The following is a 47438-nucleotide window of genomic DNA, read 5'->3' on the forward strand; positions in this document are numbered from 1 at the left end:
TCCGCGCTTGGATGGCTCCTCAAGATCAACCCCACGAACAATTTGTATTCCCTGAAGAAGTTCTACCTCGCGGTAACGCTCTCTAAGAATTCAAATTTGACCATGACCTCAGTTAGGGTTGTGGTTGGCGAAAATTGGCACACCCAGATAAAATAATCTCCTTGTAATCAACCAATAAAGTGTCAATTTTCACTATCTCTAGTAATCTCCCATCAAAAAGGTGGGAGATTTTTTATATATTGGTTAATATCTCTAAATTTATGTGTTATGTTAGATGAAGGTTATAAACCCAGAGTAAATTCTCTGCCCTTTTGAGACTAAGACCGCTTAGGCAACAAGGAGGTGATGCCCATGATAGAAAGTAGTATACGCATGGGTCATCAGGTTGCAGTTAGCCGGCTGCGCGCCGGGGCTGTTCTCTAAAAGTTAGCCTTAGTTATCTTTGAGATACTAAGTTAGCTCAAGTAGCTAGGCAAGCTCGGAGTTCCTTCCGGCAGTCTGGTTGCAACCTGAAGACCCGCTAGACCGCTCTGACTTAGATCACCCTATCTAAATCAGGGCGGATAGTTTTTTATAAGTGATTTTTGTTTTATCAATGCTTACTTTTAAAAGAGAGATAGGGATGGCTGCCACGAACAAAGCCAACCTATTTAAGTTTTATTAAAAAGCATAAATATCTTGGTTAAACCTTGGAGTTTGACCAAATATGAGAAATAGCGTTTATCTGCCAAGTCTGATTGAAATCTAGACACACGAATTCTGACTGAATTTATTCTCCCATATTTTCTGTGTGGAGAATAAAGGAGTTTGTCTTTGTCAGATCCAAAATGTTGTAACAAATATAAAAGTAGGAATTTCTTGATATGGCACAACTACTCACCGAAGCCCAAATTCAAGAACAGGCAAAGATTTTGTCAGATTGGACTATTCAAGATTCCAAGTTGCAGATTACCCGTACATTTAAAGATTTTATTGAAGCAATGGAGTTTGTCAATAAACTAGTTGAACCGGCTGAGTCAGCCCGACATCATCCAGATATAGAGATTTCCTACAATAAAGTAAAGATTACACTTACAACACATGATGTAGGCGGATTGACGCAGCCAGACTTTGATGTAGCACGGGTGATTTCCCAGATTAACTAAGTGATTTCTTTTAATATCTTGTACCAAACTATAAGAAGTCACTACAATATACGGTTTATATAGCCGAGCCAGTATGTTTTAACTGGGGTGAGATTTATACTAGGAGCGAGTGGAAGAAGCGATTTTCGATCGCAAACTCTAAGTGTCTAAAGCTTCAGTAATTTAGCTTGTGTAGAGAGCGAATGACCCAAACTCTACTCCCTGCTTAGATATTTAGATAAGTATGTGTGACAGTTATTAAGGCGATCGCTCCAATATTGCCATCTAGATCGGATGTTTTATAATGTTATGATATAAAGATATGTTTTTGCATAAGTTAATCACATCAGTTTTTAACCCAAAGTTAATCGTTTATTAGCTTTGCAAAAACTAGAATTGTAGTAGAGACAATTATGCCTCATCCATAGGTTTCAATGAGATGTCGCATTTTCGAGAATTAGGTGTAACGAAACCAATTATCTAAACAAGGTGTGAGGAGTAAAGGAAAAATGTCTAATCTATTATGGAAATCCTTAGTGGTTAGCCCAGCAGTTTTGGGAGCAACATTGTTAGTTTCGGCAACAGCAATGGCGGCCCCAAGCAAAACCACAGAAGTATCACCAGCCAAGCAACTAGGTGTAACTGAAGTTGCCCAACAGCCAGAAATACTAGCTCAAACAACCATAGATCAAGTTAATCGCTACAGCAACGAAGGTAATCAAGGCAATTCTCAGTCTCAAGTAACATCGGTTTCTCAATTTTCCGATGTACAACCTACTGACTGGGCATTCCAAGCATTGCAGTCCTTGGTTGAGCGCTATGGTTGTATTGCAGGTTATCCGAATTCCACATATCGCGGTAATCGTGCTTTGACCCGTTATGAATTTGCTGCTGGTTTGAATGCCTGTTTGGATCGGGTTAACGAATTGATTGCCACAGCAACAGCTGACTTGGTGACAAAACAAGATTTAGCTACCTTACAACGGTTACAAGAAGAATTTTCCGCAGAATTGGCAACCCTACGCGGTCGCGTAGATTCCCTAGAAGCGCGGACTGCTGAATTGGAAGCTAATCAGTTTTCCACTACCACAAAACTAGTCGGTGAAGCCGTTTTCGCCGTTAGTGATGTATTTGGAGGTAACACTGGTGACGCTAACAATACTGTCTTCCAAGATCGGGTACGTTTAGACTTGCAAACCAGCTTCACTGGTAGAGATGTTTTGCATACACGTCTGGCAGCAGGTAATGCACAAGCCTTTTCAATAAGGGATGACGTTAATAATCCGATCGGTACTGCTGAAGGCACACAAACATATCAAGTTGGTATAGGCAATGGTAACAACAGTGTCAGAATTGACCGCTTGACTTATGAAGCTCCCATCGGTCCAGCCCAAGTTTACCTCGCAGCTAGTGGCGGACGGCATAGCCAGTATGCTGCTGTCAACAATCCTTACTTTTTTGACAACACTGACGACGGTGGTAACGGCGCTTTATCTACCTTTGCTTCTGAAAGTCCTATCTATCGGATTGGTGGCGGTGCTGGTATAGCACTCAATGTACCCCTTGGTAAAGGTGGCGGTATCCTGGGAAATAGCTCAATCACTGCGGGTTACTTGGCATCACAAGCTAATAATCCTGGTCTTAGTACAGGTCTGACCAACGGTGACTATGCAGCTCTCGGACAGTTGAACTTTAGTGTTGGCGATCGCTTGGCTTTAGCTGCTACCTACGTCCACGCATATAGTGCCAGTGGTGCTTTATTTGACTCTGGTACAGACGGAACAACTGGAGCTTTTGATGTAGGTACTGGACAAGCTAACTTTTTAGGTAATGCAGCAGGTGTAACCCGATCTAACAGCAACTCCTACGGTGTGTCGGCTGCGTTTAGACCTAGCGACAAACTGTCCGTTAGTGGATTCGTCTCTTACCATGATGTTACAGGTGCAGGTGCAGGTGATGATTATCAAGCTTGGAGCTACGGTTTAGGGGTAGCGTTACCTGATTTCGGTAAAAAAGGTAACGTTTTAGGTGTTTTTGCTGGTGCAGAACCCTATTCCTTTAACCGCCCAGGTTTTGGTGGCAACAACGATATACCCTACCACTTTGAAGGCTTCTACAAGTATCGTGTGTCGGATAACATCTCTGTAACCCCTGGTGTAATCTGGTTGACCTCTCCTGGCCAAAACAGCGACAACGATGATGCTATTATCGGTACGCTCAGAACTACTTTCACCTTCTAGAGTGTTGATTATCTACTGACAAATTTGAACTCTATTTATCCCCGCCATTAGGCGGGGTTTTTTGTTTTCGGTAATAATAATGGATAAACCCCAGTAGTTAACCGGAGTATAATAGAAAAGTTAGGAGTTATGAGTTAGAAGTTATGAGTTATGGCGGGTTTGATATGAATAGACTAGAGTAATGCCTACTCTACAAGTGACTTACGCCGTGAGTAACTTTTTCTGAGCGAGCTTTTTGAGTAGAAGTTGGCGGTATAAAGCTACATATTGCGTAGTATCTTAACTCTACCAATTTGAGATTTTGAACTTTGGATTTGAGATTGAAGAAAAAATCTCAAATTCAAATTGAATGAGTTCCAACTCCTAACTCCTAATTCCTAACTAATTTTTACCCCTAACTTATTGCTGCTTGTGGAACTATCCTGTAAATCGGAATACGCAATTCTCGCCTTATTAGAGATGGCCGCTCATTACGAAAGCGGCGAACCTCTGCAAATTCGACAAATTGCAGCACAACAAAATATACCCGATCGCTATCTGGAACAGCTACTAGCAACCTTGAGGCGTGGCGGTATAGTTAAAAGTCAGCGTGGGTCAAAAGGTGGCTATCTGTTAACGCGAGAACCCCGAAAAATCATCCTTTTTGAGATTTTGGAATGTTTAGAAGGCTTAGAGGCGCGGGCTGGCGAAGAAAACGTTAATTCCAAAAGCATAGACAGTTCAGTTATAGAAGAAATTTGGCAAGAAGCAAGTCGCGCGGCAAATTCAGTCTTGCAAAAATATACGCTCCAGGATCTTTGTGAAAAACGAGATTCGCGGCAGCAATTAGATATCATGTACTACATTTAGTCAAGAGTCATTTGTCATTAGTCATTGGTCATTTGTTGATGACTAATGACCAATAACAAATAATTAATAATCAAGGACTAATTTATGCGAATAGCTCGTAACATTACAGAACTTGTCGGTCGTACACCCCTAGTGCAGTTGAACCGGATTCCTCAAACAGAAGGATGTGTTGCAGAAATTGTGGTGAAACTGGAAAGTATGAACCCATCGGCATCAGTTAAAGACCGGATTGGGGTAAGTATGATTAACGCTGCCCAAGAGGAGGGGCTAATTACTCCTGGGAAGACAGTATTGGTAGAACCCACTTCTGGAAACACCGGTATTGCCCTAGCAATGGCAGCAGCAGCAAAGGGTTATCGATTAATTTTGACAATGCCAGAGACCATGAGTGGAGAGCGTCGGGCAATGTTGCGAGCTTATGGAGCAGAACTGGAACTAACACCAGGAATGGAAGGTATGAGTGGGGCAATTCAACGAGCGCAGCAAATAGTTAATACTACACCAAATACCTATATGTTGCAGCAGTTCCGCAATCCAGCTAATGCAAAAGTGCATCGGGAAACTACGGCGCTTGAAATCTGGGAAGATACCGATGGACAAGTCGATATCATTGTGGCAGGAGTGGGTACAGGTGGTACGATCGCTGGTGTAGCAGAAGTGATTAAAGCACGTAAGCCTAATTCTAAGGCGATCGCAGTTGAACCAGCCAATAGCCCAGTTTTATCTGGGGGACGACCAGGCCCCCACAAAATTCAGGGAATTGGTGCTGGGTTTATTCCCCAAGTACTCAAGATAAAATTAATTGATGAAGTGATTACCGTCACCGATGAAGATGCGATCGCTTATAGTCGGCGTTTGGCAAAAGAAGAAGGGCTACTATCTGGTATTTCCAGTGGAGCAGCTTTATGTGCGGCAATTCGCGTCGCCCAACGTCAAGAAAATAAGGGACGTTTAATTGTGATGATTCAGCCCAGTTTTGGTGAGAGGTATTTGAGTACACCGTTGTTCCAAGACCTGGAGGCAAGATTGGCCGCTAGCGTAAGTTAACGATACATTGAATCAATGGTCAATTATAACCGCGTTTCTAACCATTACGAAACTCTCAAAGTTAGTCCAAGTGCAAGCCTTGCGGAGATTAAGCAAGCTTATCGCCGCTTGGTTAAGTTGTTTCATCCTGACAGTAATCAGGAAAGTGCCGATCGCGAGCAAATTATCCGCATCAATGCAGCTTATGAAGTCTTAGGCGACAATCAAAATCGCCGCAATTATGACCAAGAACTGCAAGATGACTCCCAAAAATTAAATAGCGATCGCCAACAGCGTACAGCATCAGCGCAAAAGCATTACCAGACAACACGAAAAACTGGACGCGATGTTGACGAGCAAGTTGAAGAATGGCTGCGCCAAGTTTATCAACCAGTAAATCGCTTGCTTTGTACGATTCTTTATTCGTTAGAAGAACAAATGGATCAATTAGCTGCCGATCCTTTTGATGATGAGTTGTTAGATGAATTTCAGGAATACTTAAAAACCTGTCGAGATGACCTCAAGCAGGCACAAACTACTTTTCGTTCCCTGCCAAATCCCCCTAGTTTAGCAAGAACAGCGGCTCACCTCTACTACAGCCTCGATCAAGTAGGAGATGGACTTGATGAATTAGGTTACTTTCCTTTGAACTACGATGAGCGTTATTTACACACAGGTCATGAACTATTCCGCATAGCTTCGAGATTACACTGTGAAGCACAAGCTTCTGTTACATAATTATTGGGCACTGGGCATTGGGCATTAGGTATAAGTCAATATCGCTAGATGTCAAAGGACAGATGACAAATGACTAATGACTAATGACATATAACTTAGGAATTAGTTTATGCTGGAAACAGAAAAAGATTAAGAAATTTTAAATTCTGCTGATAGTGTACTCATGCAATGCATTGTTAATCGCCGCGCTCAGTTTGCAGCAAGTCATCGTTATTGGTTGCCAGAACTGAGTGAAGCCGAGAATATTGAGAAATTTGGTGCTGGTACTAGATTTCCGGGACACGGGCATAACTATGTCTTATTCATCTCCCTAGCTGGGGAATTAGATGACTATGGTATGGTGCTGAACTTGTCTGATGTGAAACACGTAATTCAACGAGAAGTTACCAGTCAATTGGACTTCTCTTATCTCAATGATGTGTGGGCAGAATTTCAACAAACTCTGCCTACCACTGAGAATATTGCACGGATTATCTGGCAACGGCTAGCACCTCATTTGCCTTTAGTCCGCGTGCAGTTATTTGAACATCCTGAACTTTGGGCAGATTATATGGGAAACGCAATGGAAGCCTACCTCACCATCAGTACTCACTTTAGCGCCGCCCATCGGCTAGCTCATCCTAAACTCAGTAACGAAGAAAACACGCTTGTTTATGGTAAGTGCGCTCGTCCCAACGGTCACGGACACAATTATCATCTAGAAGTTACCGTGAAAGGGGAAATTGATCCACGTACTGGGATGATTGTTGATTTAGGTGCCCTGAATAAAGTGGTAGAAGATTATGTGGTGGAGCCATTCGATCACACCTTTTTAAACAAAGATATTCCCTACTTTGCCGAAGTTGTGCCGACTGCTGAAAATATCGCACTTTACATTAGTAATTTACTGCGATCGCCTATTCAAGAATTGGGAGCTAAACTTTACAAAGTGAAACTGATTGAAAGTCCCAATAACTCCTGCGAAATCTACTGTACTGAATCTGAATCAAATTCAGTCAGCGCAGCCGCGAGTCAGCCAGTATTAGCAAACGTTTAGGTAATTGAAAATTTAGTTAGGCATAGGACATAGGGAACTGATATCATCCCAATGCCCAATGCCCAATACTTCGACTACGCTCAGTACAAGTGCCCAATGCCCACTTAAAAAAGTTTACTTACTAAGCAGTTAAAACCAGGTAGCAAAGGACTTGTCAATTCATCTTGATTAAATAAAGTAGCTGCTAACTTTAATACAGCCTGTTCGCGTCGATAAACCTCAACTTTTTTCTGTATAGAATCGCAAATCCAATATTCCTGAACTCCTTGTACCGAGTACAGCTTTAGCTTTGTTTCCTTGTCGCGTTTCTCGTTTTTTTCGCCGGGAGATAAAACTTCTACTACTAACTCTGGTGCGCCCGTGAGATGTCCAGCTTCATCTAGTAAGTTTTTTAAGCGTTCATGACTTGCCCATACCACATCAGGGATCACATTGTCCGAATCTGAGAAAATAATTCCAGGTGCGATCGCAGCTTTACCCAGACCAGTTTCATCTGACCAATTGTTAAGAGCTGTAACAATATTGCCACAACTTGATTGATGATCCCAACTAGGTGATTTGGTCACAAAGAGTTCTCCATCTATAATCTCATAGCGATTTCTGCGATCGCTAGCAAATAGCTCTAGGTCAGCAGTCGTCCAACGCACTGGAGTTGTTTGCATAGAAACCCCCTAGCCTTTTCCTAAATCATATTTTAAAAATACCGACGGCGGGCAGAATGTCGCAAATAGCGATAAATGCCCCAAGCTAAAACTCCAAAAAAGAGATTTAGTAAAAAGCGACTAAATATAAACCACAAAATATCAGTGTCAAAAAGCTTTGACGGACTCAAAGGACTAATTTTCCTGACTAAGAGAAACACCCCAAAAATAGCATTTCCACCCAGCACGAGGGCAAACAGCACTAAACTCCTCTGCCAGTAACGGCGCTGGATTGTACGGTCACAAATCAGGGTAATTACAGGTTTACCTTGTACTTTTCGCAGTAATTGTTCCAGCCGCCAAAACATCCACAACAGAAACGGAAATAAACCATAGCTTAGGAAACGTAGGGGTAATGAGTAACCCCAAGCAGTAGATAAGACATTTACTAGGGCATGACAGTTGACAGAATTTAGCCAAGCCCTAAAAATAAACTTTTTGTCGCGATTTAACCGATTTTTAGGGGAAATATAGGTTCCTAATGCATATCCCCAAGGTGCAGAGAACATAGCATGGACTGGCGTGCCGATAGTACGTTCAAAAACTGATGCTGTACCGTGGAAAAAGTAAATCCAGTTCTCTTCAGCAGTGAATCCCAAGGAAACGGCGATCGCGAAGAGGAAAACTGTAGAGTTAAATAATCGATACTTGCGTTGCAGATAGGAGATTGGGATAACAACCGCAGCCAACTTGCAGCCTTCTTCAATTGGGCCTATTTCCACAAGCTGCCGCAAGGCTGTACCAGGAAGCCAACGTTTCATCTGCTGCCAGTCTACAAACCAGTTGGCTATAATTTCAAAAACCCATTCGAGGCTAAGGGCTAAAAAACCAGATATTGCCCCAATGATAAAGAACATGAGTAACTTTAACAGAGGTGGGGCAAATGGCACTCGACAGTAGTAGTAGCCTAGCAGCAGTAAGGGTGGTATTGCTGCCCACAACAATAGAGATAAATCAACCACTCACCTGAGCAATTACTGTACGGTGACGGTGGGTATTGTTGGTAATAGTGGGAGCTTGGAAACCCGCCTCAACAATAGCTTGCTCAATGTCCAAAGCAAAATATTCATCTAAATACGGTTCAGTACTTTTGAGCAAAGTCAAAATGTAGGCTGGCATTTTCTTGTAAACTTCAGATTTGGGATTCATATCCATAATTGCCAAGTAGCCACCCGGACGCAACACACGCCGCATTTCAGTTAAAATCTGTCGGGTTGCTGATTGGGGTAATTCGTGGCACATCAGGAAAATGGAAACTAAATCAAACGAGGCATCAGGTAGCCCAGTAGATTCAGCTTGGGCATGAAGCCAGTTAATTTTAGCTTGACGTTGCCCAGCCCGGTAATTGGCAACGGCTAAAAAGTAGGGAGATAAGTCTAAGCCTGTAATTTTGGTATGGGGATAAATTTCTTGTAGGGCAAAACTACTCAAGCCCACACTACATCCTACATCTAAGATGTCTTGCGGCTCATTGGGGATTTGACTTTTCAGGATATTGTGGTAACTTTGGCGCAGCATTGGATCGCCTTGCGCTTCTTCAGCGCTCTGCCAAATCTTAGCGTGGACAGCGTAAGCAGCAGGTTCTACCTCAAAAGCCGCTTGCCAACTGAGATTTCCGGTTTCGTAGGCATGGAATGAGGTGACGTAGTAATCGGGGTAGGAAAGCTGAGGATTTTGTACTTGAGCGAGATCGTTCTTCCAATCACGCGCTTGTAGTGTTTCGACTTCTTGCGTCCAAGGCACACCAATTCTCTCGGCACGTTTAATCATCATTTGTCTAGCTTGATGCTTGGCTAAGTTAGCTAAAGGCTGAATTGCCAGTATGCCATTCACCAAGCGGGAAGCTAAACCAGGATTAGTGTTTACAGCAGCAGTCATAAATTAGTTTGGATTTAACAGCCTTTTCTACTTATGACATACTTGCTAGACAGGAGTCTAGAAATGAATTGAATTGTATAACGGTAGTCTTCCTCCTTTGGCTTGCCCCAAGCAACAAATATTATAGAAAGTTTATATTTGGAGAACAGCAAAGTTCCGAGAAACTGTGAATTATGCCAGTTTACAATTTATATTTTTATTCAGAGAATTTTATTTAAGACTGGTAAAATTTTGATTCTTAGCAACATCTGTCTCAACAGAGATGGCAAAAAACTGAGTGGCATTTATGAAGAAAATTACAAAAATTTCAGCTTATTGAGAGTCAAGTATGGCCAGAGCAAGAAGAAGAGCAAGTGGCTTTTTAAAAGATTTTCAAGAATTTGCCCTTAAAGGCAATGTAGTTGACTTGGCGATCGCTGTGATCGTTGGTGGTGCTTTTGGCAAGATTGTCACTTCCTTTGTTGAAGATGTAATCATGCCATTGATTAATCCCTTGGTTAGTTTTGCTGGCACAGACTGGAGAACAATCGCCATTGGCCCGGGAATCAAGATTGGTCACTTTCTTGGCGCAATAGTTGACTTTGTAATCATTGCCTTAGTCTTATTTGTAGCAATTCGAGCCTTACAAAAATTCAAGAGACAAGAAGAAGTCGCCGATGAACCCCTAGCAGACCGTAACCTTGTAGCCCAAGAAAGATTGACTGGCGCGTTGGATAGACTCAACCAAACCTTGGAAACTCGGAATAATCAAGTTTTGTAGTGGGGAGTGGGAGAGCAGGGGAGCAGGAAAGAATAATCAATACGCAATACCCAATGCCCAATGCCCCATGCCCAATGCCCCATACCCAATGCCCTACTTTGCAGCAGGCTTAAGAGCTAATAACATTTCTAATTCACTAGTAGATTTATCAGGGCTAATAGCGGTAAAACCAACACCGCGAATGGAATTCAAAATGGTGAGGGTATCGGCGTTAGATGATACCAAACTATTGATTAGGGGCACAGTTTTAGTTTTGTCCATATCTAGGTAGAAATAGCCACCGTTGGGCTTTTGCAAAGAACCAGTCACGGTTTTGAAAGCGTCGCTAGTGTCAAGAGATGGATTTTTGCGATCGCTAACTGCGTCAGCAATGGGGCCACCAAGAGCTACAAATACAGTATCTTGGTCTAGCCAACCATGTGCTAATAAAGCTCCTTGTCGGGGAATTTGCCACTCAGTTACGTCTTTACCACCAATATTTCTATTGGCGACGTTGATTTGTTGGGTTTTGGCAAGGGTATCCAATTTTGTTAAAGTGGCTTCGGCAGTTTTGCGATCGCTAGTATCAAATACTAAAGCACCTCCAAAACCAACACTCGCTAATACTCCTTGATTTGATGGAATCGCACCAAAGGCGAATTCCCCATTCATCCAACCAAAAACATCCTTATCCAGGTCTATATTGACAGTTTTCAACTGTCCTCGCGCTTGTTCCAGAGCTTGCTTCATTTCTGGATAATCTTTTGACTGCTCTACTAGCACTTCCCAACCACGGCTGATGCCATTTCCGCTAATCAGAGCAAAGGTATCAGCAGGAAATTGCCCGACTATATTCCCAGGACTTGATTGATACTGAAATTTATTTAATTGTGGATCTAAATTAGCGATCGCTTTTACCCGCACTCCCGCATCATCAACTCCAACACCCGCTACCACAGATTTTATCTGCTTCAGTTGTGTCAGAGTTTGTGGCGGTAACTGCTTTGCCTGCGGATTTCCAGCAGTTAATTGCTGTATCATCTCGGCATAGTCTGGTACATAAATTTGGGCGAGGCTGTTTTTAACATCCACTCCTTTAAGAATGCTGCTAGCACCTTCTTTACTGGCAAAAGAAGACTGCCCCTTAAACGTATCAATTGCTTTTTCTACAGCTTGCTTTTCAGGGGCTAATACCAACTGACTATCATTTAAAACTACGCTATACGTCGGCTTGCCATTTTGTGTAGTTTCGACAATTTTTTGACCTTGATAGTCAGATTCCTGTAATTTCACTCCTTTTTGTGACTTCAATTTGTTAGCAAAATTCAAGGCGCTGAGTTTGTCCTTGATTCCCACCACTATCAGGATATTTGATTCCTGCTGTAAATTTGTTGGTACATTAGGTGCCCCAGAGGGTACCTTTAACTGTGCTGGTTTGACGGGATTTGGTGGCAATACAGCAATCATCACACCACCAGCCCAAGGCTTTATGTCTTGTTCATAAGAAACGTTACTGTCACTGAACATTTGCTTATTGAAATCTTCCAGACCTTTTGCCACTAACTTTTGTGCTTCTGGAGTGCCAAACTGCTGTAATTTTGCCCAGGCTTGAGAGTCAGTAGTAATATAAGTTGCCATCAGTGCTGTTGAAGGTACTACTTTAGCACTACCTAGAGCGTCTGATGTACCTACTGGTGAGCCTTTAAAGTACGTATAAGCCGCTATACTTCCTACGACAACGACGGCAGCACCAACAGCAGGAATGAGAAATTTTGATTTACTTTCAGGCATTTTGTTATCCTCTTTTGCTCAGATTGTCACCGAGATTTATACAAGTGTCACTGTAGAGTTTTCGGATTTATAATAATTTCCGCTAATCCATCGCTAGACTAACCCATGACAAAAGGATTCAGCAGCATGCTGATTGACAAGCTGCACATCTATCTCCTACTTGCAGACAATTATTGCTTTTGACATCCATTATTAATCGGATATTAATTATAAAGATTCTCAGTTAAACGTGACGTCTCAATCAGCAAACATCCAACTTAAAAGTGATTTTTCACTACAAATGGGTTTTTGCAAATTAAATACATAGCAATCCTATCTGATTTGTAAAAATTGCAAGGGTAAGATTCCCGACAACTCTTATGAAGTTGAGAATCTCAATTGTTTACGAATGATTTCAGATTGCGATCGCACTTGGATCTCACAGTTCATCTATGCAGCAAACAAGCTAGCGATGTCTACGACGGGCTATTCGGCGTCGCCAATTTGTTAAAGAGGTTAACAGGATTTGGGAAGCGCAACGTCAATCTACAAGCGTTCTCTCTGAGCGACTTTTACGGGCACTCGCCAATACAAGAGTTTTTACGGAGACAGAAATCGGTTATTGTACTCTCGCACAACTGGTATCCTGCATTTATGGTATTTACTGATAAAATTAGTAATCCTACAAATTAGCGGTCTAAAATTACTCTCAAAAATACTTCAACCAGATGAGGAGCGAATCTGCAAATGATATGCTGTTCATTTTAAACAAAATAGCGTGTTTAGCAGCAAGCTATCCTAAAGTTATAAAAATAATTAGGAGTATTTGTACTTAATGAGAATCTATCGAGGTGCAAGAGACTCTTGACTCAATACCAAATGCAGAACATCAGCAAAAGTAAATGCGGCAGGGATATGGAAAAAATTCCACGATCGGTTGCCGATCTTTGGAAATTCGGGTGAGATTAATTTCAATCTTCCAATCCCAAGGTGAGAAGTCACCTCCATAATGCCCTGTTGAGGGAAATACATCAGATACCGCTATTTTACTTAACTACATCCAACCAAGCCAGACTTTTCAGGATTACAAGGTCAGTAAGCATCAATGTCGCAGTCTTATTTTGATACAGATAATAACGGACACAAACCTTTTGAGTTACCGGGAGCAAGACCACACTACAACCCCGATCGCCCCGGACAGGTAGAGCATATTTTTCTCGATCTCAGCCTGGATATCCCCAAGCAAAGCTATCAGGGCAGTTGTAGCATTCGCCTCTTGCCAATCCGTAATGGTATTGATCGTTTGACATTGGATGCTGTCAATCTAAATATCGAGTCTGTGCAGGTGGACGAAGTGCCACAAAATTTTGACCATGACGGGGAACAGCTTTCTATTCAACTTTCTCAGGCAACCCAGATTGGTCAAGGCTTGCTGATTGCGATCGCTTACTCGGTGACAAAACCGCAACGCGGTATTTATTTTATTCAACCAGATAAGCACTACCCTAATAAACCTACTCAAGTGTGGACTCAAGGGGAAGACGAAGACTCTCGCTTTTGGTTCCCCTGCTTTGACTATCCAGGACAACTGTCTACTTCGGAAATTCGTGTCCGCGTTCCCAACCCTCTCGTGGCGATTTCTAACGGCGAATTGATTAACACCACAGAAGATGGCGATCATAAAATCTACCATTGGTTACAGCAACAAGTTCATCCTACCTACTTGATGACTTTAGCAGTAGGTGATTTTGCTGAAATTCGAGATGAGTGGAACGGTAAAGCTGTCACCTACTATGTAGAAAAGGGACGGGAGGAAGATGCTAAACGCAGCATGGAAAAAACTCCCCGAATGATCGAATTTTTGAGCCAAAAGTATGGTTATCCATATCCTTTTCCGAAATACGCCCAAGTTTGCGTTGACGACTTCATCTTTGGCGGCATGGAAAACACTTCCACAACACTGTTAACAGACAGATGTTTGCTAGATGAACGCGCCGCTTTAGATAACCGCAACACTGAAAGTTTAGTCGTCCACGAACTCGCGCACCAGTGGTTTGGCGATCTGGTGGTGATTAAGCATTGGTCTCATGCTTGGATTAAAGAAGGGATGGCTTCTTACTCTGAGGTGATGTGGACAGAACAGGAATATAGTTTAGAAGAAGCAGCTTACTATCGTTTATTGGAAGCTCGTCGTTACTTAAGCGAAGATAGCAGTCGTTATCGCCGTCCAATGGTAACGCACGTTTACCGAGAAGCTATTGAACTTTACGATCGCCACATCTACGAAAAAGGATCTTGTGTATATCACATGATTCGGGCCCAATTGGGAGATGAGTTGTTTTGGCAGGCAATTCAAACATTTGTCCAAGATAATGCCCACAAAACCGTAGAAACAGTAGACTTACTTAGGGCGATTGAAAAGGCAACCGGACGTAATCTTTTGTTCCTGTTTGACCAATACGTTTATCGTGGTGGTCATCCCGATTTTAAAGTAGCTTACTCTTGGGATGGAGATGCTCATTTAGCAAAAATTACAGTCACTCAAACCCAAGCTGATGAAGGTAAAAATGGCAGTAAGGATTTATTTGATTTAAAAATACCTATTGGTTTTGGCTATACCCAACAAGAAAAAGTGAGGAGTGAGGAGTTAGGAGTTAAAAATAATTCCAAACTCATAACTCCTAACTCACAACTCAAAATTTTTACTGTCCGGGTGAATGAACGCGAACAAAGCTTCTACTTTCCTCTAGAAAATAAGCCCCAATTTATCAGCTTTGATGTTGGAAATAATTACCTAAAAACAGTAGCTTTAGAATATCCAATCGCGGAGTTAAAAGCACAGTTAGAATTCGATCCCGACCCAATTTCGCGTAGTTATGCAGCAGCAGCTTTGGCAAAAAAAGGTGGGTTAGAAGCGATCGTTGCACTGTCTGCATCGCTAAAAAATGACCCATTGTGGGGTGTGCGCGTGGAAGTGGCGAAACAACTAGCCCAAATCAATTTAGATCAAGCCTTTGATGGTTTAATTCCTGGGTTAAAAGATAAAAATGCTTACGTGCGACGAGCTGTAGTGGAAGCACTTACTCAATTCAAAACTGCTGAAAGCTATAAAGTTGTCAGAGGGTTAGTGCAAAAGGGCGATCCCAGTTATTACGTGGAAGCAGCAGCTTCTCGTGTTATCGGGGCGATCGCCTCATCAAACTTGGAAGAAAAACCCAAGGAAGACAAGGTGTTAAAGCTGCTGAAAGGCATTTTAGAAGAAAAGGCGGGTTGGAATGAAGTTGTGCGGAGTGGGGCTGTTGCTGGTTTAGCTGAATTCAAAACTTCGGAAGCAGCTTTAAATCTGCTGCTAGAATACACCAAACTCGGTGTGCCACAACCCCTACGTTTAGCTGCAATTCGCGCTTTAGGAAAGATTTCGGTAGGTCAAAGTCCGGTTAATTTGGAACGGATTTTAGAAAAATTAACAGAACTAGCCAAAGAAAGCTTCTTCTTAACGCAAGTGTCGGTAGCAGCAGCATTAGGACAAATGGAAACACCTAAAGCAGCGGGGATTTTGCGATCGCTAGCTGAACAAACAGCTGATGGGCGTATACGTCGCTCTGCTGAAGAAGAAATTTCCAAGGTGCAAAAGAACATTGGTTCGGAAAAAACCCTGCGTCAACTGCGTGAAGATTTCGACCAACTCAAACAACAAAATCAGGAATTGAGGAGCCGTTTAGAAAACTTGGAGGCCAAATCTAAATAGCATTACATGATAATTAAAAGTCGGTAATTGGTAATTGTGGCAAAACTACTACCAATTACCAATGTTTTAGTTGATGCTGTAATTTTATTTTCCACTTAAATCATAGGTATAAATAAACATAGTACTAAGATCCCCGACTTATGTTAAAAGTCGGGGATCTTTATATTGTAAGCGGTTACTGAGTTTCAATTTGCATATATAGGTACATATTTATATTTATATAAATTAAAGTTAAGAAAAGATAAAATCATCTCAAACTTGGATAAGTAGTTGTAGTTTTATAAAGTATAATTAAGAAAAAGATAAACAAATCTAGGCAGTAACAGATGCTAAAATCGCCTCGATCGCTACCCCAAAGGGTAGAGTTCTAGTTATTTTAGACAGAAGACTACCGCTATCCTGAACTTGCAACTAACTTGTAAGTCAGGAGAAAAACAATAATTGTAAATTTTTCAGTTGAAGAGGCAAAAAAAGGCGTGGGTCAGTATCAACCTGCTCAACTAAAACTCTATAATCCAGATGCGATCGCTCGCTACTATAGCTCCCGTCCTTGGTTAGCTTGGGGACGACTGCTGAGAATTATCTCCTCTTTTGCAGGATTTATATTCAATCTGAAGTGGGACGAGTGGCAAGATAAAGTTGAGCAAAACAAGGGTAAACGAGCTATCCAGTTGCGAGAACTGCTCACCCGCCTCGGCCCGACTTTTATTAAAGTTGGTCAAGCCCTCTCCACCAGACCTGACCTGATACGCAAAGATTTCTTAGAAGAACTGATCAAGTTACAAGACCAGTTACCACCTTTCGATAATGCGATCGCTTACCAGATTATCGAAACAGAACTAGGTCGTCCAATTCACGAAAGTTTTAGCGAACTGTCACCTCACCCAGTCGCTGCTGCTAGCTTGGGTCAGGTGTACCGGGGTCGTCTGGTTAGTGGTGAAGAAGTCGCCGTAAAGGTGCAACGCCCTAACTTACATCCGGTAATTACACGCGACCTATATCTAATGCGTTGGGCAGCAGGTTGGCTAGCTCCTTGGTTGCCTTTAAATCTCGGTCACGACCTAACTTTAATTGTGGACGAGTTTGGCACGAAGTTATTTGAAGAAATTGACTATATTAATGAAGGCCGCAACGCCGAGAAATTTGCTACCAACTTCCGCAACGACCCACAAGTTAAAGTTCCAGGAATTTACTGGCGTTATACCAACACCCACGTTTTAACCCTGGAGTGGATTGACGGCTTCAAGCTGACGGATACTCAAAGCATCCGCGAAGCAGGTTTAGATCCAGAAGCAATCATCCAAATTGGCGTTACATCAGGATTGCAACAGCTTTTAGAATATGGCTTCTTTCATGCTGACCCTCATCCTGGCAATTTATTTGCTGTACCCGATGGTCGTATGGCTTATATTGACTTCGGCATGATGGATCAGTTGGAAGAAAGCACCAAAGAAACGCTAGTCGATGCACTAGTGCATTTGGTTAATAAAGACTATACCGACTTAGCCGAAGACTTTGTAAAATTAGGGTTTCTGACTCCAGACACGAATATTTGCCCGATAGTGCCAGCATTAGAAGCGGTGCTAGGAAACGCTATTGGTAAAAATGTCAAGGATTTTAACTTCAAAACTATTACCGATGAATTTTCGGAACTGATGTACGAATATCCTTTCCGAGTTCCGGCAAAGTTTGCCTTGATTATTCGTTCTCTAGTTACCCAAGAAGGTATTGCCCTTAGCCTTAACCCCGATTTCAAAATTGTGGAAGTGGGTTATCCCTATATAGCGCGGCGGTTGCTGACAGGGGAATCGCCGGAATTAAGACGACGATTATTGAATGTATTGTTCAAAGATGGTAAATTTCAGTGGCAGCGGTTAGAAAATTTAATTGCGATCGCTCGTAACGATAACAACTTTGATGTATTGCCCACAGCGCAGATGGGGTTCCAATACTTAATGTCGGCAGAAGGCAAGTTTCTAAGGCGACAGTTGGTGCTTGCTCTCACCGAAGATGACCGCCTCCATACCGAAGATGTCCAACGCCTGTGGAATCTGGTTAAAGATGACTTAAAACCGGATCGTTTATTAAATGTAGCGATCGGGATTTTAACAGAATTATCCAGAGAAGGTGCAGCCGCTATTCTGCCAAAAGCGACATTACTTGGGTCTTTTGCTGAGAACCAGTCAACAAATAAAAAGTAAAAAATCTTTAATATAAATTAGGAGTTTTCATGTATTATTTTCCTGAGCAACCGCCTTACTTTCTCTTAGTTGTTGGCTTTTTGATAGCATTAACATCTGGTTTGGCATTATCTGGCACTTTGAAAGTAATTGTGCAGAACTGGCCAAGCGAACGAGCAGAAAATACTCAGCCACGTTCCTCACTGAAACAATTACTTGTACCATTTATCGGCATAACAGGCGGTACTTGTCTATTTATGTCTTCAGGCTTAGAGATATTTGGCTTTCCCTCATCCTTGGCTTTAGGAGTCGGTTTACCAATTAGTCTATTTACTTGTTTGCTAGTTTGGTTGCAGTTGGGAAGTATGATGACCTTCATACAACGCGAAGGGATGCAATCTTTAGATTTAGATTCTTTTTCTTAGAAGAGGGTTAAATAGTAGGAAGCCTCACAAATATCTAAATTACCGTAAATACTCACCGCCAGCAATGATGCTCTACTAAAAATGAGATCGTTAACTAGTGGTGAATAATTATTTTTTACTGAAATTTCATCATTCCAATATTTAATTGCGTTAAAATTACCTTCCTAATTAGTGAGCAATAGGTAAGCTAGAAAATAAAAAACATTTTGTCCACTTTTGCTTAATTAGTTAGTCATTTTATCCTTGAAATTACGATAGTTAAGCTTAATATTGTTGACTTTTCGATTGAAAAAACTTGTAGTAGTCTTTTGCAAACGCATTAGCGGACTCTCACGCCTAAAGCTTTTGGGTCTTTGTTCTGGTGAGTTTAAATATCTATAATGCAAAAATATATCTCGATATGGAATATCGATATCTTCACCAGCGCAAAGTTGAGTAAAGTGTGGTGAACTTATACTCATATAGTGCAGATATGTCAGCCGCCGTCCTTGGTCGTAAAGGATGTTATCTACCACATCAAATTGAGAACTCCAATGGTTGCCAGTTGCCTGTTCGCAGTCATGAAAAGCAAAGTTATAATAGGAAATTCCACTTCTCAATACCATGTAGTTAAATAAAGATTGGTCAGGGCCTCCAAGAGCCATGACATCAGCTTCACTAACCTGTAATTTGTCGAGTAGGTTTGCTAATGTAGCTTGAGAAAAAATATATTTTTTAGTAGCAAACCAACCTGCACAAAATATATGAGAATGCAATTTTTCTTGGTCAAAAATTTGCTGTATAAGTTCTGGTGAACCATCAAAAATATATTTCAATTCAGATTTATATTGAAAATCATTTGTTACCCAATCATATTTATCTAATTTTTCATATATATAGTCTATAGGCCCCATAAGGAGCGTATCTGCATCAAAATAAATAAATTTATCAAAGGGACCATCTAAACCACAAAGCTTACGATGCATTGGTAGACGATAAAGTTCTGGAAGCCCCCATTTTCGCCAAGTTTTTTGTGCCCTTGAGTGATTTTGCCAGACCTGGGTTGCAAAGTTATCCCAATAAGCTATAGAATCAGAATCTTCAAATAAAGTAACATTATCTCTAGATGCAATCTCTGCCTTTACTTTGTCTAACTGCTCATTATATGGAATTATACAAATAGGAATTTTCCTACCAGCATTAGCTTCCATACTATTGAGTAACGCCACTAATTGGTCATAGACAACATCATTGGCTAGGATATAAATACCATCAATCATTGGGATACTCCTAATATTAAGTACGCGCAGAAACAAAGGGAAATAAACGGCGAGTCAGTTTGGGAATGAAGGCAAATTTACCCTCATGCAGATAACGATAGTGTTCCCACAATTGCCAATAGGGACTACCAGTTTTCATCCGCGTACCAGCCCAGTGAAGATATTTGAGTCGTTGTCCTCGGTCATACAAGGCGTAATCTTGCTGTTGGAAATTTCGCGAACCAGCCCAACTACCAGGCCCTCCCCCAGGAATTTTTACGAGATTTCCACGTTTGGAAATTAATTTAAGAACAAGATAATTTAAAATTGGTTGGTCTGTAACTCCTTCAGAAAAATCGAAATATTCACGATGTGCGGCACACTCGCGCAAAGCTTCATCCATTTGTTGTTCGGTAATAGCTCCTTTTCTCGAAGCCCAAAAACCGCTATTGAAAACATCTTGAAGTTGGGCATCGGAAAAAATTTGCTGCTCTTTCACAAATGGGGAAAAAATATTTCGCAGCTTTTCATTAGCATGATGGTAATCACAGCAGAAGAAATCGACTTCTGAAAGTTTGTCTAAATTGTCGGCAATTTTTTCAAAAACGACAATATCCGTATCAATATAAATAAATTCATCTAAAGGCCCAAACCACACCACCAATTTACGCATTTTGTTGGGTAAGGCAAGGAAATCTCGGTCAAAAATTTCGCCGATGCGTTTGGTAAATGTATCAATAAGTTCTAAATCTGGGAAAATTTGGACGTTGTGTAAGGTAGCAAGCTGTTCTGCTACCTTGTGATAATTGTCATTAAAAGGTATGAGATAAATGGTAACTTCTGGGTCATAGTAACGAATGCTATTGAGTAAAGCAATAGCATTATCGATAACGCGGTCATTAGCAACTATATAAATGCCCCTACTCATAAATTATCCTTGTTTAATTAACTTAAATTTTTGCAAAGCTCTGGTAAGTAAATTTGGTACTGGAGCGTCATTATAATTTTTAGGTGGACTGGTAAATACTGGACGCTTTTCTGGTTCGTGTAAGTAACGATAATAGAGAAATAACTCTCGATAGGGAAACTCAATATTTTCTCCCGCACAGACTGCTTGATTAATATTAGGAGGAATCCCAATGTAATGGAGATAAGTTAGTTGATTACCGCGATCGTAAAGAATATGTTCTCGTTCCTCGAAGTGTTTGGAGCTAGCAGAGCATCCTGTTTTTTCATTATCTGGCAATTGGCGAGCAAAGTTATAAATAGAAAGATTAGACCTCATTACCATGTAGTTGATTAATGGTTGTTCGCCAGCACCACCATACAAAATTTCTGACTCGCCATTTTGTAAATGTGATATTAGCCAATCTCTTTTTTCTGAGTCAAATAGCCCTTGTTTTGCACCATAAAAGCCTGAGCAAAATATTTCGGAATCAATGCGTTTTTGCTCAAAAACTTTTAGTAATTTGGGAGAATTAACATTATATATTTTACTAACGTCTGTAAATTGGAAATCGTAGACCACAAAATCATAACTATCTAGCTTTTCAAACACTGCTGCAAGTGACTTCATTACCAATGTGTCTGCATCTAAATAGATAAACTTCTCAAATGGCCCATCAAAAGCGCAGAAACGACGATGAGCGCCATAAAGACGGGATTTACTCCGATTCAATCGTTCTGGGGCTGCTGCGAGCATAAATTGATCCCAGCGGTTGATTGATTCTTGATCGTCGTAAAGAAATACATTAGGGCGTTTAGCTATTTCATCAGCAATTCGTTGTGTCCGATCGTCAAAAGGATAGATACAAACAGGAGTTTCTGGGCCTAAGATAACATCAATACTATTGAGCAAAGCCACCAGTTGATCGAAAACATAATCATTGCCAAGGGTACAAATACCATTCATAATTTATGAGTGTTGATCGACAAAGTTTGATAACCAGTTAAGCAGGTTTAATTTGTGTAAAATGATTTGACGCGCTTCTGCGATCGCATCTTTGGCAGCATACCAAGCATCAGGTGTAGCTGTTACTTCTTGGATGTAGGCAATGCCTTTTTCATCTAAACTGGGCAACCGCAAAAAACTACCAGGCGGCAATAACTTATCAGCAGCCGGGCCGCCATAGTAAATTGGTAAACACCAAGCAAGTAAACTATCCCAAAGTTTCTCACTCACATACCAATTATTATCAGCATAATTTTCAATTGCCAGATTGTAATAATATGGTGCCATGCCATACCATTTGTTACCTAGTTCTCCCGAACTGTTCGCCCATTCTGGTAAGTTACGCCCATACAAATCAAATTTCATGCCGCTAGATTGCAAAGATTGTAAAAAATCTAAACGCTGGCGATGATTGGCTGTGCGGCTAATTCCCGAAGTAATCCAACTACATGGGGCAACTTTTGGGGGTGGTGGCATTTCATTTAAATCTTGAAATGAATTTGAGTGATACCAAATAGCAGGCATATAGTCAGGAATGGGAGCAAAATCATCGGGGCCAGAAACGTAGCCACAATACTTCTGGGCTTCTTGATAATTATGATTAGTTATTTTTAGAACTTCATCTAAAGGCGGTTCTCTGAGCAAATAAATAATCCGCTCTTTGTTAACGCCACGCAGTAGAGATTCAACATTTACTACTGGTTTTTGCTGCTGTTTGCGAAAACTATCTAACCAAGATTTTTGTGGCGGTGCTTGAGGAAAATCAAATTGATATAGCAACATAAAGTCTGGCTTTTCTGCCATTTTCAACATTTGGATGTTGTTCCAAACACCAAAGTAGTGCGGAGTTTGTTGCCATAACCAATCTTTATTTTTAGCAAGGCCTGAATAGCTGCTAATCATGCCAACAGTTTTAATAGTCATAAATCGTATTTATTCGGTTATTTTTGTACCGTTATCCTAAAATTGGTGGACGTTGATCCTCTTCTACGTAGCTTAATATTTTGGTAATTCTATTTTCCCAAGAAAATTGCTGGGCAAAATCTATACTAGCTGCATAACCCTCTAATTTTCTGGGATAAGTTTCTAAAGTTTGTTGAATAGATTCGGCAAGTTTATGCGGGTTATCTGGTGTACACCAACTGGCAATCAAAGGTGATGTTTTGAATTCCATTAAAGGTGGAATCTCAGTTGCAACTATAGGAGTGCCAGCAGCCATGTACTGAAAAAACTTAACTGGATTCGTGAAATCTGCTGATTTTCCAGCGCAGTGAGGATGAACCAAAATATCAGCTGCTTGAAACAAGCTGACTAATCGTTCTCGTGGAAGTATCCAGCCTAAGAATTTAACGTTTTCGACATTTTTATCTCTGACTATTTGTTGATATGCTTGTACTTGTGCTTCTGTTCCTCCGGTGATGACAAACTGAATTTCTGGTAATTCTTTAGCAGAATCAATTAAGAGATCGACTCCTTTGAAAGGATACAAAGCGCCTGAATAGACAACTAAATGCTTACCTCCATTTATAAGCAATTCTTGCCGCCACCTTTCGGCTGATTCGGGCTGTCTGATTGAAAATGATTGATTGAATCCGTTATGTAGCCAAACTACTTTTTCCGGTGGCATTCCATTTTCTATTAGGCTTTGCCGGATGGGTTCTGACTGAGTTATGGCTATTTTAAAATAGGGACTGCGGACAATTTCTTGCTCAAATTTTCGGTCTTGAAAGTAGTGACGTTCATAAATTGTCGGAACTTTATTTTTGACTGCGGCTTTGACAAAGTTCCAATCTCGCGTGTGGACAACTTTAGTATGAGGTAGGATATGAACTGGTAAATAATATTTGGTTACGACTGTACTAGAATTAGTAAATTTACCACCGATTCGATCGATAGGCCAAGGCATTGGTAATGCTGCAATTTTGAGTTTTTCTTGAACATCGTAAAATTCGATAAATTCTTTTCCGGGTCTTTTGGGCTTATAAGGATAAATTAACGATAGTAGATTAACAGAAGAATTTTTTTTATCTGGATAAATTAAAACTGAGGAGTAGCCTAAGTTAGCTGCGGCGTTGGCACAAAGAACATCATGAATTTCGTGTGCTGTGTCTGGCTTGAATGATAGCTCTCCGGTGTAGAAAATATATTGATTTTTCTTGGAAGAATTTACCATTTTTTTTGGGTATTATAGGTTTTTTAAGATTGTGGTATAAGTACTTTTGTTCCTGACATTAACTAAAATTAAATTTGATTTTCAAAAAGTTTTAATACATCTAATAGGTAAATAGCAGATTTATAAGATTCTGTAATTAATAGATTTTGTTTTTGAGGTTCGGATTCTAATTTATCGGCTAGCAAGCGTAGAGAGCTAATTAGAGGATAGAGACACTTGCGAAACTCATCCGAGATATGACCAAAGTTTTGATACTGGTTATTTTCATCTTGATTTTGGTCTATATCTGACGATGACTGCCAGTTAATTTTCAGGTTAACTACATCGCTGAAGAGATCGATAGCGTTGAGAACTCTTAAGGCTGAGTTGTATGATTGGTCAATTAATTCCTGGCGTTCTTGAGAATTGTCTACTAGATCGTCAACTAATAGTCCGAGGAAACCAATCATTGAGTTAAGCCTTGTACGCAGTTCGTGAGAAATGCGGTTAAAGCTGGGATTAGTTTTGGTGGAAACTTCAGTCTGATCGGCAAATTGCATTGAGTAGAGGCGTGAGTAGTAACCCCCTTTTTGTAAAAGTGCTTCATGGGTTCCTACTTCTACCACCTGTCCTCGATCTAATACGGCAATTTGATCGGCTTTTTGGACTGTGGAAAGGCGGTGAGCAATTACCAGGGTTGTGCGATCGCGACTTAAGTCGTCGAGTGCAGCTTGTACTAAGCGTTCGGAAACGGTATCTAAAGCGCTGGTGGCTTCATCTAAAATCAAAATTTCTGGATTTTGCAGGAGGGCGCGAGCGATCGCTAATCTTTGCCTTTGTCCACCAGACAACATCACACCGCGATCGCCAATTTGACTGTCGAATCCTTGAGGTAATTTATCAATAAATTCATAAGCATTTGCTCGTTTGGCTGCTGAGATAATTTCATCTTCTGTAGCTTCCGGTCTTCCATAAGCAATGTTATTTCGCACCGAGTCATTAAAGAGAAATGTATCTTGACTGACAATTCCCATGTGCGATCTGAGAGATTTGATATCAAAATCACGCAGGTCTGTGCCATCGATAGAGATACTGCCAGATGTCGGATCGTAAAATCTGGGTAAGAGGTCAGCCAAGGTTGACTTACCTGCACCAGAACCACCTACCAAAGCAAGAGTTGTCGCACGGGGTAAAAATAAATTTACATCTTTGAGTACTAACTTTTCATGACTGGGGTAGGCAAAGGAAAGTGAATTAAAACCTATTCCTTCTTTTAATTCTGTGTAGATTAGATTACCGTTTTTCATAAACGGCTTGCGATCGCGACTTAAAAACTCACTCACTATTTCTACGCTAGTAGCACTATTGGCAAAGCTACTACGAAGACTATTTAACTGAGAGACCAAAGGTAGCAGTCGCAGTAATACTAATAAATATGTCAGTAGTACCGTTGAAAGGAAAGAAATCTGGTTGGCAAAGAAAGTTTTACTCAAGAATACAATCAAAAGTAAGGCTATAACTCCCATCACCTCACTTATCGGCCCGATCGCTTGTGAGTTTATCTGAGATTGAAAATCTGCTTTCTCGCGATCGCGGATTAATTTAGTAATTTTTTGATATTCTCTGTCTTCATTGGCAGTTGACTTTACTAAACGAATTCCATTCAATGTTTCTAAAACACTGATGGAATAAGATGTAGACATTTCTGATAGTTGTTGACCAAATTTTTTCGCTCTACTAATTGTGTATTGATTGATTAATGTTATAAAACCCAATAAAATTGTTGCTGCGATGGTTAGCTGCCAAGAAATTGCTAATAATAAACCAACGAAAACTAAAATTGTAATTATTAAAATAATTAAATTAATAATACTCCCGATAGCGCTAGAAGTGCGGGCAGTTTCCGAACCAAGGCGATTAATAATATCGCCTACTTTCGTTTTTGAATAATAGTCTATATCAATATCTAGCAATAATTCTAAGCTAGCTTCGCGAATATCCGCATTTAGTCTCCGAGTGAAAACACTCGATGTTAAAATACTAAAATAACTAGATAAGTTTTTTAAGAAAATTATTAATATAATTATTCCAGCCATTCCCAAATTCCGAGAATTTTCGGGAAGATTATCAAATGGAAACATCACAGCTTTGAGAATCGGAGGAAAACCAGTTAAATCTACTGGTTGTCCGACAATTCTCAAAATTACTGGCACAATCAAAGTTACACCGACACCATTAAATAAAGCACCAGAAAATCCCAACAGCATTGTTAGGATAATTAAACCTGGATAGGGTTTGGCGAATCTTAGTATTAGTTTTCTGGTAGACATTGGGTATTTTTATGCCAATTTAACTTAATTAATAATATTATTCACAACTGAGCAATTACTGATTTGAGCACAGAAGCCATAGCCTCGATGCTATAGTGTTTCACACATCTTTCTCTTGCCTTGATACCTTTCTGGTTTGCTGACTCTAAATTCTGAAAAATCAATTGAATTTGTTCAGCAATTTGCTCAGGACAACCAGGCTCGACTAAATAACCAGTATCACCTAAAAGTTGGGGAATATCTCCAACGCGTGTTGATAATACAGGTTTAGCCATTGCCATCCCATCTGTCAACTTCAAGGGAAATTGAGCGCGAGTTTCTGGAGTATCTCGCTGGGGAACAACTACAATGTGAGCAGCTGCTACCAAGTCAGGCATAACGTCGGCTGGATACTTAGGTAATTTGATAATCCAACGTCCCCACTTTTGTTGAAGTTGTTTATCATAATCATCATAAGGACTACCACCTACAATTACTAGTCTCAAGTCTGGTTGATTAAGTTTATCGAGCGCGATCAGAACATCTTCTAAACCTTTATAAGGTCTTGGCGCGCCGGGAAACATTAAAATCCGATATTCAGATAAACCATAACGATTCCTACTGGACTCAGCATCATATTGAGCGGGATCGAATAAAGAAACATCTTTGCCATTCGGAACAAATGTACCACCAAAACGCTGCTGCAAAAATTTAGTATGCACTGTCACAGCATCAGCGTGGCTTACCAAACCTTCCATCCATTTCACATATAAAGTATGATGAGGATTTTTGAGTGCGCCCTGTGGTTTCAACAAATCCCTAGCTAATTCTTTGGGTGTAGGATGATAATGCCAGTTATCACCGCCATGCCAGCTAAGTTCCCAATCATCTATATCTAAAATTAATGGCTTTCTAGTGAATATTTTCCTTAATATTCCAACTCCAAAACTTGCTATTTGTGGTTTGATAGCATAAATTATATCGCCATTTATTTTTGGTAAAAATTTTTGAATTTCTCCAAAAAACTCTGGAAAGTCTTTGCCTGGTAAGTTATAAACGTTGAATTGTGATGGTAAATTTAAATAGAAGTTATTTCCAAATAAAAAGCCCATAATTTCAACTTCATATCCTAACTGATTAAGAGCTTTTGCTATCAAGTATGCACGCAGAATTGCTGCACTTGATAAATCGGAAACCAACAAGGATATTTTAGAAAAATTTTTCACTATTTTTATACTTATTTTTATTTAATTTTCCCAATATTTGTCAGATGTTGCTAAATCTGTAAATATTAATTTAATTTGTTTTGTCGGAGTTGAAGCAACTAAATAAATTCGGTGTCAATTCATCAAGATATAAAGTTTTTCTGAGGAATTTTTAAGATTTCATGGTAAAGTGCCAACATCTCTGAAGCAACAGTATCCATTGTACGTACTGGCTGGATACCTTGACGTAACTTAGCTAGTAAATCGGCGTCTTTGGCTAAAGTTGCGATCGCTTGTGCCCATGCTTGGACATCTTTAGCTGGAACTAACCAACCATCGATGCCGTGATTGACTAACTCAGCAATCCCTCCTAAATTTGAACCTAGTACGGGAATGCCCATAGCTTGTGCTTCTAAGGCAACTATGGGGCCAGTTTCTAACCACTGCGACGGTATTGCTAGTATATCGAAACCTGCTAATGCGTCTGGTACTGCTTCGCGTGAAAGTGGTTCAGCAATCCGAATTCGGGGATCGCGAGCCGCGATCGCCATAACTTTTTCCCGATTGGCGGCACCGTATTTTCCCGGATGAGTAGCATGAAGAATTAACTCCACAGGTATATCATTTGGTAGACTATGTACCGCTTCTACTAAAACTTGTACCCCTTTAGTTTCTTGCCAGCGACCCAAAAAGCCGATTTTTAATGTAGAATTTTGTAATTTGTTTGGTGTTACTTCACGTTTAAAAGTGTTAGCAACACCTTGCCGAGAGACAGTAAGTTTTTCGGGAGGAACCTTGTTTGCAACAAAAGCATTGTATTGCCAATTACTCGTTACAACAATGCGATCGGCTAGTTTTGCTAGTTGCATCAAATTGCGTCTATGTTGAGACACTAGGGTAGGAATACCAAGAGTTTTACCAAGCAGGCGTAGCTTAAAACTTTTAGAAGTAAGTAATTTTGTTTCTGCTGCTATGCCAACATCCAAGGGAACTTCACCTAAAGCCTTAAGTATCCAAGGCGATACTTGTTTTGCTACTCCCAAACATTGACTACAATTAACAGAGTCAATCAGCCCATTGCAAGGTTCTTCACCCCAGCGCATCATCGTACCACGCAGACATATAGGTTCAGGTATGTGGACGGTGACTACAGTAGCCATCCCTAACTGGCGGGCGAGAGCAAGATGATGTAAACCGCAGTCAAATCGCCATGAATGTTGATGGTATATATCGGCTCGATTGTTTTCTAGCCAATTAGCAAAAGTTTTAAAGCCGCCGTGGGGTAGCTGTTTGTGTACCTGTATCTTGCTGGGGTTAGGAAAAACAGGATAACGATAAACACAGATGCCATTGTATTCGTAAGTATCTTCCTCTGTACCTTGTTTAGGAGCAGCGACAATACTTTCGAGTCCATGTACTTGTAAGCCATGCAGTAGTGAATCTAAGTATACTTCAGCACCGGCTGATGAATCTGGAAAATACCAGCTAGTTGTATGGATTAGCTTCATTTATGAACCTGCAAATGAAAAATTGGAAAGCTCATCTTTTTTTCACCACGATTGATTGCTCTATTTAGTTGTTATTAACATCTATCTTTTATAAATAATCCAAGGTGAATCTATAAAATTCCGTATTATCCGTATTAATAGTTAATATGTACAAATAAAAATTTTTCGATGACTGATTTGGTGTTTTTGAGTAAAAAAGACAATTTAGGACAAAAAGAACAGAATAAATCTAACTTAGCTTTTACACTTCCTCCCAGAGAAATTTTACTGATATACCCAAATCATAATTTATAGTTAATTAGCATAGTTTTAAGTATTATTACGGTTGTGTACTATCATAGTATTTATGGACTTTCTCAACCTTTTCTGATTGAGATATTTAAGATTGTTGAAAAGTTCCAAAGTATTTACTGGAAAGGGAGATATTGAGTGATGGAAGTAATCAGGCTTGAGGCACTCTCAGATAACTACATATTTTTGCTGGTGGATCGCCAGAAACAAATTGCTGCGGTTGTCGATCCAGCAGAGGCTGAACCAGTACTAAAGCAACTTGCACAGTTAAAAGCTGAGTTGGTGGCGATTTTCAACACACACCACCACAATGACCATGTAGGTGGCAATCAGAAATTAATAGAACACTTCCCGCAACTAACAGTCTACGGTGGCATCGAAGATCGCGGGCGAATTCCCGGACAGCAGGTGTTTTTGCAACAAGGCGATCGCGTCCAGTTTGCAGATCGCACAGCTGAAGTTATTTTTGTTCCCGGACATACCCGCGCTCACATAGCTTACTACTTTCCCCCCGAAAAATCTGGTGAGACAGGCGATTTATTTTGCGGCGATACCTTATTTTCTGGCGGTTGCGGTCGCTTGTTTGAAGGAACACCAACCCAAATGGTAGATTCTTTAAGCAAACTGCGCTCTTTACCAGATGATACGCGTATTTGGTGTGCCCACGAATACACTTTAGGAAATCTGCAATTTGCCCTCACTGTGGATGGCGACAATGCCGACTTACAAAAACGCTTCAATGAAGTGAAAACTTTCCGTAGTCGAGGAGAAGCTACCATACCCTCGCTGCTGGGAATGGAGAAGCAAACCAATCCCTTTTTACGTTGGGATCAACCATCATTACAATCAACCGTTAAGGGTAGCGATGGAGTGGAAACCTTTGCGCGGATACGGGAAATGAAAAATAACTTTTAGGTATTGGGCATTGGACGTTAGGAGTGCTGAGTGCTGAGTGCTGAGTGCTGAGTTAGGAGTTAAGAGTTAAGAGTTTTGTTTATCTCCTTGTCCCTTTGTCTCCCTTGTCTCCCCTGCTCCTCTGCTCCCCTGCCTCCACTCCTCAACTTTCTAGCGCTAATAGTTGCGATCGCACCCTTTCTTTCGCTACGATCTGTAAGCTTTAGGGTATTAGGCCAAAAAGCTTGGAATACAGCACTGAGATTGTGAGCTATGCTGCCCAAACCCAAATTAATCATATTTTACCGGAAAAACGAAAAACGATGGCGAAACGCGTGCAGTTAGTTTTAAATCAGGATATCAGCAAGCTGGGAAAATCTGGCGACTTAGTGGAAGTAGCTCCTGGCTACGCTCGTAACTATCTGATTCCCCAGAAATTGGCAACCAATGCCACTCCTGGTATTCTCAAGCAAGTAGAACGCCGTCGCGAGCAAGAGCGTCAACGGCAATTAGAACTCAGACAACAAGCTCTTGAGCAAAAAGAATCTTTAGAAAAAGTTGGCAGCTTGACAATTGCTAAACAAGTTGGTGAAAACGAAGCAATTTTCGGTACTATCACCACCCAAGATGTTGTAGATGCAATTAAGGCAGCCACCGGTCAAGAAATCGATCGGCGTGGAATTACCATCCCCGATATTAACCACCTTGGTACTTATCAAGCCGAAATTAAGCTGCATTCAGAAGTAGCGGCGCAAGTCGATATTCAAGTAGTAGCTAGTTAATCTCAAAAGAGGGACAAAGGGATAAGGGGGATGAGGGAGCAAGAGAAACTCCTAACTCTTGTACAGACGCGATTAATCGCGTCTCTAATCCTACACAGACGCGATTAATCGCGTCTCTAGCAAAATCTCAAAATAAAATCGTTTATGGCTGAAGAATTGAGTTTTCAAGGGCTAGGTAGCGATGCCAACGGCGGTCAACTACGCCTTCCACCACAAAATATTGAGGCGGAAGAAGCGATTTTGGGGGGTATTTTGCTAGATCCAGAAGCGATTAGTCGAGTTAGCGATCGCCTCCTTCCTGAAGCTTTTTACATTAGCGCTCACAAAGATATTTATCAAGCAGCTGTGAGGCTCCACACTCAAGGTAAACCCACAGACTTACTCTCTGTGACAAGTTGGCTGACCGACCATGAAATGCTAGCCCGGATAGGTGGTAGAAATAAATTAGCAACTCTGGTAGACCGTACAGTGTCAGCAGTTAACATCGACGCCTTAGCAGGGTTAGTGATGGAAAAATACCTGCGGCGACAATTAATTAAAGCTGGCAATGAAATTGTACATCTTGGTTACGAAACAGAAACCGAGTTACCACAAGTTTTAGATCGGGCAGAACAGAAAGTTTTCGGTGTTACTCAAGAGCGTCCCCAATCGGGTTTAGTTCACATTTCTGATACTCTAATTAATAATTTCCAGGATATTGAAGATAGAAATCAAGGCATCGCTTTACCTGGAATTCCCTGCGGATTTTACGATTTAGATGCCATGACTAGCGGCTTTCAGCGTTCTGATTTAATTATTATTGCGGGCCGTCCATCGATGGGGAAATGTTTGCATGAAAATGTGGAAATACTTTTGAGTGACGGGAGTATCTCAACTATTAAAGAAATATATCATCGTCGGCAAGCTGAGTTAATAACTTTAGGAAATGATTGGAAGTTTCATTTAACTCAAGCTTCAGCCTTTGTTAATGACGGCATTAAACCAGTTTTTAGTGTTACTACTCGCTTAGGACGATATATTGAAAGTACTATCATCCATCCTTATTTAACCATCAATGGATGGCGACAACTTTCAGAATTAAGAGTAGGGGATAAAATTGCTGTAGCTCGTAAACTTAATGTATTTGGTACAGAAACTATCCGCGAGTGTGAAGTTAAATTATTGGCATATTTTATAGGTGATGGGTGCTTAACAGATTCAACACCAGAATTTACTAATATTAACTCTCGCATCCAAAATGATTTCACATACGCTGTTATCAGCTTTTCACCCAAGTTGAAAGTTAGGATAGAAATTAGGAGTGAACGCACCCCAATACTCTATGCAGCTATGTCTCAAGGACAAAAGAATCCTTTAACAACATGGTTGGAAAACATAGGACTATGGGGCAAAAAAGCTGATGCCAAAATCATTCCGCAAGCTATTTTTAAATTGGAGCGATCGCAAGTTTCCTTATTCCTCAATCGTTTATTTGCAACCGATGGATGGGCTACAGTACTTACAAGCGGTCAATCGCAGTTAGGCTACTGTACTGTCAGCGAAAAATTAGCTAGACAAATACAACATTTGTTATTGCGATTTGGAATTATTGCGAGTCTGAAAGAACGCTCTGTGAAATATAAAGACACTCGCAGACAAGCTTGGCAATTAGATATTACTGATGCCCAAAGCATCAAAAACTTTATCTCAGAAATTGGTATTTTTGGCAAAGAAGAGGCATTAACTAAGGTCGCAGATGCAATAGCTAAAAAGAGATATCAAACAAATCTTGACCTCATTCCCATAGAAATTTGGGAACAGATAACAACAGCTAAAGGTAATGAACCTTGGACTCTTTTAGCTCAACGTGCCGGAATTCAAGGATATTCAAATATCCATGTTGGGAAACGTGCTTTAACACGAGAAAGGCTTTGGATATTAGCAAGTACTTTAGAAAATTCGCCACTTCAACAGTTAGCAGCGAGTGATGTGTACTGGGATGAAATAGTTTCGATTGAATCGATGGGATGCAAACAAGTTTATGACTTAACAATCCCAGAAACACACAATTTTGTCGCCAATGATATCTGTGTTCACAATACCGCGTTCTGTCTGAATCTAGCTCATAATATCGCTGCTTCTTATAAGTTACCAGTTGCTTTTTTCAGCTTGGAAATGTCTAAAGAGCAACTGACGCAACGTCTATTAGCTAGTGAAGCGCAAATTGAAAGTAGTTATTTGCGAACTGGGCGGCTGAGTCAAACACAGTGGGAACCTTTAAGCCGTGCTATTGGTATACTTTCCGAGATGCCAATTTATATTGATGACACGCCGAATATTACAGTTACACAAATGCGTAGTCAGTCAAGAAGACTGCAAGCTGAAATTGGCACTGAATTAGGATTAATTGTAATAGATTACCTGCAATTGATGGAAGGAGCAGGTGATAATCGCGTACAAGAATTATCAAAAATTACGCGTCAACTCAAAGGTTTAGCGCGGGAATTATCTGTACCAGTAATTGCCTTATCTCAGTTGAGTCGAGGAGTGGAAGCACGTACTAACAAGCGTCCAATGTTATCTGATTTGAGAGAATCCGGTTCGATCGAACAAGATGCGGATTTAGTAATCATGTTATACCGCGATGAATATTACTCTCCCGATACTCCCGATCGCGGCATTGCAGAAGTAATTATAGCTAAACATCGCAACGGCCCTACAGGTACTGCGAAACTTTTGTTTAATCCACAATTTACAAAGTTTCAAAATTTAAAAATTTAGCCAGACTAAGTAATTATTTGAGCAATGAATGAGCCTGATTTACTCATTAATGATGTATTTTTGCCGAATAGTCATTCTCTATTTAATAGTCTTGTATCCATAATTAACTGGGATGAGCGTATACAGGCACGAAAAACAGCTAGCTTTGGTTCACCATATAATTACTCAAACATTTCTTACGACTCATGCCCGATGCTGAATGAGTTAATTCCTATTATTGATCGGCTTGAAAAACACTTTGGGTTTCGACCAAACAATTGTTTAGTCAATTATTACACAAATGGTAACTCAACAATGGGATTTCACTCCGATTCAATTGATGAACTCATGGACGATACTGGTATCTCTATTATTTCGTTAGGGGCTGAAAGAATAATTACATTTCAAAATAAGCTAGACAAAATCATTGAACATAGTTACTTACTCAAAAGTGGTTCTCTACTTTTTATGTCTCAAAAGACGCAGGAATACTGGAAGCATGGAATTCTCAAGCAACCAGAAACATTCGGGCGTATCAGTTTGACCTTTAGATTGTTGGTATAGTCGCGGCAGTCCGATTAAAGTTACAGATACTTTTTCTCATCTTTTCTAGCTATACTTCTGTCCCATCTGTAGTTTGAAATACCTAATTTATCTGATAGGGTATTGGGCATTCAGAACAGAGAGAATAGAAACTTATGTTAATAACTCCTCCTTGTTCCCAGTACCCAATCCCTAGTCCCCAGTCCCTATTTAACTCCCAGCAATTCCACTTCAAAAATTAGAGTGGCGTTGGGTGGAATCACGCCACCAGCACCACGAGCGCCATAGCCTAATTCAGATGGAATGATTAACTTACGCTTACCGCCTACTTTCATAGTGCTAAGTCCTTCATCCCAACCTTTGATTACCTGTCCAGCACCGATTTTAAAGCTGAAGGGTTGGCCGCGATCGCGTGAACTATCAAACTTAGTACCATCTTCTAGAGTGCCCACATAGTGAACTTCAACCGTTTGTCCAGGTTTAGGAGTCGCCCCAGTCCCTTCTTTTAACTCCACATACTTTAATCCAGAGGGAGTGGTTACAGCATTAGCATCAGACATAGTATTACTCGCAATTAAGATATTGTTTTCAGTTACAGTTGTGGATACTGGCGGCGTTTTAGTTAACTCGGCAGCAATGGCAGTATTCTGTTTACTACTTACTTGCCCTACAATCAAAAGCACAACACACACCAGCATGAAGGCCACGCTGAGGAAAATTGGTTTCAAAATCAGTTCTCCTTACTTAGGTATCCTGGCAAAAAGATTACCAACAGGACACATTTAGTTTAAATCAGAAAGGGCATTCTAACGCCAAAGCTTATTTTCTAAATCGCGTAATTGACGCTCTAAACGGTCAATTCTACCCCTCAGTTCGTCCACTTCCGACTGGCGAGCCACCCCCAAATCCTGCATCATGTTTCGCATTTGTCGTTGCATTTGCACATCGAAGTTTCCCTGCTCCGACTTTAACTGCTGGGCAATATCATCTATTACCGCCTTGGCTTGCTCAGGGTTGAGCTTACCGTCTTTAACTAAATCATCGCTGACTTGCCGCAGTTTTTCTGCGACTATAGACGTTGTACCAAGACCGACCATCATTAGCTGTTGCAACCAATTGTTGTTGTCCATACTCCCTTCCTCTTACTTATTAACCAGCCGACCCTTGCTGCTGAGTCTAGGCAATCAAGCTTCTTAAAGCGTAGTTATTCTAGCCTACAGCTCTATTTTGGCAAATTGGCAAGCACAAAGATCAAAGGAGGTAGTTATATAACTCCTCAAGTTTAAGATTGCCCAAATTTACCTATTTTTGCGATATTAGAGGGGATTTCCCTATAAATTACAATACTCACACTCACTGCAAAGGGTGAGTGTGAGTATTTCATGGGAAAATTTTATTTAGACAGTGCTGAATATCTGAGATTGAAAGTTAAACTTGTGTACGCCATTTCTGAAAAGCGATTTCGTCATCCTCTGATTTACTCTGATAAACACTCCACCAATGAAAAAATAATCCTAACCCCCATCCTAATACTGGGAAAATCGCCCAAAAATAACTAGGACTAGTGATTAAATTTACAAGAATTAGGAATAAATTCACCGCTAGGAAAGAAACAAAGTGTGTCCAAAAGGCTCTGCGTCGGAAAGTATTAAATGTGTGTCGCGAACGTTCCTCTTCTTGTTGAGCCAACCACTTTTGTTCAGTTGCTGCCAAAATATTAGAAGAAATACCTAACTCAGATGCCATTTCTAAAAGCTGTTCTCGTGAAAATTCACCTTTGTCTTTACGAGTGAGTGCTTTTTGCAAGATTTGTTCTACATCTTTGGAATCGTAAGTCATTTTAATTACCTTATAAGTTTGTGTGTAAATGCGCCTTTGATTTCACGAAATTATCGATCGGCTTCGTTCAATTCAATTAGCAAATGTATCCACATTTTGCACTCAATACTTAGTGATATTCACAACACTGTTATTTTCTCACAATTGATTTAGGGCTACTGTATTTGTCAATACTTCTATAATTGCTTTGGAGAGCAAGCTGTTACGGGATTAAGCCAAACTATTGTCATTATGGAGTAAAGGAGGCTGGTAGCTCGATTCCAGGTAAAGAGCCAACTACATGTTACTGCCTCAATAAGTAAAAATCGTTGAAATCACTCTTTTGAATTTCTGAAAATATTAAATTTAATGAAAGATTTAAAATATCAGCAGAGGTGTACGCTACCTAGTAGTCTGTCCTATTAGTTACGAGGGGTGAATAAGTTCGTAGTAAAGACTTTAGTCCTGGATTTTTAAGCAGGCTTTGTGCTTACTACAAACCCATAATATTTAATGGGACAGATCACTAGTGGGAATGCGTCAATAGAGGACTCAATCAATGGGATATGTAATTGCTACTGCCAATATGAAAGGTGGTGTTGGTAAAACCACCCTCACCGTCAATTTAGCTATCTGTTTAGCTAAAAATCATGGCAAGCGGGTGCTTGTCCTTGATTTAGACAGCCAAATTAGTGCCACACTCAGTTTGATGTCGCCTTTAAATTTTGCCAAGCTTCGTAAACAAAGTAAGACATTTAGGTATCTGATAGACGAAGTTATCAATCCAGACCCCCAAGCAAAATTTACAATTCAGGATATTATCCAATCCCAAGTTTGTAATCTTACCGGACTAGATTTATTGCCGGGAGACATTGATTTATATGATGAATTTGTTGTTTCCGAAATGCTGCATCAGCAAGCAACTGCTTTGGGCGAACAAGACTTTGAAACGATTTGGAATCGCTTTGAAAGAGTCTTAATTAATAATATCTTAAAACCAGTACATCAAGAATATGATTTTATCCTTCTCGATTGCGCACCGGGCTATAATCTCTTGACTCGTAGCGCTTTAGCTGCCAGTGATTTCTACATACTTCCTGCAAAACCAGAACCATTATCTGTAGTGGGTATTCAACTCTTAGAAAGACGGATTGCCCAATTAAAAGATAGTCACGGACATGAAACCAAGATAGATATAAAAATGTTGGGAATTGTATTTAGTATGTCCAGTGCTAACCTGCTCACTGGCAGATACTATAAACAAGTAATGCATCGCGTTGTCGAAGATTTTGGTGTCGAAAAAATTTGTAAGGTACAAATACCTGTTGATGTCAATGTTGCTAAGGCTGTTGATAGTTTTATGCCAGCTGTTTTAATTGCTCCCCAATCAGCAGGTTCAAAAGCTTTCTTGCAATTAACTCAGGAGTTGTTGCAAAAGCTATAGCTCTAGTTAATTATTGATGAACAACACGATTTCCGATTTATTAAATTAAAGATATCAATGTAAAGACGTAGTAATGCTACGTCTTTACAAGGGTTTCGGGCAATGAATAATTTATTTTTGGAGATGTCTATGTCTATTAAGTAGGTCACAAATCTGAACCTTTCAATTTTTATAACGGTCTAAAGAAAGAGAATTTATACTTACTCAGTGAGAAACAAGCTATATGGAATAAATCTCAAATAACTAATTGAAAATTCTCTATCCAAGAAAACTCTTTAGGCATAAGGTCAATCTAAAATCCAAAATCCCCAATTCAGTAACAAATAAGTTATCCTTTCTTAAAGTTCAGCAGTTATACGGAAGCTATAATTGGTGAGATTCAGCTATTGAGTGAAAAGGTCAGTAAATCTCACTAAGAAACAATGGTTAGTAACGATTCTGCACAGGCGGGGAATAATCAGCACTTGCTAATGCGCCTACCACGGACTCTAAGTTATCTCGAAACCTGGGGCTTTGGGTTAACTGGTCATGTTGGATGGATTGGTACTGCCCCTATCATTCATGCAGCGTTAGGCCCGAAAGCTATCTTAGTTTGGTTTTTTGGCACGATTATCTCCTTTTTGCTTAACTTGCAGGTACAAAGTTTAGGTAGGCATTGGTCAGATGTTGCCGGAGGAACACCAAACTATACCACAAGGCTATTAAAGAAGTTTCCTGGCTTAGGCCGTTACGTAGCATTAGGATACTTTTTTAGCTGGGCAGCAGCACCTGCACTATATGCGATTATTCTCACCAACTTAATTAAAGTCAATTTTGAAACATTAGGTATTTCTTGTCCAGAAACTTTTTTAAAAGTTTTATTTACAGCGATTCCTTTTATTTTAGCGTTCAGTGGTACCCGTGCTTTAGCACTCCTACATTTATTTTTTGTATTCCCAGCAATTTTATTACTGTTATTATTTTGTGTTCAAGGCGTATTATGGTTAGCCTTTTCACCTGCTAATTTTAATTTTCTCCCAACTAGCACCCATAGCCTGAGCTTTCAAGAATGGGCAAAATGGTTTTTTCTAGCTAGCTATTCAATTTATGCTTGTGAAACCACTTCTTCATTTGTTGCTGATAGCCGCCACCCATATAAAACTTTAAAGTTTTTAACCGTAGCTGCTTGGTTAATTCCTCCGGTGTTTCTTGGTGGTTCTTGGGTATTAATGCGTTCGGCTCCAAATTCAACAATAGGTGAGGATGCGTTCTTAAATCTAGTAGCGGCTTCTAAGCCTTTTTGGGGTGAATCTGCCCCTTTTCTAGTAACACTTCTAATTACTATATCTTGCCTTCTAAGTTCTGCTACAGCAGTTTCTAACTCTCCTCGGATATTATACCAGCTTGCCCTAGACAGACAGCTTTCTCCTATATTTGCATTAGTTTCCCGTCAAGGTGTCCTTGTTCCTGCTATTTTAGTTACCTTTCTACTCAGTTTGCTTTGTCTAAATTTGGGAAATATATCTCAACTTGTCACAGTAGCAGGCACCTGTTATCTCATGTCTATTATGGGGCTACATCTGGGATTATGGATGTGTCGTGGCAAACCATACGTGTTATGGCCTTGGTGGTCACTTGGTTTTTTCATGGTCGAAGCGGTAGTTCTAATAGTGGGAGGTTTAGCTTGGAACTGGAGAGATTTCTTAGTGGGATTATTATTACCCATTATTTTGACAATTGGAGATTTAGTTCTAAGGCAGTTAAGATTTGCGCCATTACATCCAAATTGGTGGACACAGCGTTACGATACTAAGCCTAGTAGAAATAATCCAGATTTTGTAGTATTACAAGTGATTGTTTTAGTATCATTAATTTGTATTACTGCCACAATCAGTTGGGTTATTCGCGATTTTTTAGATAGATTTTCTAATCATCCTCAAAATTCCTTTCTAGCGATTTTATTAGTGACGCTTTCTTTTACAGGGGTTGCGATCGCTTGTTGGACAACCTTACCACAAATCATTGCTATTGATGAAGCACGCAAACAAGCAAGAAACCTATTTATCACTACTCTCGATACTGTTCCAGATACTGTTTTAGTATTAGATGAAGATGGGACAATTTCTCAGACAAATGCCGCTGCTGAAGAATTATTTCAAACAAGTGTTCAGCAGCTACTTGGGCGAAATTTAAATCAACTTCTAATATGCTATCGCGGCAAACCGGAGCAATGGTCTACTAGAAGCGAGCAAAGCTTGAAAATTAACCAAGGTTTGCGAATTGTTGAATCAACGATTTCCCAGCCATTTAATTCTTTGCTACGGGAGTATATTGTTATTGTCCGTGATATCACTAAGCGGAAGCTAGCAGAGAAAGAATTAATCCAGTATCGTTATCAACTTGAGCAGTTGGTGCTAGAACGCACTATTGAACTTATTAGGGTTAATAAACAACTTCAACAAGACATTGTTAAACGTCAAGAAGCACAAGAACAATTACTGCACAATAGTCTTCATGATGGGCTAACTGGATTACCTAATCAACGGTTATTTATGGAGCGGGTGCAGCAGGCAATAGAACAGTCTAAACAGCAAAATAATTATTTATTTGCCGTACTATTCTTAGACCTAGATCGCTTTAAAGTTGTTAATGACAGCCTTGGACATCTACTAGGAAATCAACTTCTGATTGCAATTTCTCATCGGCTCAAGTCAGTTCTGCGAGGCGGAGACATAGTAGCTCGTTTTGGCGGAGATGAGTTCACAATCTTAATTGAGGAAATTGAGGATATCAACACCGCAATACAGGTAGCCGAGCGAATTAAAAAGGTGCTAGCTTTGCCATTTCAATTAAATGAGCATCGCGTGTTTACTAATGTTAGTATTGGCATCGCTTTGAGTAGAGCAGATTATGAGCAAGCAGCACAGATTGTACGCGATGCTGATGTGGCAATGTATTGTGCCAAATCACTTGGTAAGGCACGTTATGAGGTTTTTGATCCAAAGATGCACGAGGGTGCAGCTTTGCTTTTAGAGTTAGAAACTGCTCTGCGAAATGCGCTGCTCAAGCAAGAAGAATTTCGCCTTAATTACCAGCCAATTGTTTCTCTGACAACTGGCAAAATTATTGGATTTGAAGCACTGATACGTTGGTATCATCCAGAACGAGGACTTATTTCTCCTCAAGATTTTATTCCCCTAGCTGAGGAAACTGGAATGATTGTTAGTATCGGGCAATGGGTGCTTTATGAAGCCTGTCACCAAATGCAGAAATGGCATAAACAATTTCCTATCTCACAACCTTTGACGATTAGCGTAAATTTTTCTGGTAAACAAATCACACAACCTGATGTGTTTAAACAAGTTAAACATATTTTGCAGCAAACTGGACTGAAGCCATGCTGTTTGAAATTGGAGATTACTGAAAGCTTGTTGATGGATAATTTTGAATTAGCTACCACTGTGCTTTCCCAATTAACAGCGCTGAATGTTGAAATGCACATGGATGATTTTGGGACTGGCTATTCATCCTTGAGTTATCTACATCGCCTACCAATCAAAACCATTAAGATTGACCGCTCTTTTGTCACCAGTATAGGTAGTCAAGGAGAAAATTTAGAAATTATTCGAGCGATTGTGACATTAGCCCATAATTTAAATATGTCTGTAACAGCAGAAGGCATAGAAACTGTAGACCAATTAGTACAATTGAAGGCTTTACGATGTGATTATGGGCAAGGGTATTTTTTCTTACCACCTATGGAACGGTCTGAAGTAGAAATACTCCTTGCTGCTAACTTGTGCGGAAAAAACTTTTTAAAAAGATAAAATCTTGAGAGCAAATTCTTTTTAAAGAAACACTTTGTTAAACTGGGTGATTAATTTCATTTGGGAATCTATTCTTAGTGTAGTGTTGATTGTAGGTGGAAATTATCTACGTTATCAACTAATCCTTCTTCTAATAAAAGTTCGTTAACAAAAGTATCTATTTTGTGCCGATCGATATTTTGCATGACTATAATGTGTACCCAATTTTCATAAATCGCTAGCTGCCACTTTTTAATTAATCTTTGAGAAGGTTTTTGAAACACTACGGTATTGGAAAATTTATTGAGCATACATGGATATTCTCTGATTTTAAGTTGTTGGAAAAGATATTGAGCATTATCTATACAAGTCTTTGCTTCTTTGGCTAATCCATCATAACCTCTTGTTTTCATTGCATACCAAAGAATCAGAGGGGTATGACCGTTTCTGGAACCCAGAATGGTTGTATCTGATGAACCAATATATTCAATTGCTGTTTCAACTTTTTCTACCCATTTTTTCTTGGTTAAAACTACACCGCAAGGCAAGGGCGAACCAATGAATTTAGCAGAAATAGCTATACTATCTATCGGTTTTTGAAAGTTAACTTGTGGAGCGCCATCTAGAAAGGGTAATATTAATCCTGAAAGGGCGGCATCACAATGAATGTAGTAATCTTTAATTTGATTGCGTTCTAAAATTTCGAGAACTTTGTCTAAGTTATCAATTGCGCCTTTGACAGTAGTCCCAATATTTAAATTTACGATCGCAGGATAATTGCGATTTTCGCTAATCAGTTTTTCAAAATGTTCATAATTCATTTCTCCATTAATTTGTGAGTTAACAACATTGTGTTGAATGCGGAATAATTTTGCTGCTTTTGGTATGGAGTAATGAGAGTCTTGTGATGAGTAAAGAATACCATCAGGGTAGATTTCTCTTGCTAAGAACATTCCATATAAATTACCTTCAGTTCCGCCAGCAGTAACATAACCCCAAAACTGATTTTCTGGTATTTTATAAAGTTGGGCAAAAAAAGATAATACTTCTTGCTCAAACTTACGAGAATGGAGACCAAAATCTGGTTCAATATATGGATCTCCAGCATTATTTAATAGAAGATTGAAAAATTTACCGATCGCACTGTAATCACAACTTAAATTATATGGATAGCCTGTATGAAACTGCGATCGCTGTTCTATTTGCACCAGAAAATCAGCCAATTCCTTAGCAATTTTGTTTGACATATCTCTCTATCTCTTAAATTTTGATTGAGTTAATGGATGTTTTAAACCAGATTACACGTATTAATCCATACCTTTATTTTTTTTTAATAATAACCTATTTCATCGCTTTAAGAGAAGATAATACAGTGACAATACTGATAAATATTCAGTAATAATACCCAATTTTTTTTTGCCATAGTATATTACACTTGAAACTTCTGCATATTACGAAATAACCAGAATACGTATTACGTAAAATATTCTTTCACTCGCTGACTGCAACCTGATTTAATTACATATTTAACTTTGTGCCAGTTGCGTAATTTCTGGGAATGACTAGGCTATACAGCAAAGTCCGCATAAGCGGACTTCATCGTGTTAAAAAGAGATTTCTAGAAATTAAATATCGGTTATATAGAACGCTAAAAGGTTGTTTGAAAAGTAGTTACCTATGATTTTAGGCACTTGTTGATCCCCCCTAACCCCTCGATAAATTGGGGGGAACCGGAATTAAAGTCCCCCAATAAATTGGGGGATTTAGGGGGATCTGGAACGTTTTGCTACCAACAAGAGGACTTTTCAAACATCCTCTAATAGAGACTTAGCACTGCTCGTCTCTATATTCTTGCAGTTTTCCAGTAGATGAGGCACAAAATGCAGGACTCAGGTATCAAACATCAAGAGTTTCTACTTGCTTGTTTCTGTCTTTTGCCTCAAATCCTGTAGTTTTGTACTTCATGTAAAAGAAAACTGCTGTCAGTGCATTTAGCCATTTGTAGTTTGCTAGTGCTGTGGAATTTTTGCTTTTAAAACTCTCCAGCTAAGGCTGCAACACACCGTTCGCAAATTAAGGGATGTTCTGCTGATTCTCCCACATGAATAGAGTAGTTCCAACAGCGATCGCATTTTTGCCCGTCTGCATTCGTTACTCCAATTCCCCAGTCTTCCGTCTGCGCTGTATATTTCAATCCTTGCAATCCTTCAGCAGAATCTAATAATTCCACCTGGGAAGTCAGCAATAAATACCGCAGTTCGTCAATCCCGTTACCCTTAACCGGGTTAAAGGCTTTGATAGCATCGCCTAATTGTTTGTTAGGTATATGAATCAAAGCTTTCGCCTCCAGAGAAGAACCAATGAGTTTTTCTATCCTGGCTTGTTCCAACACTTTATTCACATCGGTGCGGAGTTGTCGCAGCGTTTCCCAAAATTCTGCTAACTCTGGATTACGCCATTTTTCCTCAACCTGCACCCAACCGGCTTCAAATACCGATTTGTAAGGTGTTTTGTAGGGGAGATATTGCCAGATATCTTCGGCAGTGTGAGATAACACTGGTGCGATCGCTCGTGCTAAATTATCTATTGCTATCTTCAGCACCGTTTGACAACTGCGACGGCGGAAAGCATCTTTTGCACTGATGTACAGCCTATCTTTGGCAACATCTAAATAAAAGTTGGATAAATCTACCACGCAGAAATTCTGTACTGTTTGGAAAAAGCGGAAGAATTGGAAACTCTCAAAGGCAACGGTTACTTCTTCAAACACTTCGGTGATGCGGTGCAGCATATAACGGTCAAGTTCTGGCAATTCTTCAAAAGGAACTGCATCTTTTTCCGGGTCAAAATCATCCAAGCTACCCAACAAAAACCGCGCCGTATTGCGAATTTTGCCTCTAACATCATTCATTTGCTTAATGATGTTTTTGCCAATGCGAACATCGCCGGAGTAGTCAACCGATGATACCCACAATCGCAATACATCTGCACCGTAAGGCGGTTCTACTTTTTGATTTTTTCCGCCTTCAATGATTGTATTTGGATCGACTACATTTCCTTCAGACTTACTCATCTTTCGCCCTTGTTCGTCCAAAGCGAAGCCGTGAGTTAGCACAGTTTTGTAAGGTGCAATGTCATTTACCGCTACACTGGTAAGCAAACTGGATTGAAACCAACCGCGATGTTGGTCAGAACCTTCCAAATATATATCAGCAGGGTAGCGTAATGGACGCTGTTGGACAACAGCTGCCCAAGATGAGCCAGAATCAAACCATACATCCATTGTGTCTGTACCCCGGCGGTAAGACTTGCCATTATTACGATAAGATTCTGGTAATAATTCCTCAACTGAAAGTTCCCACCAAGCATCGGAACCTTTTTCTGCGATGATTCCTTGGACGTGGTTGATTGTTTCTTCGTTCAGCAGTGGTTCTCCCCTAGCTTCGTCGTAGAAAACGGGAATGGGTACACCCCAAACGCGTTGACGAGAGATACACCAATCGGAACGTTCTGCCACCATTGGCGTAATCCGATTTTCACCTTGGGCTGGAATCCATTTTACCGTGGCGATCGCCTTTAATGCTTCTTCCCGAAATCCTTCCACAGAGGCAAACCATTGTTCCGTGGCGCGGAAAATTGTCGGCTTTTTCGTCCGCCAATCATAAGGATATTTGTGGGGATATGGTTCTTCCTTCAACAAAGAACCAGCCGCAGCCAGTGCATCAATTACCGCTTGATTCCCATCACCCAGAACATTCAACCCCGCAAATTCTCCCGCTTCTTCGGTAAAATTGCCATTGTCATCCACTGGTGCAAGGATGGGCAAACCGTAACGCTGACCAACAATGTAATCTTCTTGACCATGACCGGGAGCAGTATGTACCAACCCCGTACCCGATTCAGTTGTGATGTAATCGCCGCCGACAACAATCGGACTTTCGCGGTCATATAGAGGATGACGATAAGTAGTATGTTCTAAATCATTCCCCTTGAAGGTGGCTTTTACAGTTAACTCAACTCCTAAGGTTGAAGATAAACGTTCCACTAAATCAGCAGCAACGATAAGATAACGGAACCTCACCGTTAACGGAGAGGGGGAAGAAACTTCCTCACTCCCCCTCCCTGCTTGCGGGGAGGGGGTTAGGGGGTGGGGTTCCACTTCCACCACTGCATAATTCAAATCTGCATTCACCGCCACAGCCAAATTCCCTGGAATTGTCCAAGGTGTAGTCGTCCAGATAGCCACACCCAAATCTGACTGATATTCCGCCAACAGTGGTTTTACAGTTTCCGCCAAACTTGTGATTGCAAAAGCTGCATAGATACTGCGGGAAACGTGACCTTCAGGATATTCCAACTCAGCTTCCGCCAAAGCGGTATGAGAACTCGGACTCCAGTGAACCGGCTTTAAACCGCGATAGATATAGCCTTTTAAGAACATCTGACCAAACACGCCAATTTGAGCCGCTTCATATTCCGGCTTCAGAGTTAGATAAGGGTTATCCCAATCACCCCAAATACCGTAACGTTTAAAATTTTGGCGCTGGTCGTTTACCGTCGCTAGACCAAATTCCTTCGCTTTTTGCCGCAGTTGTAAAGATGTTAAGTTTTGCCGTTCTGCTGACTTCATATTCTGCAAAACTTTCAACTCAATCGGCAATCCGTGACAATCCCAACCAGGAACGTAGCGAACTTTACGCCCTTGTAACATTTGGTAGCGGTTAATAATATCTTTGAGAATTTTATTTAAGGCATGACCAATATGGAGTGAGCCATTAGCGTAGGGAGGCCCATCGTGGAGTATAAATAATTCGCCGGGGTTATTTTCAAAGAGGCGATCGTAAATTTTATTTTCTTCCCAAAATTTTTGGATTTCAGGCTCACGCTTGATTGCGTTTGCCCGCATATCAAAATTAGTCTTGGGTAGGTTTACAGTATCTTTGTAACTTCCTGATTCGGTCACAGTCTCATGCCTAAAATTAGGTGTGCAGGTTTTATTAATTATAGAAGATGGTATGAAAACCAAAATTCGCTATTTTAACCTGAGTTTGATAAGTATTATTTGACCTTCCCCCAACCCCTCTCAGCTTCGGCTACCGTGCATACACAAGTCGAATTACCCCCCTTAATCCCCCCGATGTTTTGGGGGGAAATAGAAAATTTAGTTCCCTCCCCTTTATAAGGGGAGGGTTAGGGTGGGGTAAAACTGTCTCTTTGACGAAGAGAGAGACGGTTTTGCGTAGTAAAACCAGAGAGAAGTTTCTAGGCGATAAGCAGACTAATCAGGAATTTTGCGGAGATTGAGAGTTAACCAACAGAAAGTAGTATACTTTTCTGGGTTCGCCTAAAGCTATCAAAAAGTTTCGTCTAAAAATAAATAATTTTGGGGTTGCTCTAATGCTAAGTCCTGTAGTCACAGTCAGTATCTTTCAAAAACAACCCGACCCTAAAGTATTTTCAGCAGGTCAAGTCATCTTTGAAGAAGGACAGTCTGGTGATGAAATGTATGGAATTATCGAAGGAGAGGTAGATATATTAGTCAATGGCAAGATTGTAGAAACCGTTGGAACAGGCGAAATTTTTGGTGCAGGGGTACTTGTAGGAGTAAAAAGTAGAACTTACGCAGCTATTGCCAAGGTGGATACCAAGCTGGGTTTTCTTGATGAGCAAGGGTTTCTCTTTGCCGTTCAGGAAACACCTGTGTTTGCTCTACAGGTAATGAAAAGTTACTCAGAGCGTCTGAATCGCTTGCAACGTATGGTGTGAGGCAGAGGCAGGAGGATGCAGTAAGTAGCAAAGTGTTTTTCCAAGTAGCTTCTTTAACTTCTGCCTTTTTTAGTGTCAAGATGCAAGATTTACCGGAGTTAGCAATGGCGCGTAAACGCTTGATTATCGAAATGGGGATGGGAATCGATCAACACGGACAAGAACCAACAGTAGCAGCATCTAGGGCAGTACGTAATGCGATCGCTCACAATGCCTTACCTGGTGTTTGGGAAGTCGCAGGTTTAAATCATCCCAATCAAATGATTATAGAGGTTCAGGTGGCAGTACCATATCCCGAACAAGTTAGAGAAGAAGAAGTACTCGCTGTATTACCATTTGGGCGAAAAACCCTCACCGTAGAATCTGGGGGGATGATCGTTCAAGGGCGGGCGATTCCCGAACTCAACGATAAAAATGACGAAATGTTGATTGCGATCGCTGCTGTTACAGTTCTAATCGAAGATGAGTAGCTGAGGCAATTCCTATAGAAATCAGAAACTTATAAAAAGACTTATCCGAAAATGGTAAATGTATACGGCAAAGGAATTTCAGCGATTAC

36 protein-coding genes and 1 pseudogene are annotated in these 47438 nt (G+C 40.4%); 20 read left to right on the plus strand and 17 right to left on the minus strand.

What is annotated here, in order from left to right; translation table 11 throughout:
- From RMX89_RS28050 to RMX89_RS28080, 7 genes and pseudogenes are all read left to right on the plus strand, one after another.
- Nucleotides 1–86 (plus strand): annotated as a pseudogene (locus RMX89_RS28050) (photosystem II protein D2); the annotation flags it as partial.
- A gap of 777 nt (nucleotides 87–863) precedes the next feature.
- The gene (locus RMX89_RS28055; RefSeq protein ID WP_322674022.1) at nucleotides 864–1145 is read left to right on the plus strand and encodes a 4a-hydroxytetrahydrobiopterin dehydratase; all 282 of its coding nucleotides are present in this window, start codon (nucleotides 864–866) and stop codon (nucleotides 1143–1145) included.
- A gap of 488 nt (nucleotides 1146–1633) precedes the next feature.
- Nucleotides 1634–3364, plus strand: coding sequence for an iron uptake porin (locus tag RMX89_RS28060; RefSeq protein ID WP_322674021.1), 1731 nt, complete (start codon nucleotides 1634–1636; stop codon nucleotides 3362–3364).
- 411 nt (nucleotides 3365–3775) lie between these two features.
- On the plus strand, nucleotides 3776–4213 hold the full coding sequence (locus RMX89_RS28065; RefSeq protein ID WP_322685871.1) for an Rrf2 family transcriptional regulator: 438 nt from the start codon (nucleotides 3776–3778) through the stop codon (nucleotides 4211–4213).
- Nucleotides 4214–4297: 84 nt separating this feature from the next.
- A complete protein-coding gene (gene cysK, locus RMX89_RS28070) occupies nucleotides 4298–5260 on the plus strand; it encodes a cysteine synthase A (RefSeq protein ID WP_322691233.1) in 963 nt (320 codons plus the stop codon).
- A 15-nt stretch (nucleotides 5261–5275) separates the two neighbouring features.
- Nucleotides 5276–5977 carry a J domain-containing protein gene (locus tag RMX89_RS28075; protein WP_322691234.1) on the plus strand — a complete coding sequence of 234 codons (702 nt, stop codon included), beginning with the start codon at nucleotides 5276–5278 and terminating at the stop codon, nucleotides 5975–5977.
- Nucleotides 5978–6140: 163 nt separating this feature from the next.
- Nucleotides 6141–7013 carry a 6-carboxytetrahydropterin synthase gene (locus RMX89_RS28080; protein WP_322674017.1) on the plus strand — a complete coding sequence of 291 codons (873 nt, stop codon included), beginning with the start codon at nucleotides 6141–6143 and terminating at the stop codon, nucleotides 7011–7013.
- Nucleotides 7014–7117: 104 nt separating this feature from the next.
- On the opposite strand, the gene RMX89_RS28085 is transcribed toward RMX89_RS28080, so the two are convergent.
- From RMX89_RS28085 to RMX89_RS28095, 3 genes are read right to left on the minus strand one after another with little or no spacing between them, the layout of a single operon-like run.
- The gene (locus RMX89_RS28085; protein ID WP_322674016.1) at nucleotides 7118–7675 is read right to left on the minus strand and encodes a Uma2 family endonuclease; all 558 of its coding nucleotides are present in this window, start codon (nucleotides 7673–7675) and stop codon (nucleotides 7118–7120) included.
- Between the two features lie 32 nt (nucleotides 7676–7707).
- Nucleotides 7708–8676, minus strand: a complete 969-nt coding sequence (locus tag RMX89_RS28090) for a PrsW family intramembrane metalloprotease (RefSeq protein WP_322691235.1) — start codon at nucleotides 8674–8676, stop codon at nucleotides 7708–7710.
- On the minus strand, nucleotides 8669–9592 hold the full coding sequence (locus RMX89_RS28095) for a class I SAM-dependent methyltransferase (protein WP_322685866.1): 924 nt from the start codon (nucleotides 9590–9592) through the stop codon (nucleotides 8669–8671). The genes RMX89_RS28090 and RMX89_RS28095 overlap by 8 nt, the downstream gene beginning before the upstream one ends.
- A gap of 328 nt (nucleotides 9593–9920) precedes the next feature.
- Here RMX89_RS28095 and mscL point away from each other — a divergent pair, with 328 nt between their 5' ends.
- The gene (mscL, locus tag RMX89_RS28100) at nucleotides 9921–10352 is read left to right on the plus strand and encodes a large conductance mechanosensitive channel protein MscL (RefSeq protein ID WP_322691236.1); all 432 of its coding nucleotides are present in this window, start codon (nucleotides 9921–9923) and stop codon (nucleotides 10350–10352) included.
- Nucleotides 10353–10445: 93 nt separating this feature from the next.
- Here the strand turns inward: mscL and RMX89_RS28105 are convergent, their stop codons facing one another.
- A complete protein-coding gene (locus tag RMX89_RS28105; RefSeq protein WP_322691237.1) occupies nucleotides 10446–12122 on the minus strand; it encodes a DUF3352 domain-containing protein in 1677 nt (558 codons plus the stop codon).
- Nucleotides 12123–12500: 378 nt separating this feature from the next.
- Between RMX89_RS28105 and RMX89_RS28110 the strand changes: the two genes are divergently transcribed.
- The 4 genes from RMX89_RS28110 (at nucleotide 12501) to RMX89_RS28125 (ending at nucleotide 18454) form a co-directional block, all read left to right on the plus strand.
- Nucleotides 12501–12794 (plus strand): hypothetical protein, encoded by a 294-nt coding sequence (locus tag RMX89_RS28110; RefSeq protein ID WP_322691238.1) that lies wholly within the window; start codon nucleotides 12501–12503, stop codon nucleotides 12792–12794.
- Nucleotides 12795–13206: 412 nt separating this feature from the next.
- On the plus strand, nucleotides 13207–15849 hold the full coding sequence (locus tag RMX89_RS28115; protein ID WP_322691239.1) for a M1 family metallopeptidase: 2643 nt from the start codon (nucleotides 13207–13209) through the stop codon (nucleotides 15847–15849).
- Nucleotides 15850–16325: 476 nt separating this feature from the next.
- Entirely contained in the window at nucleotides 16326–18050 is a 1725-nt protein-coding gene (locus tag RMX89_RS28120; protein WP_322691240.1) for an AarF/ABC1/UbiB kinase family protein, read from the plus strand.
- A 29-nt stretch (nucleotides 18051–18079) separates the two neighbouring features.
- Nucleotides 18080–18454 (plus strand): hypothetical protein, encoded by a 375-nt coding sequence (locus tag RMX89_RS28125; protein WP_322674009.1) that lies wholly within the window; start codon nucleotides 18080–18082, stop codon nucleotides 18452–18454.
- Nucleotides 18455–18678: 224 nt separating this feature from the next.
- Here the strand turns inward: RMX89_RS28125 and RMX89_RS28130 are convergent, their stop codons facing one another.
- From RMX89_RS28130 to RMX89_RS28165, 8 genes are all read right to left on the minus strand, one after another.
- Nucleotides 18679–19713 (minus strand): Npun_R2821/Npun_R2822 family protein, encoded by a 1035-nt coding sequence (locus RMX89_RS28130; RefSeq protein WP_322691241.1) that lies wholly within the window; start codon nucleotides 19711–19713, stop codon nucleotides 18679–18681.
- A 16-nt stretch (nucleotides 19714–19729) separates the two neighbouring features.
- Nucleotides 19730–20620 (minus strand): Npun_R2821/Npun_R2822 family protein, encoded by an 891-nt coding sequence (locus RMX89_RS28135; RefSeq protein WP_322691242.1) that lies wholly within the window; start codon nucleotides 20618–20620, stop codon nucleotides 19730–19732.
- A gap of 3 nt (nucleotides 20621–20623) precedes the next feature.
- Entirely contained in the window at nucleotides 20624–21604 is a 981-nt protein-coding gene (locus RMX89_RS28140; protein WP_322691243.1) for an Npun_R2821/Npun_R2822 family protein, read from the minus strand.
- Nucleotides 21605–21607: 3 nt separating this feature from the next.
- Nucleotides 21608–22567, minus strand: coding sequence for a glycosyltransferase family 10 domain-containing protein (locus RMX89_RS28145; RefSeq protein ID WP_322674005.1), 960 nt, complete (start codon nucleotides 22565–22567; stop codon nucleotides 21608–21610).
- 31 nt (nucleotides 22568–22598) lie between these two features.
- A complete protein-coding gene (locus tag RMX89_RS28150) occupies nucleotides 22599–23816 on the minus strand; it encodes a glycosyltransferase (RefSeq protein ID WP_322691244.1) in 1218 nt (405 codons plus the stop codon).
- Between the two features lie 68 nt (nucleotides 23817–23884).
- Nucleotides 23885–26125, minus strand: a complete 2241-nt coding sequence (locus RMX89_RS28155; RefSeq protein ID WP_322691245.1) for an ATP-binding cassette domain-containing protein — start codon at nucleotides 26123–26125, stop codon at nucleotides 23885–23887.
- A gap of 41 nt (nucleotides 26126–26166) precedes the next feature.
- Nucleotides 26167–27330 (minus strand): glycosyltransferase family 4 protein, encoded by a 1164-nt coding sequence (locus RMX89_RS28160; protein ID WP_322691246.1) that lies wholly within the window; start codon nucleotides 27328–27330, stop codon nucleotides 26167–26169.
- A gap of 122 nt (nucleotides 27331–27452) precedes the next feature.
- Nucleotides 27453–28817, minus strand: coding sequence for a glycosyltransferase (locus RMX89_RS28165; RefSeq protein ID WP_322691247.1), 1365 nt, complete (start codon nucleotides 28815–28817; stop codon nucleotides 27453–27455).
- A 432-nt stretch (nucleotides 28818–29249) separates the two neighbouring features.
- Between RMX89_RS28165 and gloB the strand changes: the two genes are divergently transcribed.
- The 4 genes from gloB (at nucleotide 29250) to RMX89_RS28185 (ending at nucleotide 34087) form a co-directional block, all read left to right on the plus strand.
- Entirely contained in the window at nucleotides 29250–30023 is a 774-nt protein-coding gene (gene gloB, locus RMX89_RS28170; RefSeq protein WP_322691256.1) for a hydroxyacylglutathione hydrolase, read from the plus strand.
- A 302-nt stretch (nucleotides 30024–30325) separates the two neighbouring features.
- A complete protein-coding gene (rplI, locus tag RMX89_RS28175; RefSeq protein WP_322674026.1) occupies nucleotides 30326–30784 on the plus strand; it encodes a 50S ribosomal protein L9 in 459 nt (152 codons plus the stop codon).
- Nucleotides 30785–30928: 144 nt separating this feature from the next.
- Nucleotides 30929–33544 carry a replicative DNA helicase gene (gene dnaB / locus RMX89_RS28180; RefSeq protein ID WP_322691248.1) on the plus strand — a complete coding sequence of 872 codons (2616 nt, stop codon included), beginning with the start codon at nucleotides 30929–30931 and terminating at the stop codon, nucleotides 33542–33544.
- A gap of 24 nt (nucleotides 33545–33568) precedes the next feature.
- Complete coding sequence (locus RMX89_RS28185) at nucleotides 33569–34087, plus strand: alpha-ketoglutarate-dependent dioxygenase AlkB (protein ID WP_322691249.1); 519 nt, start codon at nucleotides 33569–33571, stop codon at nucleotides 34085–34087.
- 185 nt (nucleotides 34088–34272) lie between these two features.
- Here the strand turns inward: RMX89_RS28185 and RMX89_RS28190 are convergent, their stop codons facing one another.
- The 3 genes from RMX89_RS28190 to RMX89_RS28200 all read right to left on the minus strand — a co-directional run bounded on the left by RMX89_RS28190 (nucleotide 34273) and on the right by RMX89_RS28200 (nucleotide 35905).
- Nucleotides 34273–34794: an FKBP-type peptidyl-prolyl cis-trans isomerase gene (locus tag RMX89_RS28190; protein ID WP_322691250.1), complete on the minus strand. Its 522-nt coding sequence runs from the start codon at nucleotides 34792–34794 to the stop codon at nucleotides 34273–34275.
- Nucleotides 34795–34872: 78 nt separating this feature from the next.
- Nucleotides 34873–35196: a phasin family protein gene (locus RMX89_RS28195; RefSeq protein ID WP_094352173.1), complete on the minus strand. Its 324-nt coding sequence runs from the start codon at nucleotides 35194–35196 to the stop codon at nucleotides 34873–34875.
- A 298-nt stretch (nucleotides 35197–35494) separates the two neighbouring features.
- A complete protein-coding gene (locus tag RMX89_RS28200) occupies nucleotides 35495–35905 on the minus strand; it encodes a 2TM domain-containing protein (RefSeq protein ID WP_322691251.1) in 411 nt (136 codons plus the stop codon).
- Between the two features lie 538 nt (nucleotides 35906–36443).
- On the opposite strand from RMX89_RS28200, the gene RMX89_RS28205 reads away from it, so the two are divergent.
- Both RMX89_RS28205 and RMX89_RS28210 read left to right on the plus strand, forming a co-directional pair.
- On the plus strand, nucleotides 36444–37328 hold the full coding sequence (locus tag RMX89_RS28205) for a ParA family protein (RefSeq protein ID WP_322691252.1): 885 nt from the start codon (nucleotides 36444–36446) through the stop codon (nucleotides 37326–37328).
- Nucleotides 37329–37750: 422 nt separating this feature from the next.
- On the plus strand, nucleotides 37751–41134 hold the full coding sequence (locus RMX89_RS28210; RefSeq protein WP_322691253.1) for an amino acid permease: 3384 nt from the start codon (nucleotides 37751–37753) through the stop codon (nucleotides 41132–41134).
- Between the two features lie 74 nt (nucleotides 41135–41208).
- On the opposite strand, the gene RMX89_RS28215 is transcribed toward RMX89_RS28210, so the two are convergent.
- Together RMX89_RS28215 and ileS are read right to left on the minus strand one after the other, a co-directional pair.
- Nucleotides 41209–42360 (minus strand): histidine decarboxylase, encoded by a 1152-nt coding sequence (locus RMX89_RS28215; RefSeq protein WP_322691254.1) that lies wholly within the window; start codon nucleotides 42358–42360, stop codon nucleotides 41209–41211.
- 785 nt (nucleotides 42361–43145) lie between these two features.
- Entirely contained in the window at nucleotides 43146–46076 is a 2931-nt protein-coding gene (gene ileS, locus RMX89_RS28220) for an isoleucine--tRNA ligase (protein ID WP_322691255.1), read from the minus strand.
- Nucleotides 46077–46510: 434 nt separating this feature from the next.
- On the opposite strand from ileS, the gene RMX89_RS28225 reads away from it, so the two are divergent.
- Nucleotides 46511–46879 carry a cyclic nucleotide-binding domain-containing protein gene (locus RMX89_RS28225; RefSeq protein ID WP_322673992.1) on the plus strand — a complete coding sequence of 123 codons (369 nt, stop codon included), beginning with the start codon at nucleotides 46511–46513 and terminating at the stop codon, nucleotides 46877–46879.
- 104 nt (nucleotides 46880–46983) lie between these two features.
- Nucleotides 46984–47349, plus strand: a complete 366-nt coding sequence (locus tag RMX89_RS28230) for a Lin0512 family protein (RefSeq protein WP_322685873.1) — start codon at nucleotides 46984–46986, stop codon at nucleotides 47347–47349.
- Nucleotides 47350–47438: the final 89 nt, after the last annotated feature.

This window comes from Nostoc sp. DedSLP04 (assembly GCF_034530775.1).
GTDB lineage: Bacteria > Cyanobacteriota > Cyanobacteriia > Cyanobacteriales > Nostocaceae > Nostoc.

Bases quoted from the DNA above. Each gene is read 5' to 3' on its own strand.
- RMX89_RS28085 (WP_322674016.1), bottom strand. From the start codon at position 7,675: ATGCAAACAACTCCAGTGCGTTGGACGACTGCTGACCTAGAGCTATTT.
- RMX89_RS28075 (WP_322691234.1), top strand. From the start codon at position 5,276: ATGGTCAATTATAACCGCGTTTCTAACCATTACGAAACTCTCAAAGTT.
- RMX89_RS28225 (WP_322673992.1), top strand. From the start codon at position 46,511: ATGCTAAGTCCTGTAGTCACAGTCAGTATCTTTCAAAAACAACCCGAC.
- rplI (WP_322674026.1), top strand. From the start codon at position 30,326: ATGGCGAAACGCGTGCAGTTAGTTTTAAATCAGGATATCAGCAAGCTG.
- RMX89_RS28095 (WP_322685866.1), bottom strand. From the start codon at position 9,592: ATGACTGCTGCTGTAAACACTAATCCTGGTTTAGCTTCCCGCTTGGTG.
- RMX89_RS28055 (WP_322674022.1), top strand. From the start codon at position 864: ATGGCACAACTACTCACCGAAGCCCAAATTCAAGAACAGGCAAAGATT.
- cysK (WP_322691233.1), top strand. From the start codon at position 4,298: ATGCGAATAGCTCGTAACATTACAGAACTTGTCGGTCGTACACCCCTA.
- RMX89_RS28210 (WP_322691253.1), top strand. From the start codon at position 37,751: ATGGTTAGTAACGATTCTGCACAGGCGGGGAATAATCAGCACTTGCTA.
- RMX89_RS28135 (WP_322691242.1), bottom strand. From the start codon at position 20,620: ATGAGTAGGGGCATTTATATAGTTGCTAATGACCGCGTTATCGATAAT.
- RMX89_RS28165 (WP_322691247.1), bottom strand. From the start codon at position 28,817: ATGAAGCTAATCCATACAACTAGCTGGTATTTTCCAGATTCATCAGCC.
- dnaB (WP_322691248.1), top strand. From the start codon at position 30,929: ATGGCTGAAGAATTGAGTTTTCAAGGGCTAGGTAGCGATGCCAACGGC.
- RMX89_RS28060 (WP_322674021.1), top strand. From the start codon at position 1,634: ATGTCTAATCTATTATGGAAATCCTTAGTGGTTAGCCCAGCAGTTTTG.
- RMX89_RS28115 (WP_322691239.1), top strand. From the start codon at position 13,207: ATGTCGCAGTCTTATTTTGATACAGATAATAACGGACACAAACCTTTT.
- mscL (WP_322691236.1), top strand. From the start codon at position 9,921: ATGGCCAGAGCAAGAAGAAGAGCAAGTGGCTTTTTAAAAGATTTTCAA.
- gloB (WP_322691256.1), top strand. From the start codon at position 29,250: ATGGAAGTAATCAGGCTTGAGGCACTCTCAGATAACTACATATTTTTG.
- RMX89_RS28155 (WP_322691245.1), bottom strand. From the start codon at position 26,125: ATGTCTACCAGAAAACTAATACTAAGATTCGCCAAACCCTATCCAGGT.
- RMX89_RS28105 (WP_322691237.1), bottom strand. From the start codon at position 12,122: ATGCCTGAAAGTAAATCAAAATTTCTCATTCCTGCTGTTGGTGCTGCC.
- RMX89_RS28125 (WP_322674009.1), top strand. From the start codon at position 18,080: ATGTATTATTTTCCTGAGCAACCGCCTTACTTTCTCTTAGTTGTTGGC.
- RMX89_RS28200 (WP_322691251.1), bottom strand. From the start codon at position 35,905: ATGACTTACGATTCCAAAGATGTAGAACAAATCTTGCAAAAAGCACTC.
- RMX89_RS28080 (WP_322674017.1), top strand. From the start codon at position 6,141: ATGCAATGCATTGTTAATCGCCGCGCTCAGTTTGCAGCAAGTCATCGT.
- RMX89_RS28215 (WP_322691254.1), bottom strand. From the start codon at position 42,360: ATGTCAAACAAAATTGCTAAGGAATTGGCTGATTTTCTGGTGCAAATA.
- RMX89_RS28195 (WP_094352173.1), bottom strand. From the start codon at position 35,196: ATGGACAACAACAATTGGTTGCAACAGCTAATGATGGTCGGTCTTGGT.
- RMX89_RS28145 (WP_322674005.1), bottom strand. From the start codon at position 22,567: ATGACTATTAAAACTGTTGGCATGATTAGCAGCTATTCAGGCCTTGCT.
- RMX89_RS28140 (WP_322691243.1), bottom strand. From the start codon at position 21,604: ATGAATGGTATTTGTACCCTTGGCAATGATTATGTTTTCGATCAACTG.
- RMX89_RS28150 (WP_322691244.1), bottom strand. From the start codon at position 23,816: ATGGTAAATTCTTCCAAGAAAAATCAATATATTTTCTACACCGGAGAG.
- RMX89_RS28230 (WP_322685873.1), top strand. From the start codon at position 46,984: ATGGCGCGTAAACGCTTGATTATCGAAATGGGGATGGGAATCGATCAA.
- RMX89_RS28185 (WP_322691249.1), top strand. From the start codon at position 33,569: ATGAATGAGCCTGATTTACTCATTAATGATGTATTTTTGCCGAATAGT.
- RMX89_RS28130 (WP_322691241.1), bottom strand. From the start codon at position 19,713: ATGATTGATGGTATTTATATCCTAGCCAATGATGTTGTCTATGACCAA.
- RMX89_RS28205 (WP_322691252.1), top strand. From the start codon at position 36,444: ATGGGATATGTAATTGCTACTGCCAATATGAAAGGTGGTGTTGGTAAA.